A 57,671-nucleotide genomic window follows, 5' to 3' on the forward strand; every position below is an offset into this window, starting at 1 on the left:
CTTATGCGACAATTCCTTTGGAATTGCGCGGACGCCAACCCCGCAAGGGAGAGGCTGAAGCGACAATCCTTCGGATTGCGCGGATGGGCATTGGCAATGAGAACGATCAAGTGTCTTAAGGGCAATTGGTGGATGCCTTGGCATGCACAGGCGATGAAGGACGTGATACGCTGCGATAAGCTACGGGGAGGTGCGAATACCCTTTGATCCGTAGATTTCCGAATGGGGAAACCCACCTAAGGTACTTGGAAAATCAGAGTAGCAGAGTGATCTGCTACTGTGGTTTCCAAGTATCGATAATAGGTAACTTATCCTGAATACATAGGGATAAAGTGGCGAACGCGGGGAACTGAAACATCTAAGTACCCGTAGGAAAGGACATCAACCGAGACTCCGGAAGTAGTGGCGAGCGAACCCGGACCAGGCCAGTGGCGATTGAGAGACAAGCGGAACCTTCTGGAAAGTAGGGCCATAGTGGGTGACAGCCCCGTACGCGTAATGCAATCAATCGTCCTCGAGTAAGGCGGGACACGTGAAATCCTGTCTGAAATTGGGAGGACCACCTTCCAAGCCTAAGTACTCGTGCATGACCGATAGCGAACTAGTACCGTGAGGGAAAGGTGAAAAGCACCCCGACAAGGGGAGTGAAAGAGTACCTGAAACCGATTGCCTACAAACAGTGGGAGCCCGCAAGGGTCACCACGTACCTTTTGTATAATGGGTCAGCGACTTAGTGTGACGAGCAAGCTTAAACCGCTAGGTGTAGGCGCAGCGAAAGCGAGTCTGAACAGGGCGTTCAGTTCGTCGCATTAGACCCGAAACCGAGTGATCTAGCCATGAGCAGGTTGAAGGTAAGGTAACACTTACTGGAGGACCGAACCCATAACTGTTGCAATAGTTCGGGATGACTTGTGGCTAGGGGTGAAAGGCCAATCAAACTCGGAAATAGCTGGTTCTCCGCGAAATCTATTTAGGTAGAGCGTCGACCGAATACCCCAGGGGGTAGAGCACTGGATGGGCTAGGGGTCCTCACCGGATTACCAAACCTAACCAAACTCCGAATACCTGGGAGTACTAGTCGGCAGACACACGGCGGGTGCTAACGTCCGTCGTGAAAAGGGAAACAACCCTGACCTACAGCTAAGGTCCCCAAGTTATGGCTAAGTGGGAAAGGATGTGAGGATCCCAAAACAACCAGGATGTTGGCTTAGAAGCAGCCATCATTTAAAGAAAGCGTAACAGCTCACTGGTCTAAATAAGGGTCTTTGCGCCGAAAATGTAACGGGGCTAAAGCCATACACCGAAGCTTAGGGTTTGGTCCGCAAGGGCCAAGCGGTAGCGGAGCGTTCTGTAAGCTGACGAAGCCGTACCCGTGAGGGGTGGTGGAGGTATCAGAAGTGCGAATGCTGACATGAGTAACGTAAGGGGAGTGAGAGACTCCCCCGCCGAAAGACCAAGGGTTCCTGCTTAAAGCTAATCTGAGCAGGGTTAGCCGGCCCCTAAGACGAGGCGGAAACGCGTAGTCGATGGGAACCACGTTAATATTCGTGGGCTTGGAGGTAGTGACGGATCGCACAAGTTGTCCAATCTTATCGGATTGAACGGGCAGCGGAGCGGTTCCAGGAAATAGCTCCTCCTTATAAACCGTACCCGAAACCGACACTGGTGGTCAGGTAGAGTATACCAAGGCGCTTGAGAGAACTATGCTGAAGGAACTCGGCAAATTGCACGCGTAACTTCGGAAGAAGCGTGACCCTTTTCTACGCAAGTAGAGGAGGGTGGCACAGACCAGGGGGTAGCGACTGTTTATCAAAAACACAGGGCTCTGCGAAGTCGCAAGACGACGTATAGGGTCTGACGCCTGCCCGGTGCTGGAAGGTTAAGAGGAGGGGTGCAAGCTCTGAATCGAAGCCCCAGTAAACGGCGGCCGTAACTATAACGGTCCTAAGGTAGCGAAATTCCTTGTCGGGTAAGTTCCGACCTGCACGAATGGCGTAACGACTTCCCCGCTGTCTCCAGCATAGACTCAGTGAAATTGAATTCCCCGTGAAGATGCGGGGTTCCTGCGGTTAGACGGAAAGACCCCGTGCACCTTTACTATAGCTTTACATTGGCATTCGTAGTGGCATGTGTAGGATAGGTGGTAGGCTTTGAAACCTGGGCGCCAGCTCAGGTGGAGCCACCCTTGAAATACCACCCTTATTACTATGGATGTCTAACCGCGGCCCGTTATCCGGGTCCGGGACAATGTATGGTGGGTAGTTTGACTGGGGCGGTCGCCTCCTAAAGAGTAACGGAGGCGCGCGATGGTGGGCTCAGAACGGTCGGAAATCGTTCGCTGAGTGCAATGGCATAAGCCTGCCTGACTGCGAGACTGACAAGTCGAGCAGAGACGAAAGTCGGTCATAGTGATCCGGTGGTCCCGCGTGGAAGGGCCATCGCTCAACGGATAAAAGGTACGCCGGGGATAACAGGCTGATGACCCCCAAGAGTCCATATCGACGGGGTTGTTTGGCACCTCGATGTCGACTCATCGCATCCTGGGGCTGGAGCAGGTCCCAAGGGTATGGCTGTTCGCCATTTAAAGCGGTACGTGAGTTGGGTTCAGAACGTCGTGAGACAGTTCGGTCCCTATCTGCCGTGGGTGTAGGAATATTGAAAGGATCTGTCCCTAGTACGAGAGGACCGGGATGGACGGATCTCTGGTGGACCTGTTGTGGCGCCAGCCGCATAGCAGGGTAGCTATATCCGGACGGGATAACCGCTGAAGGCATCTAAGCGGGAAACCCACCTTAAAACGAGTATTCCCTGAGAACCGTGGAAGACGACCACGTTGATAGGCCGGGTGTGGAAGAGCGGCAACGCTTGAAGCTTACCGGTACTAATAGTTCGATCGGCTTGATCGTTCTCATTCCTTATGCTCATCGTGAAACACGATGATCTGACCAGCGCTCACGCATGAGCGGCCCTTACAGGGCCTATGCTCCGCGAGGGCGCCGGAAAACCGGCGACGCGCAGTCGCGCTTGCGGGCTTACGCCCGTAAGCAAAACACAAACGTCGCCTTGGCACGAAAAAACAGCTTCTCGATATAACGTGCGTTTTGCCGACCTGGTGGTTATGGCGGAGCGGCTGCACCCGATCCCATTCCGAACTCGGCCGTGAAACGCTCCAGCGCTGATGGTACTTCGTCTCAAGACGCGGGAGAGTAGGTCGCTGCCAGGTCTGCAAAACGCACGTTGAACTCTCATCCGCAAACCGGATGAAACTGAAATCTTCTCTCTACGAAAAGGCCCGCCAAGGGATCACGGGCCGCGCAAGCGGCCCTTTCATTTGGTCAGCCATATACCTATGTGTAAGCCATCCTGTTCATAGGCCCAGGCTTACGTCCAGATAAGCAAGCAAACGCTTGCTTCAGATCCGGAGCAGGCAAGAGCTTGCCCTGGAGAGTCCGGAGCAAGCAAGAGCTTGCCCTGGAGGTGACGCGGGGTGGAGCAGCCCGGTAGCTCGTCAGGCTCATAACCTGAAGGTCACAGGTTCAAATCCTGTCCCCGCAACCAACATCAAAAACAGCCCGCTTCACGCGGGCTTTTTGCGTTCGGACCGCGATCTATGGCCGCGACCGACTATTCAACGATTGAGGAGGGCAGCAAGGTTGGCGTGCTCGGCTTTATTGAGAGGTCCGCGAACCGGGGGATTGATGCCGCCTCGGCGCATTCGCGAAAGCTATACGTCGAGCATTAGGAAGTTCGCCAACCCGTCATGGCAAGCGATCTGCACGACAACAGCATGATTCGAGCCGCGGAGAGATCGTCGTGCGAAGGCGCGAACCGTTGATTTAAACAACCCGCGCCTTGCCGAAGCTTTTCGTCGCGGGCCGCGTCAGCCAGCTCGCCGCAATGACGCCTGGAAGGCCAGCGAGGTCCAGCTGTTGCTCGAGGCGAGATGGCAATAGAGCAGCGCAAGCGCGCCGGATTTCCTGAGATCAAGAAACGCCTCGTCGCTCAATTTGTTGAAGGCCGGCTCGTCGATCACCTGAAAGTCGGTGAGGTTGAGGGTCTCGCCGCCCTCCAGCGTCACCTTGCTCTGCCGCGGCGCGAACAGGCCGTGCGCGTCGATCTTGTCGATCATGGCGCGAGTCGCATTGAAGTCGGTCTGGAACTGGCTGCAGAAGGCGAGCGCCTGCCTCGAGGCCTCGGCCGGCTCGTTGCCGTCGAAGAAGGGCGCGGTCTCGTCGCCGCCCTTGGACGAAGGCGTCTGCTCGACGACGCGTTCGCTGGCGCGGTCGATCCACAACGTCAGGCGGCCGGTCGTTTTCGATTCATCGGCCAGGATGAAGGGGTACCGGCGGACATAGGCGGGAATGTAATGCGGCTCCGCCCATTTGCCGTCGGCGCCGACGAACAGGTTCTGGTCCTGACGCAGGCCGGTGATGATGACAGGCGCCTTGGCGTCGCCGATGAAAACGATCGGGTAGGAGCGCATTGCCGCCGGCATTTCCGAGGCGACGACGGGGATTGCGTGCGCGGTGCGGGCAAAGGAGAAATCGGCCCGCGCCGTAAGGCCGAATGAGCCGTGCCGCAGCGGATTGAGCGCCTCGGGTTTTTTGTAGAACAGCGGCAGCGCGTTTGTCGCGGTGCTTCCGGCCGGGGCCGTGTCTGTTTTCGCGTCAGTCATCCCTAGTGTTCTCCTCTTATACCATTCCGGTTTAGGCCAGTGGCTGCCGGTGCGCAACGCGTTGACGGCTGCTTCACCCTACATGGCCAAGATAAATCTATCTGTTTGTTTGATCGTGCTCTTTTGTACTTCTGGAGATCGAGCTCTATAGACAGCACGCCATGAAGCGGCGAGATTGGCTGACGGGATAGACATCTCAAGAGAGCCGTCTGAAAGACAGACGAACCAGGGCAGGCGCATGGCATCGCTTTCGGATTTCGAGCAGGGGCAGAGCTTTTCCGTCGAAGCCGGCGGTCAGACGCTCACGATGGAACTGAGCGCGGTGCAGCCCATTGCCAACAGCCCGCGCGACGGCGGTGGCTTCACGCTGCTGTTCAGGGGGCCGCGCGACGCGGCGCTGCCGCAGGCTATCTATCGGTTCAACGGCAAAAGCGGCGCCCATGAGATCTTCATCGTGCCGATCGCTGCCGATGAGGCAGGGCGGCTTTACGAGGCGGTATTCAACTGATTTTTTTCGACCGGATCGGCCACGGGGACGCTCCGGCCATCAGGGCGATTTGGCAGCGCGGCGGCTCGACATATGATCGACTATATCGAGATTGCGGACGTATTTGACGGAGCGGCGTGTAGCGCACTGTGCGCGGAAATTCGGGCGGCCTTGGGCCGTCCGGCCGGCCTGCTGGGGCGTGCCGACCAGAAGATGGCATGGCCGGAGATCCGAAAGACCGTGCGCGCCGATGTTTCGCAGGCCACTGAAGAGCGAGTGAGTGCCCTGTTGGCGCAGCAGAAGGCGGCTCTGGAGCGGCATTTCGGGCTGCTGCTCGGCCAGGTCGAGAAACCTCAGTTCCTTCACTATCGGCAAGGCGATTTCTTTGTGCCGCACCAGGATGGCAACACGCCGCTCATTCACGACGAGTCGCGGTTCCGAAAGATCTCGGTGGTGATCTTTCTCAACCGTCAATCGGACAACCCTTCGCCAAAAAGCTATGCAGGCGGCTCGCTGGTCCTGCATGGGCCTTACAGCGGCCCGGGCCTGCGCGTTGCCATGCCCGCGTTGCCGGGCTCTCTCGTCGCCTTTCGTTCGGAAACGACGCATGAAGTCACCCCGGTCACGCGCAACGAACGTTTCACCATCGTCTCCTGGTATCGCGGCACGTGACGACCGGCACGGCCCTTACGGCGAACGGATCATCAGGTCGTAGAGGCCCTTGTCCTCGGCAACGGTGAAGCCGAGGCGTTTGTAGAGCCGCCGCGCTGGATTGTTCTTCTCGACATGGATCGAGACCGACTTGCCGACGGCGGCGGCCTCATCGATGAGATCGGCGAGCAACGCACCGCCAGACCCCTTGCCGCGATGCGCCGGCAGGAAGGCGATATCTATGATGCAATGCTCGCTCGCCGAGCGCTCGATATACAGGCGACCGATATCTTGCCTTGCCTGCTCGATCACCAGCCAGTCGGCGTTGGGATAGTATTTCTGGTAATGCGCGTGCTGCGCTTGAAACTGCATGTCGAGGAACGCCGTTTTCTGCGCATCGCTCCACGGCGTGACGGCAAGTTCTTCGGCGCGGGTCGAGGCGTAGAGCGCCGACAGGAACGGCAGATCGGCGTCCGCCATCGGGCGGAACGTCAGATCAATCCGCGCCGCGCGCACCCAGCAAAATATAACAGGCCCGTTGTCCACAATCGGAAGCTGGATCATGGAGTGGCGCTTACGGACGCGCCGGATAAACGCCTTGCATGGCAATGATGAACGTCAGCGCCAGATAGGGAGGCAGGTTGTTGTGAGGCAACGTACTGCCCGCCATGCTCAGTGCCTGGGGGTCCATCTGGACCAGATTTTGCGAAGTGTTGTTCTGATACAGCGTTCCGCCCCCCGACTTCCCCAGAACAACCGCATCGGTAAGAGTTCCCTGGGCGCCACTCTCGGTGGACATCGCGACAAAATGATTATGTTGCGGCATTTCCGTTTGCAGAAGGGTGATGGACGTTTCGCCACCCGTCTCGCCGAGAAACCGCTCCGACAAGCCATTGCCGTGTCCTTGCCCCATGGGCGCGGAGCCAGCCATATTCGGCAACGCGAAGGTCGACTTGCCGTCGCCGCCGTAAACTGTGCCCAGCAGCGAAAACAGCGCCGTATTCTGCGAGATTGGCAGGAGCTGGCCATCGCAGGTCGCCCACCCCGTCGGGGCGAAATCTCCGGCAAAAATTCGAATTTCGGCGACGAACGGATTGGTCATGGCAAGTCTCTAGCTTTGCTGGGGGAAGATGCCAAATAGCGAGATGATGAAACTGACGGCGAGGAACGGCACCATATTGTCGTGAGGCTGGCTGCCGCCGGCCGGCGAAATGGCTCCGGCGGCCATGTTGCCATCAGGTGCGATACCCACATAGGGCGTCAGCAGGCTCGATGTCGCCAGGACACCGCCGGACGGACCCGGATTCTTGGCGATATTCGACGAACCGGTCCAGGTATGGGAATGGTTCGGCATTTGTTGGGTTGAAACAGTGACGGATTCGACCCCGCCCAGTTCTCCGATGATATAGGTCTGGCTGACCAGCGGGCCCTTACCAGCATGGACGGGGATGCGGGATGCGAGGTTGGGCAGGGCGAATGTTTCCTCCCCGTCGCCGCCATAGGTCGTACCGATCAGATTGAACAAGGTTTCGTTCTCGGAGATCGGCATCAACTGGCCTTGGCAGAACGCCCAGCCATTCGGAGGGAAATTGCCACCGAACATCCTGATCTCGCCGACAAAAGGTTGGCTCATCGAAGCGTCCTCTTAATTTCGCGACGGGAATATGCCTTGCAGGGCAATGATGAAATTCAAGACGAGATAGGGCGATCTGTTCTCATGCGGCTGGCCGCCACCGACGAAAGTGATGTTTTCCTTCGCCATAGCCACCGCGCTGCCAGGCGGCTGATAGATCGGGCTGGCGTTCGCCCCCAACAGCGCGCCGGATGGATTGTTGACGTTGCCGGCAGTGTTCGATGCGTTGACGAAATGGTTGTGTGTCGGCATTTCGCCGAGCGTGAGCGTGTGAAACTCTTCGCCGCCCTGGCCGCCGACAATTGCACCGATAGGGCCGCCCGTATGAACCGGCGCACGTCCCCTCATATCCGGAAGGGCAAAATTTGTCTGGCCGTTGCCGCCGTACCTGGTGCCAAGAAGTGAGAACAATGGCTGGTTCTGGTTAAGCGGCAACAACTGGCCGTTACAAAATGCCCAGCCGCGCGGTGCATAGTTCCAGGAAATGATCTTGACTTCACCTAAATAAGGCTCGCTCATCCCCGTTCCCTTCGTTGGCGGCTTACTGTCTGAATTCTTGTATTATGCCTAAGTAAGACAACAAGTCGATATCAGATTCATAAAATATATTTCCTAGGACGAAATCCAAGGTTGCTGACTACGGTGTCGCGGCAGGCAGCAGTGGCAGCGGCTGGTTGAAGAACGTCCGGGTGTCCGTCAGTGCCGTTGCCCCGCCATTGACGGTTTCGATACCGGCCTCGCTCGCCTGCGGTACGTTGATCGTGCCGTCGGCGCCGCCGAGGCCGTCCGCGAGGAAGCGGATGGCATTGGCGTTGTTGACGTTGGTGATGGTGTTGGCATGAACGTCGGCATTGATGATAGCGCCGGCAAATGTGGCGGTGACCGTGATGCCGCGGCTGTCGGCATTGTCGCGAATGGTGTTGTTGGTGACCGCCGCGTGCACGGTGCCCGGCTGCACGAGCTGCGTGATCGAGACGCTGTCGCCACCGCTTATGCCGTTGACGCCGATGCTCTGGATAATGTTGTTGTCGATCAGCACCTTGGCGACGCCGAGGCTTTCATGCCCAACCCTGATGCCGTTGCCGGTTCGCGATCCCGAGGTTGCTACGCCTTGCGTACCGATGACGTTGTTGGCGATTGTGCCGTCAAGCGTCCGTGCGAGGTCGCCGCTGCTGAACACGTTGATGGCCGTCGAGTCGCTGTTGGTGACGGTGTTGTTCCGGACGGTGAAATTCAGATTGCCGCCCGTGCCGGCGCCGGAATTGCTGCTCTGGGTGAGGTTGATGCCGTTGTTCAGATTGTTGAATAGATTTCCCGTGGTCTCGCCGATGTGAGCGTTGACGGTGCCGTCATTGGCAATGACGAACAGACCGGTTCCAGGGATGACTCCCGGTCCGGGATAGGCGTTGTTGCCGGTGAAGGTTGCGCCGTCGACGGTCAGCGTCATCGTCGGCGCGCCGGCGACACCGGCGCCGTCCGCCTCGAAGATGAAGTCGCTGCCGGCATTGTTCGAGGCGCCGTTGTTCGAGAACGTGCCGCCGCTCACCACCAGGTTCGCCAACGTGCCGCCGGAATTGATGACCTGCACGTTATGGGTGAATGAGTTGGAGACCGTGAGGTTGGTGAACGTGGTGACGTGCGAGGCGTTGCCGGTAAGTTCGTTGAACAGGATTCCGGACTCGGTGTTGGCATCGGCATTGCTGTTCAGGGTCAGACCGTTGAGCACCACGCCGTTGACCCGCAGCCCCTTTATGCCGTTGCCCGCATTGTCGCTGATGATCATGTTGCTCAGGCTGACATCCTGAGTGTCGGTCAGGCTGACGCCATCGCCGGCCGAGTTCTGGATCGTGCCGCCGCTGCCCCCCGTCGCGCCGGTGCCGGTCACCACCAGATTGCCGCTGGTGCCGGTGTTGTTGAGCACGATGCCGTTGGCTGCACCATTGGACGCAATGCTCCTGAACGTCACGTCGCCGGCGCCGATCGTCGTGTTGGCGACATTAAGCGCCGTGCCCGTGCCGGACGCGATGGTGTTGCCGGTGCCCTGCACCGTCACCGTGCCGCCGCCGGTGGCATTGAAACCGGCGCCGCTGGTGGTGGCGATGACCAGCCCGCCATTGGTGAAGTTGATCGTCGCACCGGTATTGTCGCTCAGGCTGACGCCAGCCGCCGTGGTCGAGGTGATCGACTTCGACGCGCCGGAGAAGGTGATGATGCCGGCGACATTGTCGTCCAGCAGGAGGCCGATCTGGCCCGCCGCATTATGCGTGATGTTGCCCGACAGGGTGATGTTGCCGGCGGTCAGGGCGCGATCCTGGATGTTGACCGCCTGGCCGGTGCTGCCGCTGGTGATCGCGCCGGCATAGGTGAAGGCCGCCGTGCCGCCGCTGTTGGCGGTGCCTAGGCCATCGCCGATACGGATCACGGCGCTTGTTCCGCCCACCAGCGCGCCGGTGCCGAGGTCGATCGCTCCCGAACCGGTGACGGTATCGAGGATGACGGCGCTGGTGCCGCCGGCGCCTTTGTTCGTGGAAGCGAAGGTCACGCCGCCCGCCGCGATGGCAACGCTGTCAAGGTTGACCGCGACGCCGCTGCCGGTCGAAATCGTGTTGCCCGAGCCGATAACGGTCACGGTGCCAGTACCGTTGCTCGTGGCGTTGAAGCCGGTGCCGGAGGTGGTGGTGATGGCTAGGCCGCCGCCGGTGAAGTTGACCGCGGTGTTGGTGTTCGCCGTCAGGTCGACGGCATTGTTGGCTCCGGTGGTCAGTATCTTGCTGGCGCCGGAGAAGTTGATCGTGCCGCCGGTGTTGGCGTTGACGAGGATCCCGTTGGCCACGCCGCCGGTGGCGCTGAGAGTGCCCGACAATGTCGTGGTGCCGGCGGTGCGGGTGGAGATGCTGACGACGTTTCCGGCCGTGGTCTTGGTGACCGAGCCGGCATAGCTGACATTGGCCGAGCCGCCGGTGACCAGGAAGGCCGCGCCGGTCGCGCCGCCGAGCGCACCGGAGCCGAGGCTGACAGTGCCGGCGCCGGTGACATTGGTCAGCGACACGTTGTTGGTTCCGCCGGTCGAATTGGTCGAGGTGAAATTGATGCCGGTGGTGGTGGCGATGCCGTTGAGGTTGACCGCCTGCGCGGAAGTGGAGCTCACCGTGCCGGTCGTCACATTGACCGTGCCGCCATTGATGGCGCTGAATCCGGTGGTGCCGTTGGTGACGATGTCGAGGTTTGCGAAGCTGACGGTCGAGGCCGTGGCGCCGTTGTTGATTGCGACTGCGGTGCCGGTCATCGGCGTCGTGGTGCCGAGATCGACCGTACCGGTGAAGCTCACCGTATTGGCCGCCGTCGCGCCGGAAATACTAATGCCGCTGGCAGCGCCATTGGCGATCACCGAGCCGGCGAAGGTGAAACTGCCGCCAGCGCGGGTCGAGATCGTGGCCGCCGCGCCCGACGTGCTGATGATAGAGCTGGCGCCGTCGAAGCTGATCACCGCGTTGCCGCCGGTCACCGAAAGGCCGCTGCCGCCCGATATGTCGACATTGGTACCGGCAATCGTGCCGCCAGCGCCCGACGCGCCACCGAAGGCGATGCCGGTTCCGGTCGCCGCCGTGGTGATGTTGACGTTGGTCAGCGTCGTCGTGCCGGTGGTGTTGTCGAGTTTGAAAGCAATGCCGGTGGCGCCGGTGCTGGTGACGTTGGTGATGGTGGTGTTGGACGCGTTCAGCCACACATCGCTGGCGTTGCCGGAGAAAGTAACGTTGTTGATCGTCGTGCTGTTTGACGGCGTGATCTCGATACCCTGCGTGGCGAAATTGCTGATGGTCATGTTGCTGATGACGGTATTCGCAGCACCCGCGCCATTGTCCTTGACGCCACGCGCGGCACCCGCCGGGCTGCCATTCAGGATGAAGCCGTCGATGATGTTGCCGCTGGCGCCGAGCGTGATGACATTGTTGCCGGCGCTCGTCGTCAGCGTCGCGGCGCCATTGGGCGTCTGGTCGATGATCGAGATGCTGTTGCTGGCGAGCTGGATGGTGGAGGGCACCGTCAGCGCCAGATTGATGTTGCCGTTGCCGAAGCCGCGCACCTGCTCGCCGGTGGCGAGAGCCAGCGTGTCGTTGCCATTGCTGCCTGCCGCGGTGATGGTGCCGCCATCGTTGACGAGAACCAGAATGTCCGTCGCCACGGCTGCTGCTTCGGCGGTGGCCAGCGTCGCGAGATTGTTCTGGTCGCGACCGCTGCCGTCACCGGTCGCGGACGCGCCGACGAAATAGACCTTGCCGACTCCGAAGCCCAGGCCGGGAGCCGACTGGAAGTTCACATCCTGGAAATTGTAGGTGCCGGCAACCGGCGCACTGGATGCGTCGATGCCTACATTGGCGCCGATGGTCGAGAGCTGGTCGGTCGCCGATTCGCCGTCGCCATAGGTGAAAGCGAGGTTGGTGGCGCTGTTGAGGAACACGCCGGTGTTGACGCCGGCAATGCTGGAGCTGGCGCCGCCGACAACGGCATCGCCGAGGCGTACCGTCTGGCCGCCAGTGGTGCCACGCAGGTCGACGCCTATCGAGGTGCCGGCGGCGGCGGCATTGGTGACATCGAAGTCATTGGCCGTCACCGCCGCATTGATGGTGGCACCGTTGAGGTCGAAGGCCACGCCCGTGGTGCTGTTCAGGCCGATGTCGAGATCGTTGAAGGACAGCGCCGCGCCAAGCGTGCCGGAAACATCGACACCACGCGTGGTGATGCCTTGCAGGTTGACCGTGCCGAGAATGATGGCCCCGCCGCCGGACGAGGCGATATTGGTCAGCGAGATGCCGGTTGCGGCGGCAGTGGCCGAAACACTGTCGAAATTCATGCCCGCAGCGCCAATCGTAACGCCATTGAGGTTCAACGCGGTGCCGCCGGCCGTCGTGGTGATGCTGTTGTCGCTGAGGAGCGCGCCGACGCTGACCGTGCCACCGCCGCTGGCGTTGAAGCCCGTGCCGGAGGTGGTGGTAATCACCAGGCCACCCGTATCGAAGTTGATCGTCGCGCCGGTGTTGGTCGTCAAGTCGACCGCCGTATTGGCGCCAGTGGTCAGCGTCTTCGTGCCACCGCTGAGAGTGATGGTCCCGCCGGAGTTGCCGTGGACATAAATACCATTGTCGAAACCGCCGGTGGCGCTGAGCGCGCCGGACAGTGTGACCGTGCCGCCGGTGACGCCGGAGATGTCGACGATCTTGCCGGCGGTGGTCTTGGTGACCGAGCCGGCATAGCTGACGGTCGCAGCGCCGCCATTGACCAGGAACGCAGCACCGGTCGCGCCGGTGAGCGATCCGGACCCGAGGCCGACTGTGCCGGTGACATTGGCCAGGCTGACATTGTTGGTGCCGCCGGCCGACGAGGTCGAGTCGATCGCGATGGTGGCGGTGACGCCGGTCAGGCTGATCGCCGGGCCGAGGGTCGAATTCACCGTCTCGCTGCCGCCGGTGGCGGTGATGCCCATCGTGCCGCCGGTGCCGAAAATGGCGGTGCCGAACGTGGTGTCGATGGTCAGGCCGCCGGTGAAGCTGGTGGTGCCACCGCTCTGCGAAAGGCCGATGCCGTTCGTCGTATCGATGTTGGCGAGGCCGGTGACGTTGACCGTGCCTGATACCACATGGATGCCGCCGCCGGCCGTGGCGGTGTTGTTGACCGTCACCGCGCCGAAGGTGAACGTACCGGTGTTGGCGCCGGTGACGTCTATGCCGAAGCTGCTGGTTCCGGTGATGCTGGTCGCGCTGGAGACATTCACCGCCCCGGTGACGCCGTTGAGGATGATGCCGCTGGTGGCGCCGCTCGAGGTGATGCTGTCGAAATTGACACCGCCGGCGCCGAGTGTGCCTTGCAGCGACAGCGCTGTCTGGCCCGTCGCGTCGATCGTCGTCGAACCGGCATTGGCGACGGTCAGGACATTCAGCCCCGAAAGGCTGAGGCCCGTGGCGAGCGATGTCGTGATGTCGAGGCCGCCATTGAAGTTGACCGCAGCTGCCGCGCTGCCGCCCGAAATCGAAACGCCATTGCCCCCGGTGATCGTCACCTGGTCGGTGAAGGTCACCGCGCCGCCGGTGCGGTTGGCGATATTGATGCCGCCGCCGGTCAGTGTTCCGGCCGGCCCGCCATTGGGCAGGAAGCCGCGCGACACCGAGAGGGTGCCGGTGCCGCCATTGACGTCGAGCAGCGTGCCGGCAACGTTGATGTTGTTGTTGATGACCGACAGGTTGCCATTGAGGCCGGTAACCTGGATGGCGGTCTGGCCGGCGGCGACGTTGCTGATCGTCACACCTTCGATGGTGATGCCGCTGGCATTGCTGAAGCCGACCGCGCTCTGGTCGACGAGGAAGGCGGCGCCGGTTGCGCCGGTGAAGTCGAAGGTGGTGTGGCGCACGGCATTGTCGCCGAGCAGATGCATGAAGTCGCCGGTGCCGCTGACCACGGCCTCGTCGCCGGTGATGTTGCCACCGGTGGCGCCGAGATTGCCCTGGACATTGGCCGGCTGGATCGTGCCGGTCGAAACCACATTGCTGTTGCCGAAACCGGTGATCGTCTGGCCGGAATCGAGCGTGAAGGCGGTGGCGCCGAGATTGATCGTGCCGACGAAGGCAAAGGTCTGCGCCCCGGTCAGCGCATCGGCGGCGGCAAGCGAAATGGTGTTGACGCCCTGGCTGAGATTGCCGGTCGTCCCGCCTGCGATGAACCCGCCCGACTGCGAGACCATCGTGACCGAGCCAGGCGCTACGGGCAGGTTGGCGCTGCCGGTGAAGAACACGTCGTCGAAATCGTAATTGCCGAGCGTCGGATCGAGACCGACCGTGTTGACGGTGAAGCCGCCGGGCGCGGTGATGGTGATCTTGGATTGCAGCCCGTTGACCGAGGTGCCGTCGCCGAAGGTGAAGTTGGCGTTGGCCGAGGTCGCGGTGGTGCCGCCGGACGACAAGTCGACGCCGATGCCGACAGTCTTGATCTCGGAGCCCGCCAGGAAGGTGACGACCTTGTTGCCGGTGGTCGACGACAGGTCGATGCCGCGCGAGGTCAGGTCATTCGTGCCGGTGATCGTCGTCAGGCGGAAATCGGCCGTCGTCGAGGAGCCGCTGAAGTCGATGCCCGTCTGGTTGGCGCCGACGTCGTCGATGGTGGTCGTGCCGAAGCTGACATCGTTGTTGGTGCCGGCGAAGTTGATGCCGGCAGTGCCGCTCGTGGTGCCCAGCGTGACCTGGGTCGTGCCGAAGGTCACCGGGCCGGCATTGCCGACAATGTTGATGCCGATGCCGCCGGCGCCCGTCACGGTCACCGCCCCGAAGGTTGCCGATGCGGTGCTCGCGACACCGGAGATGGACAGGCCGGTGCCCAAGGCATTGGTGATCGATAGCGGGATGGTAACATTCAACGTTGCGGTGCCGATCAGGCCACCGACCACCGCGCCGCCGCCACCGCTCGCCGACAGGGTCGGGCCGGTGAAGCTGAACGCACCGCCTGCCGGGGGCAATGTCGAGCCGATGGCGAACAGATTTCCGGTGCCGGTTGACGTGACGCTGCCGCTGAACTGGGCCGAGCCGCCGATGGTGCCGTCGATCTTGACCGCCGTTCCTGGTGCTGTTGCCGAGCTGGAGATGTTGGCCGAGACCGTGATCGCGGCGCTGCCGCCAAAAACCACGACGCCGTTGCCGGTGCCGGAATTGGTGATGGTGCCGCCGATGTTGATCGTGCCGGTGTTGTTGGTCAGGCTGACGTCGTCGCCCGAAACCAGCGTCGTCACCAGATTGTTGACATTAACCGTCGCGGCGCTGCCTTGCACCACGAAGCCGGGGCCACCGCCAACAACCGTGTCGATCGTCGTCGTGCCATTGAAGGTAACGGCGTTGGCCACGTTGGTGAGGCGGATGGCGTCGCCATCGACGCGATTGATGTCGACAGCGCCGAAGGTGACGCTGCCGCCGCTGGTGTTTTCGATGAGGATGCCGGTCTGCACGGCGCCGCCTGAGCCGTCGACGGTGATGCTGTCGAAAATGGCGCCGCCTGCGCCGATGGTCAAACCGCCGGCGCCACCGAGATGGATGCCGTTTTCGACAGGGCCGAGCCCAGATGCGGTCGTGTTGGTGCCGGTGACGGTGAGCGTGCCGCCATTGATGGCGCTGAAGGCAAGGCCGCCATCGGTGGTGAGGTCGAGCCCGCCGGTGAAATTGATCGTGCCGCCGGCATTGCCGGTCAGGTCGATGGCGTTGGCCGCGCCGGTGCTGGCGGTGATTTGGCCGGCGAAGGTGGCCGACCCGCCGGTCATGCCGCTGATCATGACAGCGCTCGCGGCACTCGTCTGATTGATGGTGCCGTTGTAGGTGAGGTTAGGCGTTGCTCCAAGAATGCTGAGCGCCGTGCCCGTCGTGCCGGCGATCGAACTCGCATTGTCGAAGGTCAGCGTGCCCGTGGAACCGCCCGTGACGCTGACGCCGATACCGGCGCCGGTGATGTCCAAATTGTTGAAGGTGCCGGTGCCGCCGAAGTTGCTGGCCAGCAGGCCAGTGCCGCTGACGCCGCCCATCGTCGTGTTGGTGATGTTGATCGCACCCGTTGCGCCGGTCAGGTCGATGCCGGTTACGGCGCTGCTGATCGTCACCCCGGTGATGGTGGCCGCGTTTACATTCGATCCGTTGATCGCCGAGCCCGAACCTGCATTGCTGACGCTGAGGTCGGCGACGCGGTTGCCGTTGGCGAGATCGATGGTGCTGCCGGCCGAGTTGTTGAGAGTGGCGGCGCCATTGCCGAACGGATCGACCTGGGTGCCCGACGTAACCACCTCGGCGCCGGTGACGTTGGCGGGCGGCCCGCCGAGAGCGACGGTGTTGCCGTTGGCGAAGGAGACGATCTGCTGGCCGTCGGCAAGCGTGAAGCCGTCGGCATCGGTGTTGATGGTTCCAGCGCCGTTGTTGACAAGGACGAAGATGGTGTTGGCGTCGGTCGTCAGACCGTCGGCGGCGTCGGCGTTGATAAGGTCGCCAACGCTCGCGCCGGAGCCCGTTCCGGTGTCTGCGGCGCCAACGAAGACGATGTTGGCGGCATCGAACAGCTGCGGTCCGACCAGATGAGTGGCGTTGAAGGCATAGGTGCCGCTGCCGGCCATCAGGCCGCGCATGTCGAGCGAAGCGGTGGTGCCGGTGATCGTGCCGCCGCCGAACGAGAAGGTGGTGTTGGCGGTGGTGCCGGCTGCGCCATGTGTGCCCATCTGCACGCCGGTGTCGGCCGTAATGGTGCCGGTGCCGATGGTGACCGAGCCGCCAGTAGTGCCCGACAGGTCGATACCGGTCGACGTGGCGCCACCGAAGACGGTGAGCGAATTGGCGCTAAAGGCCGACTGGCTGCCCGACAGGTCGAGGCCGGTGGCCTCGACGCCGCCAATATAGATTGAGTCGAAGCTGATCGTGCCGTTGACGCCTTGAACGTCGATGCCATTGAGGCCCGGCGCACCGATTTCCGCATAGCCGAAGCTGACGGCGCCGGTGTTGCCGTTGAGCGCGATGCCATTGCCAAGCACCTGGCTGATGAGCACGTCGCCGCTGAAGCCGACCGTTGCCGTGCTGCCGCTGATCGAGATGCCGTCGCCGGTGGTGCTGCCGATCGTCGTCGGGCCGGTAACGCTGACGCTGCCGCTGACGCCCGAAAGGCTGACGCCGGTTGTGCCGCCGACGTGGCCGATGTTGGAGAGCGTGACACCGAGCCCGATATTCGACGCCGTAAAGGCGGATGTGGTGTTGTTGTTGACGGTACCGCCGTCGATCGAAAGCGAGCCGGTGCCAGTTGACGTGGCCTGGACGCCGCTGCCGCCATTGCTGGTCGCGTTGAGCGTCTGGAAGCTGGTGATGGCATTGCTGTTGATCAGCAAGCCGTCGCCGGCATTATCCGACACCGTCGTCGTGCCGGTGAAATTGTAGGTGCCGTCGCCCTGGATCGACAGCCCAGCGCCGCCATTACCGGTCGAGCTCAGATTGCTGCCGGAAACGTCGTTGGCGCCATCGAACAGCACGCCATTGAGGGCGGCCCCCGACACGGTCATGCCGGTCAGCACGACGCCGGTAACGCCGCTGCCATGGATGCCGTTGGCGGTACCGCCGGAGATGTTGAAGTCCTGGAGCGAGGTATTGTTGGCCAGCGTGACGACGTCGCCGCTGCCCGAAGCGGTCAGCGTTGCGGCGCCGGCCGCATCCGAGATGGTGCTGCCGTGATCGACGTTGTCGCCGGTCACATTGATCGGCAGGCCGCCGAGCGAGAAGGTGCGGCCGTTGCCGAAAGAGGCCAGGGTCTGCCCCGCTTCGAGCGTAAAGCCGTCGGTGTCGTCGATGACACCGCGATTGACCAGCACGAAAATCGCGGTGCCGTCGGTATTGTTGTCGGCGTCGGTGATCGAAGCCAGGTCCGAAAGCGAGGTACCGTCGCCTGTGCCGCCTGCGGCGACAAAGATCAGCTGCGTCTGGTCGAACAGTTGCGGCCCGTTGAACGTCGTCGTGCCGAATGCGTATTGGCCCGAACCGGAATTGAGGCCGCGTGCGTCGAGCGAGGCGAGGTTGCCGCCGATCGAGCCGCCACCGAAGGTGAATTGGGCGTTGGCGGTGTCGGCCGGCGAGCCGGCAATGCCGAGCCGCACGCCGGTGCCGACATTGGCGATGGTGCCGCCATTGGTGATGATGATCGTGCCGCCGTTGGTCTGGACAAGGTCGATGCCGATGGACGTCGTGCCGCCGGTGCCGTTTATGTTCAGGGACTGCGCGGTGAAATTCGTCTGGCTGCCGGAGAAGTCGAGGCCGATGCTGGAGCCGAGCCCCGAGATGATGATGTTGCCGGCGATGACGGACGCATTGACGCCGGTAAACACCATGCCGTCGGTGCCGGGATCGGTGATGTTGATGTCGCCGAAGCGGATCGCGGCCGGCGAATCCGTGATCGCGATGCCCGGTCCGGTCGTGTTCGAGATCGTCGTCGAGCCGTTGACGGTGAAGCTGCCCGAAAGATTCTCGAGCACGACGCCCGATGCGCCGCCCGTCTGGGTGATCGAATCCAGCACGATATGGGCGGTGATCGGATCGATGAAGACACCGACGCCGTCGTCGCCGAGCGCCTTGTTGGCCGACACCTGGCCGCCGCTGATGGTGATCGAGCCGGCGACCCCGGTGCCCTTCACGGTAATGCCGGCATCGTTGTTGTCGAGCGAGTTGAGGGTGGCGAAAGTGTAGGTGCCGTGGCCGGTTATATCCAGGCCGTCGTCGCCATTGCCCTGCAGTAGCGTCGTGCCGGTGAAGTTATAGGTGCCGTCGCCTTCGATGTGCAGTCCGTCGAGGCCGTTGCCGGTCGCGGTGAAGTTCGAGCCATTGACGCCGGTCGATGTACCGGTGAAGTCGGCGCCGTGGCCGCCGGTGCCGGTGACCGTGACGTTGGTCAACGTGGCGCCGGTGATGTTGTTGCCGAAGATGCCGTCCTTGCCGCCTGTGATGATGATGCCGCTCAGCGTGTTGCCGTTGGCGAGCGTCAGGACGTTGTTGGCGGGGTTGGTGCCCTGGAGGGTGCCGTTGGATCCGCCGAAATTGTAGGTGCCGATGCTGCCGTCGACGAGCCGCGCCTGGACGCCCCCGCCACCGCCGATGACGGTCTGGCCGTTGGCGAGCGTCACACCGGCTGTCGTAATGTTGCCCTTGCCGCCGAGCGCGACGACGACGGCGTTCGCGCCGGCGCCGGCGACCGCATTGTCGAGCGTGGTCGGGTCGCCGATCGTGCCGAGGCCGAGCGCGTCGTTGTCACCATCGGCAAAGAAGAACTGGCCGAATGCCGTGTTGGTGGCGGCATTGATCGCCACCCGCGTCGACGTGCCGGTAACTTTGTCCTGGCTCTCGATGCGAACGCCGATGTCGCCACGCACGCGCTCGTTGACGCGTTTGCGCAGGCCGGGGCTGACCGGATAGACCGGCTCGGCGCCGTCATCGGCCGAAGACGAGCCCTTGTCGAAAGCGTTGAGCGGCACCGTCAGCCGGATGCTGCCGGCGAACTGGGTGTCATCGCGGTTGTCGTTGCGCACCTCGCCGGTGAAGGTCAGCGACGTGCCTTTGCCGATGACGTCGCCGATCGAATATTCCAGGCCGGCCTTGGCGCCGGTGATGCTGCCGTCGTCGCCGTCGGGATCGCCGAAATGGTAGGCGCCGAGATCGAAACGCAGTGAATGGTTCTCGGGCAGGTTGAGCGGCACCTGAACGCCGACCTCGCCCTCGATGCCCCAGGCCGCGTAATCGCGGTGGGCGATGGCCGATATCTGCTCGATCAGCTGATGACCGACCAGCGACAGGCTCGACTCTTGCCCGGCCGTGCTGCGGTCGCCGCTGATCGGCAGATAGACGTTTACGTGCGCATCGTATTTTGAGGTGATGGCCTCGAGGCCGAGCGTCGAGGCGACGAACTGGTGACTGTCGTGGTTCTGGATGTTGAGATAGGCGTAGCCGCCGATCATCAGATCCGGATTCACGATGCGGCGAACGCCGAGGCCGACGTCCTGGCCGAAGCCGTCGTCGAAATCGTATTTCGAGCGCACATCGAGAAAGAGAACGGATTCGAGGTTCTGCTTCAGCGGCAGGAAACCCTCGATCGCCGTGTTGCCGCCATTGTTGTTGGCGCCGATGATGGCGCGGACCTGCGGCTGCCACAGTCCGGTGTCGCCGGCATGGGCGGCTATGCCGGAAAGGGCAAGTGCCAGAGTGGACAGCGCAGTCGTCTTCCAGAGATGCCTGGAAAAACCTGACCGGCGATACTTGCTATTCGCCCGGAAGCTTCTTCCGTGCGTCGCCATGTCATTGATCTGCCGAGTTTTCTCGGTCGTCTCCATCCCTTGCGAACCCCGACGAGTACACGCTCCGTCGCTAATACTATCCGAATCCCAGTGTATAGCGAGCATGATTGTTTGCTTTACACGTACAAGATTTCAAAGTTGTTTATTGTGACAATTCAGCAACAGTAATTTAGCCTGAGCTCATGTACCGTATTGGCTTCCCCGCCAGGCTCGGCTGTTGTATCAACGCGCTCGGCGAAACCCTGACACGACGAGGATCGGGTGGCTTCATTGCTGAGAACCGTTTGTGGCCGGGCCGCCTGGGTCGGCGCGCTATGGCTGGTCGTGACGGCAGGGTCGGCGCTTGCCGAAGAGCCGAAGTCAACCACATCTGCCGAGACCAAGCCTGCAGAAGGCAATCCGTGGGCGCTAAACTGCGCCAGCGGATCGGCCGGCATCGAGCTTCAATGCCAGGTCTCCCAAAACCTTACCGAGGCCAAGACGGGGCAGCGCGTTCTTACCGTTACGGTTCGCCGCGACAACGGCAATGGCAACCTCGCCATGCTGCTGGCCTTGCCGCACGGGCTGTTCCTGCCTTCCGGCGCCTCGTACCAGATCGACCAGGGGCAGAAGACGACCATTGCCATCCAGACCAGCGACCAGAACGGCGCCTATGCCGCGACCCCTTTGTCGGCGGACCTCGTCAAGGCGATGAAATCGGGAACCAACCTGAACATCGGCATGGAGTCGGTGACGCGCAAGCCGGTGACCATTCCGGTCTCGCTTGCCGGATTCACTGCCGCGATCGACAAGCTTCAAGCGTTGAAATAGCCGGCCTATCTCGGCAGATGCGTAAGCATCAGCTTACGTTATGGACTGGCCGGGCTCACACGTGCTTGCGGCCGCCTGTCTCGCGGAACCAGCTGTCGGGGTAAGGATACCACCAGTCCTGGATCGCCGGTCTGTGGTCGATGATGACCATCTTGGAGCGTCGGAAGGCGTCGAGTCCCTGGCGTCCCAGCTCGCGGCCAAGGCCTGATGCCTTCCAGCCGCCGAAGGGCAAGGCGTCATTGTCGATCAGCGGGTTGTTGACCCAGACCATGCCGGCCTCGAGCCGCTCGGCCGCCTCATGCGCCTCGGCGAGGTCGGTGGTGAACACCGAGGCGCCGAGGCCGAACGGGCTGTCATTGGCAAGCCGGATCGCCTCGTCGAAATCCTTGACGCGGCAGATCGCGGCGACCGGTCCGAAACACTCTTCGCGCACGATCGCCATATCGGGGGTGACGCCGGTCAGGATCGTTGGCTCGTAGAACCAGCCAGTGTTGTGCGCCGGCGGAATGCGCCCGCCGGCAACGGCTATAGCGCCGTTGCTGATAGCATCATCGACCAGCCGCATCACTTTCGCCCGGGCGGCTTCGCTGACCAGCGGGCCGATCTCGGTCTTGTCCATGCCATTGCCGATGCGCAGCGCCCGCGTCTTCTCGGCGAACAGCTCGACGAAGCGATCGTGAACCGAGTCGACGACAAAGAAGCGTTCGGCCGAGGTGCAGACCTGGCCGGTCAGGTGGAAGGCGGCGGTGACGCTGCCGGCTGCCGCCACGTCGAGCGGCGCGTGCTCGCTGATGATCAGCGGATCGCTGCCGCCGGCTTCGATGACGCAAGGCTTCATGCGCTCGGCGCAGGCGACTGCCACGGCTTTGCCGGCGGCGACCGAGCCGGTGAAGGCGACAGCGTGGGTGCGCTCGGAGGCGATCAGCGCCTGCGCGGTGGCGGCCGTGCCGGGCAGGCAGGAGACCAGCCCTTCGGGCAGCGAGCGGAACACGGTCATGTAATCGAGTGTCGACAGCGTCGTGGCTTCGGCCGGCTTGATGATGCAGCCATTGCCGGCGGCAAGCGAGGCCGCAACGGTCCAGCACATCAGCAGGATCGGGAAGTTGTAAGGCATGATGTGCACGGAGACGCCATACGGCTCGTAGCGCGCATACTGGAACGACCCGGCCTGCGTCGTACCGGCGATCTTGCCGGCGTCGTCGCGCGCCATCTCGGCATAGTAGCGGAAGATCGGCGCGCAATTGGCGATCTCGCCGATCGCTTCGGGATAGGGCTTGCCCATCTCGCGCACCATCAGCTCGGCGCAGCGCGTGAAGTCCGCCGCCTCGATGGCGTTGGCGACCGCATGCAGATGCTTTGCCCGGCTCTTGGCATCGAGCTGCTTCCAGGCGGCTTGTGCCGTGGTTGCGGCACACAGCACCGCATCGACCTCACCGTCCGTTGCGGCGGAGATCGAGCCGACGGTCTCCAGCGTCGCCGGATCGATCACCGGTTTTGCCGTGCCGGTCATCGGCCGGTAGTCCGGATTGACGAAGAAAGCCGGCCGTTCAGCGGAGAATTGCATGGTCGTCCTTTCAGGTCCGCTCAGCGGATCATGTAGACCTTCTTGATGGTCTCATGGACGGTGCAGACGCCTTTCCAATTCTGAGGAAAGAACGCCGCCGTGTCCGGCTCGATCTGGATGACCTCGCCCGATTCGTGCACATAGGTGCAGCGGCCCTCAAGGAAGTGGCAGAACTCGTCGCGGGTGACATGGCAGTGCCATTTGCCGGGGGTGCAGACCCACAGGCCGCATTCCGAACGGCCCTCCGGCCCCTTGTAGAGCAGCTTGCCCGAGGTGTGGGACACGCCCTCGATCATGGTCGGGATGACGCCCCAGTCGACGAGGTCGGTGATGGCAAGCGGGGATTGCATGATGGGCGTGGTCATGGCGATTTCCTTTAAAAAAGTGCTCAGCGGCACATGAAGGCCTTGGTCAGTGTTTGCGTGATGGTGGAGGTGCCGGCCCAGCCGGCGGGGAAGAACACCAGCATGCCGGCCTCGACCGGGATCTCTTCGCCATTCTCGCGGACATAGGTCCCGCGGCCCGACAGGAAATGGCAGAACTCGTCGGCGGCAAAGGTAACCTTGCGGCTGCCTGGCGTGCACGACCACAGGCCGCATTCGCTTGAGCCGTCCGGGTTCTGCGAGAGGATCCTGCCCGAGGCGCGCGGCGAGCCGGCAAGCGTGTTGCTGCCCCCGCCCCAGTCCTCCAGTTTCACGGTCGAGGCCTTTGGCCAGTGCGGTGTCGGCATATTGGGAAGCTCCGTTGCTGTTCAAGCCAGCATGTAGACGTTGCGCATGGTCTCATGCACGGTGCATTCGCCTGTCCAGCCGGCAGGGAACATGACCACGGTCCCGGCTGCGACTTCTACCACCTCCCCGGCATCCGACCGGTACGTCGCGCGGCCGGCGACGAAATGGCACAATTCGTCGCGCGGAATCGAGAGCCGCCAGCGGCCGGGCGTGCAGACCCAGATGCCGGATTCCGGCTGGTTGTTGGGTCCTTTGTGGACAAGCCTGCCGGTCGAGTGCGACGCGCCGTCCAGCGCGTCGGACTGGGCGCCCCAGTCGACGAGGTCGGTGCGGGTGGAGGCTTGGTAGAGGTGTGGGGCGGAGGAGGTCACAGCAGCGCCTCCAGCAGCCCGGCTGCCTTCTCAGGCCCGTTCTGGGCCTGCATCTGCGCCGAGGTCTTCGCCAGCCTGATCTTCATCTTGGTGTCAGTCAGGCAGGCTTCGATCCTGCTGATCAGCTGGGCGTCGCTCCAGTCGTAGCGCGGCATACCGAAGCCGTGGCCGGTTTCCTGGACGCGGGTGGCGTTGTCGTGGCCGTCCCAGACATAGGGCATGATGATGGCCGGCTTGCCGAAATAGAGGCACTCTGTGAACGAGTTGTTGCCGCCATGGTGGATGACCGCATCGACTTGCGGAATGACCGAAGGCTGCGGAAACCAGCTCTCGACGATGACGTTGCCCGGCACATCCGTGTACTGGTCCTTGTAGCCGCCGACATTGACCAGCGCGCGGTAACGGGTCTTGCCCAGTGTTGTGATGATGCGCTTCAACAAATCGACATCGCCGGCGCCGAGGCTGCCGAAGGAGACATAGAGCAGCGGCCCGTCATTGTTCTCGGCGAAGGTCGGCACGGCGTATGGCTTTTCCTGCCGCACGCAGCCTTCGAGATACTGGAATTTCGTCGTATCAAGCGGATGGCGGCGTTTGAACTTTGCCGCTTCGGGATAGAGCAGGAGATTGAGATAGGGCGAGGCCTCGAAGAACTGACCGACCGGGTATGGCGCTTCATTGTTTGCGGTGAGGAAGGCGTTGAAGTCGTCGTGGATGGGCTTGATCACCGCATTGAAATGATCGCGATAGCGCTGGTGGCCGACATGGTCGTTCTCGCCGCAACCGGAGAGATGCGGCGGGATGTCCTCATCCTCGATCTCGTTTTCCGAGCAGGAGATGACGCGCACCCAAGGCTTGCCGAACTGTTTGATGGCCGGAAACAGGATGACATTGTCGACGCAAATGACATCAGGCTTGATGGCGGCCAGGACTCGCGGCAAATCCTTCTGCGCCCATTTGGCGCTGTCGACGATCGCGGTCCAGCAATCCTTCACGTAATTGTCGACCTGATCGTAGGGCGATTTGCGGAAGTTCGGGATGTGGCCGTTGATGAAGTCTTCCCAGAATTTCGCCATCTGCTCGGGCGGCATCGGCTCCGACAAGTTCACCGGATGCGCTTCGAAGCCGTAACCCTTGTAGACATCGACAAAGCCGGGGTCGGACAGGAACACTACCCTATGGCCGCGCGCCTCGACGGCTTGCGCGATGCCGACCGAATTGAGCGCCGGGCCGTAGGCCGCTTCGGGAAAAAACGCGATCGTCTTCTGCGCCATCAAGCTCTCCTATTCCTGAAAAATTCTGACATCGGCGGCGTCCCAGCCGAGTTCGACCTGATCGCCCGACGAGACCGGCCGGCGGTCGGCGGCATCGGCGGTGACGCGCACCAGGAACGGTTTTGGCGACAGAGGCGTGCGGATATGCAGCTGCAGGTCCAGCCCGTGATAGGCCAGCGCCTCGACCGTGCCGGCGGTGTGGTTGGCGGTCTCGGGTGACGGGAACAGCCGGATGCGCTCGGGTCGCACCGAAGCGACAGCGGAAGCGCCGGGTGTGAGCTTGGCGGGAACCTTGCCGGTGATGCGCGCGCCGTTCGCGGCGATCACGCCATCCGCAGACACCTTGCCCGGTACGAAATTCATCACGCCGATGAAGTCGGCGACGAAACGGTCGGTGGGATGCTCGTAGATCGCGTGCGGCGCGTCGCATTGCAGCAGCTGGCCGTCCTTGAGCACCGCCATGCGGTCGGCCATGACGAGTGACTCTTCCTGGTCGTGGGTGACGATGACGAAGGTGATGCCGACTTCGTGCTGCAGGCGCTTCAGCTCCATCTGCATGGCGCCGCGCAGTTTCTTGTCCAGCGCGCCCAGCGGTTCGTCGAGCAGCAGCAACCGAGGCCGTTTGACCAGCGCGCGGGCGAGCGCGACGCGCTGCTTTTGGCCACCCGACAATTGCTCAGGCTTACGGTCGGCGAAGGGGACAAGCTCGGTGGTGGCCAGAATGGCCTCGACGCGGGAACGGATTTCAGCTTTCGGCAAGCGCTCCATCTCCAACCCGTAGGAGACATTGGCGCGCACGCTCATATGCGGGAACAGCGCGTAGGACTGGAACATCAGATTGACCGGCCGCTTGTTGGGCGGGGTCCGGGCGATGTCCTTGCCATCGAGCAGTATGCGGCCGTCGGTTGGCGTCTCGAAGCCGGCCAGCATGCGCAGCAGCGTGGTCTTGCCGCAGCCGGAGGGTCCAAGCAGCGCGAAGAACTCGTTTTCGCGGATGTCGAGCGAGATGCCGTCGACGGCGGTGACCCGGCCGAACTTCTTCGAAACGTTATCAATGGCCAGCAGCGTGCGCGGTTCGCTCATTGGCCGATGATCCCACGGTTGAGCCGCTGCGACAGGGTCAGCGCGGTGATGGATACCGCCATGACGATGGTCGCCAGCGCGTTGATCTCCGGCGTGATGCCGAAGCGGATCATGGCGTAGATCTGCATCGGCAGCGTCGTCGAGGCGCGGCCGGCACCGGCGGTGAAGAAGGCGATGATGAACTCGTCGACCGAGAGCGTGAAGGCAAGCAGAGCGCCGGCAATCACTGCCGGCGCGATGACCGGCAATGTCACACGCCGGAAGGTGGTCAGAGCCGAGGCGCCGAGGTCGGCGGAGGCCTCGACGATCGACCAGTCGAAACTCTTTAGCCTTGCGCGCACCACCGAGCAGACGAAGGCGAGGTTGAAGACGACATGGGCGAGGATGATGGTATGCAGGCCCATGGTCAGGTTTAGCATGGAGAAGAACGACAGCAGAGCGATCGCCAGGACGATGTCGGGGATGATCATCGGTGCGAAGATCAGCGCCTCGAGACCCCTGCCGTATTGCCGGCGCATCTCGATGCCGATGGCCAGCAGCGTGCCGAGCAGCGTGGCGATGGCCGTGGAGACCAACGCCACGATCAGCGTGTTGAGCGCAGCGGAAAGGATTGCGGAATTGCCGGCCAGCGAGGCATACCATTTCAGCGAAAAGCCCGACCATGCCGTCGGCAATCCGCCTTCGTTGAAGGACAGCGCCACCAGCACGGCGATCGGGATGTAGAGGAAGGCGAAGACGAGGGTGAGGATCGTCCGCATGCCGAGCGTACGGGTGAAGGAATGGGTCATCGCCGGCCTCCGACAATTGGAGGGCAAGCGAACGACCAGAGTCCTTCTCCCTGTTCGCGGGTAGAAGCTACCGGCAGGCAGACGGGGGGCAGCGTTGAGCGTCGCAAAGGTTGACGCCGCCCCTCATCCGCCCCTTCGGGGCACCTTCTCCCGGTGAACGGGGAGAAGGCAAGAATTGCGCGGCGCTCAGCCATAGGCGTCACCCCTTGCCTCAGCCGCACGTCCCGCGGCGCGGTCGGCGGCGAGCGCCTGCGCCATAAGCACCAGAAGCATGATGGCGATCAGCGCCATCGCCAATGCCGCGCCAAACGGCCAGTCATTGGCGGTCAGGAACTGGTCGTAGACGAGGTTGCCGATCATCTGGAAGCGGCCGCCGCCAAGCAGCGCCGGGGTGACGAAATTGCCGATCGACAGCACAAAGACGAAGACAGCACCCGCAGCGATGCCGGGCACGGTCAGCGGCAGGATGACACGTCGGAAGGTGGTGGCAGCGGAGGCGCCGAGATCGCGTGAGGCCTCGGCCAGTTCCGGGTTGAGGCGTGACAGCGGCGCGTAGCAGGCGAGGATGACGAAGGGCAGATAGTTGTAGACGAGGCCTGCGATGACCGAGCCTTCGGTATAGAGCATCGAGGGCGGTTCGCCGGTGTAGCCGAACCAGCGCAAGAGCTGGGTGATCAGGCCTTCGCGGTTCAGCAGCACGATCCAGGCATAGGTGCGGATCAGGTAGTTGGACCAGAACGGCAGCACGGCGAAAAACAGGAACACCGGCTGCCACCGGCGCGGGGCGGCCGCGATCGCATAGGCGGCGGCATAGCCGATCACCACCGCGATCAGGGTCGCGGTGCCGGCGATACGCGCCGATTTGAGTAAGATGCCGGCATAGAGCGGGTCGAAGACCAACCCGAAATTTTCCAGCGTCAAAGTGTAGTCGATGCCGCCATAGACGCCGCGCCGGAAGAAGGCGAGCGCCAGCACCAGGGCGCATGGGATAACCATCAGCGCGGTCAGCCAGACCAGCGCCGGGGCCATCAGCAGAGAGGAACGAAGTCGGGTCTGGGACAATTTCTCGGGTACCGCTCAGGGCCGGCGGCAGAAGTGCTGCCGGCCGTGAAGTCTGCGCCGCTTACTGCGCGGCCTTGATCTCGCTGACGATCTTGGAATAGTCGCGCTGGGCTTCGCCGACGTCACGCAACTGCTCGAACTTGACGAGATCGGCCACCGGCATCGCCATGTTGGGGAATTTGGCCAGGAAGTCGGCCGGCAGGCTTTCCATCGCCGGCTTGTTCGGCACCTTGTAGTCGATGTTCTGCGCCGCCCAGGCGTGGTTCTTGGCGTCGAGCATGAAGTTGATGAACTTGAAGGCGTCGTCCTTGTGCTCGGACGCCTTCATCACCACCATCGTGTCGACCCACAGGTCCGAACCTTCTTTAGGGATGACGTATTTGATCTCCGGCTTGTCGGCGATGCCGTAATTGCACCAGCCGTCCCAGGCCTGCACCATCAGCGCCTCGCCGGAAACCAGCTTGGAATAGAAGGTGGTGTCGTCATAGGCGAGCAGGGTCTTCTTGGCGGAGATCAAGAGGTCCTTGACCTCGGCCATCTTGGCCGGGTCGGTCTCGTTGACCGAATAGCCCTTGTCGAGCTGCCCGGCGGCCAGCAGCCAGCGATCGGTCGCCAGCATGGTGGTCTTGCCCTTCATCTCGTCGGAAGGGGCGAGCAGGTCGCTCCAGCTCGTGGGCGCCGTCTTGACAAGGTCAGAGCGGTAGCAGAGGCCCGTCGTGCCCCAGGTGTAAGGCACGGAGAAAGCGTTGCCGGCATCGTGCGGCAGCTTGGTCGCTTCGGGATAGAGGTTGGCGAGGTTGGGGATCTTGGCATGGTCGATCGGCTCGGTCAGGCCAAGCTTGTTTAATACTTCGGCGAAGGGCGAGGAGACGAAGACCACGTCATAGCCCTTGCCGCCGGCGGCAATCAGCTTGCCCATGATCTCTTCATTGGTGGCGTGCACCACCACTTCGCCGGCAATGCCGGTGGCGGTCTTGAAAGCGGCCATGGCGTCGGGTGCCATGTACCCATCCCAGTTCGAAATAACGAGGTCGGCTGCGGCGGCCGGCCCCGAGAGCGTCAGGGCGAGACCGAGAGCGATTGAGGATGTATTGAGCGCACGGCGCCGCAGGCTGGTAGCGGTCATGGCAGTCTCCCATTCGGTTTGATCGTCGAAATCATTTGCCGGACCAAGGCCGGCGACGCGCGCGCCTGCCTCGATCCTGTTCCCTCGGTCTTTTCTCGCCGATTGTGCCGACAGTACTATTGCAGAAAAAAGTACGTCAATCCATAATCTGTCAACCGACGGAGGAATTTGGCCGATTGTCCCTGTTCCGGCGATCAGCCAGACCAATGCGCCACATTCGCATTCGAGAAAAGTCATGCAAGCCGTAGCCAGACGACCTCGCACCAACCATCTCGATCTGGCGCAGCGCATCCTGGATGTGGCGCGGCAGCGTGGCTTCGAGCCTGGCGCCCGCCTGCCCGAACAGCAGATCGCCTCGCTGTGCAATGTCTCGCGCACGCCCGTACGCGCCGCACTCGGCCTGCTCGCGGAACGGGGCGTGGTGCGCTGGGAGGCCGACAGCGGTTATCATCTGACGGTCGACCTCGCCGCCCAGCCCGCCATTGCCGCCGAACTACCTAGTGCGGAGGAAGACGAGCTCGCCGAAGCCATCCTGCGCGACCGCTCGGCGCGACGGTTGGACCAGACGGTGACCATCGCGGGGCTGATGCGACGCTACGACGCTGATCGCAAGACGGTACTAAAAGCACTTAACAAACTGACCGACGAGAATCTTCTGGATCGTGCGCCTGGGCAATCCTGGTTGTTTCGCCGCGCGCCGGACGATCCGGAGGCGCAAGGCGAAAGCTACGAGTTCCGCCTGGTGCTGGAGCCGGCGGCCATCCTGACGCCAGGCTTTCGGCTGGACGGGGCGCGGGCAGCAATGTTGCGGCAAGGCATGGAAGCGCTTGCAGCGCTGCCGGACGAGACATTCGACACGCGCGAGTTCCAGCGGCTGGACATGGATTTTCATGGCATGATCGCCGAGGGCTGCGCCAACCGTTTTGTGTCGGATGCATTGGCCGATCATCTCCGCCTGCGCCGGCTGCCGGGCATCTATTCCGGCGTCAACGTGTTTCGGCTGCGGCAATCGTTGCGCGAACACTCGGGCATACTCGACTATCTTGAAAGCCGGCAGTATGAGGTGGCTGCCGATCTGCTTCGCATCCACCTGCGGCTCTCCCGCAGCCAGCGACCGCAAGCAGCCAGCCGCGGAGCTCCCGCACTGTTCGGCATGATCAGCCGGCCGGATTGAAGAGGAATAATTGACGCGTAAAGCCAGCCCGACCATCGCGCTGTTTCCCGAAGCCAGTTTCGGCGCCGCGTTGAATTGCGTCGGTATCGCACAGGCATTGCGCGCACGGGGCGCTCGCCCCGTCTTCATCTGCCATGCCGGCTTCTCCGGCGTCTTTACCGACTATGGCTTCCAGGAATACCATCTGCCGACGGATGAGCCGCTGAGCGACAGCGAGCGGCAGAGCTATTGGCAGGCCTTCGTGCGCCGGCACCTGCCGCATTTCCGGCTGAGCCCGATCGACCAGCTCGAGACCTATGTCGCGCCGACCTGGCAAGCGATCGTCGACACCGCCGTCAACGCCGAGGCGCCGCTGCGCCAATTGCTGGCGCGGCTGAAGCCGGATGTGGTGGTGCTCGACAACGTCATCATGTTCCCGGCGATCGCCGCCGCCGGCTGCCCGTGGGTGCGCGTCGTCTCCTGTGCCGAGACGGAACTGCCGGATGCCGAGGTGCCGCCCTATCTCTCGGGGATGGGTGCCGACGACCCGCAACGTGCGGCGTTCGAAGCGCGCTATCTCGCGGCCTCCGCACCCGCGCATGAGCGCTTCAACCGTTTTCGCGCGGATGCCGGCCTGGCGCCGTTGCCCAAGGGCCTGTTCCTCGAGACATCACCCGACCTCAATCTGCTGCTGACGCCAGCGATCGTACGGCGTGAGCGGGCCGAGCCGCTCGACCCCAAACGCTTCGTTTATCTCGAAGGCTGCGTGCGCTCGGAAGGGCCGTTCGAGGTGCCGGTGTTTCCGCGCAATGGCGGGCCGCTGGTCTATGTCAGCTTCGGCAGTCTCGGCGCGATGGATGTCGGGCTGATCGAACGCATGCTCGCCGTCTTCGACCGGCTGCCGGCGCGCTTCATCGTCAATGCCGGCGGCCTGCGCGACGCCTATCGCGCGGTGCCGGACAATGTCTATCTCGACGCCTGGTTTCCGCAGCCTTCGGTGGTGGCGAAGTCGGACCTGTTCATCCACCATGGCGGCAACAACAGCTTTTGCGAGGCGCTGCGCTTCGGCGTGCCGTCGCTGATCATGCCCTATTGCTGGGACGGTCACGACAATGCGCAACGCGCGGGAGAGACAGGTGTCGGCGACCATATCGGCCGCGACGCCTGGACGGAAGGGGGATTGGAGAGAGCCATTCTCGGCCTGCTGGCCGACGATGCGATGCGCGCCCGCCTCAGGGACAATGCTGCCAAGATGGCGCTGACCCCTGGAACGGATGTGGCCGCGCAAGCCATACTCTCTCTCATAGGTACGTGAACCAAAATGCAGGACAAAAATACCAACACCGCTCTCTTCACCGGCAACGATCCCAAGGCCTGGCTCGCCCAGCACGGCATCACGGAGGTCGAGTGCCTGGTGCCCGACATGAATGGCGTGCTGCGCGGCAAGGCGCTGCCGACGGTGAAATTCCTCAAGGCGCTGGAAGACCGCGCACTCTACCTGCCGAGCAGCGCTTTCCTGGTCAGCATCGATGGCCGCTACTCCGGTTCCATCGACGAAGGCTTTGCCTATCAAGACCCGGATATGCGCATGGTGCCTGATATGTCGACGCTGTGCCTGGCGCCGGGCGGTGGCGTCGGCAAAGCCTATGTCTTCGCCGACGCCTTCCACATGCAAGGCAAGCCCTGGATGGCCTCGCCACGACATGTGCTGCGCGCCGTGCTCGATCTCTACCGGAAGCGCGGTTGGCGCGCGGTGGTGGCGCCGGAAATCGAATTCTATCTGACCGCGCCCAATCCGAATCCCGACCAGCCGCTGACGGCACCGGTTGGCGCCAATGGCCGCGCCGAGGGCTCGCAGCATCCCTATGACATGGTGGCGCTGGAAGAATTCGAGCCGGTGATAAGGCGCGTCTATGATTATGCCGCAGCCGCCGGCCTGCCGCTCGACACGCTGATCCATGAGTCCGGCACCGCGCAGCTGGAGATCAATCTCTTGCACGGCGACGCGGTGCCGCTCGCCGACCAGGTGCTGCTGTTCAAGCGGCTGACTCGCCAGGCGGCGCAGCAGAGCGGCATGCACGCGACCTTCATGGCCAAGCCGATCGCGGCGCAGGCGGGAAGCTCGATGCATCTGCACATGTCTGTCGTCGATGAAACGACAGGCGCCGAGCTGTTTGCCGACAGAGATGATGCAGACACCGAAATGTTCGGCCATTTCATCGGCGGCCTGCAGAGATATGTGCCCGAGATCATGCCGCTGTTCGCACCCAACGTGAACTCGTTCCGCCGCATCCGGCCGAACCACAGCGCACCGGCCAACATCGAATGGTCGCATGACAACCGCTCTTGCGGCCTGCGCGTGCCGGCAGGTGGCCGCGCCGCCCGGCGGGTAGAGAACCGCTTGCCGGGAGCGGATTGCAATCCCTATCTGGCGATCGCCGGTTCGCTGCTTGCCGGCTATCTCGGCGTCGAGCAGAAGCTGGCGCGCTCGGCTGAGGCCTCGGGCAATGCCTACAGGATCAAAAGCACGCTGCCGAAAACGATGGAGGAGGCGCTTGATCGTTTCATTGCTTGCGAGCCGGTGCGGGCATTGCTCGGCGAGGATTTTTTCCAGACCTATCTGCGCGTCAAGAGCGTCGAACTCGACCTGTTCCAGAGCGTGGTGACGAGCTGGGAACGCGACCATTTGATGCTGAAGGTGTGATCATGGCCTCCGGCTCAACAGGTTTCAATTCGAGCCTCGATATCGGCAATTCCTATTATGTCGCCACCGCCAATCCGGCGCCGGACCATCCGGCGCTGGTGGGAGATGTCGGCGCCGATCTGGTGGTGGTCGGCGGCGGCTGCACCGGCCTGTCGGCCGCCCTTCATGCCGCCGAGCGCGGCCTGAAGGTGGTGCTGCTCGAAGGCGGCAAGATCGGCTGGGGCGCGTCGGGCCGCAATGGCGGCCAGATGATCCCTGGCCTGCGCAAAGGCGCCAAGGGGTTGGTCAAGCTTTACGGCCCCGAGCGGGCGAAGGCGCTGTTCGACCTCGCCTTCGAGGCGCGGGGCCTGGTGCTCGACATCATCGAGCGCCACGCCATCGATTGCGATCTGCGGCTGACCGGCCATCTCGTCGGTGCCGTTAATGGCTCCGACCTCAGGGATCTCGAAGACGAGGCCAAATGCCTCGAGAGCGTGATGAAGTTCCGCGACGTCGAGATCCTGTCGGCGGCGCAGGCACGCGGCAAGGTGGACACGCCCTATCATGGCGCGATGTATGAGCCGCTTGGCGGCCATATGCATCCGCTGAACTACACGCTCGGCCTTGCCCGTGCCGCCGTGGCGGCCGGTGTCGTCATCCATGAAAATTCCGTCGCGGTAAAGCTGGAGCGCGAGCCTTCGATCCGGGTCTCGACGGCGCAGGGGTCGGTAAGGGCCAAACATGTCGTGCTGGCCGGCGACGCGTTGCTGCATGGGCTGGAGCCGCGCGTCAACAGCCGCATCATGCCGGTCGGCAACTACATCGTCGCCACCGAACCGCTGGAGGGCAAACACAATGTCATCCCGGCCAATGTCGCGGTGTCCGACACGCGCTTCGTCGTCAACTACTACCGCATGTCGGCGGACGGTCGGCTGCTGTTCGGCGGCGGCGAGCGCTACACGCCATCGCCGCCGGCCGACATCGCCGGCTTCGTGCGGCCGCACATGGAGGCCACCTTCCCGCAACTGAAGGGCTGCCGCATCGATCATGCCTGGGGCGGTCTGGTGTCGGTGACCACGTCGCGGCTGCCGCATGTCGGGCACTATGGCGAGGTCTATTTCGCGCATGGCTATTCCGGCAAGGGCGTCATCCTGTCAACGCTGTCGGGCAAGCTCTTGGCCGAAGCGATTACGGGCGACGCCTCGCGGCTGGACCTGTTCTCGACGCTGACGCCGATGCCGTTCCCGGGCGGTACAGCGCTGCGGGGCCCGCTCTATGTGCTGGGGATGTTGTGGTACGCCATGCGCGACCGCATCAAGCATTGAAGGCTGCGGCCGGCGGGCGCGAAATCATTGGAGGCGATTGCATGCGTGATTTTCAGTTCCCCGGCCGCTCGCCAGTTCGCGCGACAGAAGCGATGGCGGCGACATCGCATCCGCTGGCGACGCTGGCCGCCATCGACATGCTGCGCTCCGGCGGCAATGCCATGGATGCCGCTGTCTGCGCTGCGGCGGTGCAAGGCGTCGTCGAGCCGCAATCGACCGGCATCGGCGGCGACTGTTTTGTGCTCTACAGTCCCAAAGGCGAGGGCGATGTTCTCGCTTTCAACGGCTCGGGGCGTTCGCCCGCTGCGGCAACCGCCGAATGGTATCTGGAGCGGGGGCATAGCGAACTGCCTGCGGCCGGACCGCATGCCGTCACCATACCAGGCGCCATCGATGCATGGTGCCGGCTACTCGAGGACCACGGAAAAAAGGGCATCGACGCCGCGCTGGCGCCAGCCATTCGCTATGCCGAACAAGGCTGTGTCGTTTATGATCGCGTCGCCTTCGACTGGGCCGACGAGGTCGCCCTGCTCTCAGCCGATGAACACGCCGCGCGCATATTCCTGCCCGAGGGAAGGGCGCCGCAAGCCGGCGATGTGCATCGGCAGCCGCACTTGGCGGACACCTTGCGCATCATCGCCAACGGAGGCCGTGCAGGGTTTTATGAAGGTGAGGTCGCGGACGATCTGGTGGAACGTCTTCGCGCGCTGGGCGGGCTGCATGCATTGGAGGATTTCGCCGAGACCCAAGGCGACTACGTCACGTCGGTGAATACGTCCTATCGCGGCTACGATATCCATCAGATGCCACCGAACAATCAGGGCATGACGGCGCTGATCATGCTGAATGTGCTTTCGGGCTTCAGCCTTGGTTCGTTGGAGCCGAACAGTGCCCAGCGGCTGCATCTCGAGATCGAAGCCGGCCGGCTTGCCTACCAGGACCGCGATACTTTCATCGGCGACCAGGATTTCGTCCAGGTCCCCGTCGAACAACTGCTGTCGGCAGCCCATGCGGAGCGGCTGCGCGCCGCCATCGATCCGGCCCTCGCCATGACGCATCTGCCGCGGCTTGAGCTGTCGCGCAGCGACACCGTCTATATCTCCGTGGTCGACCGCGACCGCAATTCGGTCAGCTTCATCAACTCGACCTTCGGTTCCTTCGGCAGCGGCGTCGTCGGTCCCAAGACAGGCGTCGTGCTGCAGAATCGCGGCAGCAGTTTTCGCCTCACGGAAGGCCATCCAAATCGTATCGCGCCGCGAAAGCGACCGATGCACACCATCATGCCTGGCATGGCGACGCGAGGGGGTAAGGTGGTGATGCCGTTCGGGGTGATGGGCGGCGGCTACCAGCCGTTCGGCCATGTCCATCTGCTGACCAACATGATCGATTTCGGGATGGACCCGCAGCAGGCACTGGATGCGCCACGGGTGTTCTACAAGGACAATGCCGTGCTGGCCGAGCGCGGGATTCCGGCTGAGGCGATCGCCGGCCTGCGTCAGCGCGGCCATCAGGTTTCGATCGCCGAGGAGCCGCATGGCGGCGGCCAGTTGGTGCTGATCGATTGGGAAAAGGGCACGCTCACCGGTGCCTCCGATCCGCGCAAGGACGGTTGTGCGCTGGGCTACTGATCTGCGTTGCTGGAATGCGCATTCAGAACCAGATCAGCCAGACAAGCTGCAGGATTACCAGTGCAATGGCGTCCCAGAAGATGAGTTCGCCCATCGAGAACCAGCGCCGCGACCGGTTGAAGCTGTAGAACAGCCACCCGACCAAGGCTGCGGCGGCCAGCGGCACCAAAGCGAGCAGCGTGCTCACGGCAGTCGCGCTCCCGACACCGCATCGAATGTGTGCAGCGCCGCCGGCGGAAAGTGTAGATAAAGCGGCTGGCCGGGATCGAAAGCGCGATCGACATTCACGGTCCTGACGATCAGCGCGTTGGCCTCGCTCGTGGCGAAGATCAGCACGTCCGGCTCGACCGGTTCGACGACGTCGACGGCAAACAGGATGGCATAGCCGGCAGTCGCGTCGACAAGCTGGATCTGCTCGGGGCGAATGCCGAGCACGATGGGACCATCAGGCTTTCCCGGAAGCGGGCAAGTGAAACCGCTGGCGTGGAAGACGCCGGCGCGGACATCGCCATCGAACGTGTTCATCGCTGGACGGCCGATGAATTCAGCGATGAAGCGATTGGCAGGCCGCCGATAAATCTCGCGCGGGTCGTCGTACTGGATCAGTGCGCCTTCGCGCAACACCGCGACCCTGGTCGCCAGCGTCATCGCCTCTTCCTGGTCGTGTGTGACGAAGACGAAGGTCTTTTTCAGCTCGCGATGCAGACGCTTCAGCTCGGTGCGCATGTGGAGCCGCAACAAGGCGTCGAGATTGGACAGCGGCTCATCCATCAGACAGAGGCTAGGTTGCCAGACCAGGGCGCGGGCCACGGCGACGCGCTGCGCCTGGCCGCCCGACAATTGCGAAGGGCGGCGGTCGAGGTAACGGGTGATTTCGAGCAGCTCGGCCATGGCGCGGACGCAGCGGTCGAGCTCGGCAGCCGGCATCTTTCGGATGCGCAAGGGATAGGCGATGTTCTCGTAGACGCTCTTATGGCTGTAGAGCGCATAGTTCTGGAACACCATGCCCATGCCGCGCAGGCGCGGCGGCAGGTCGGTGACATCGCGACCCTCGACCATGATGCGCCCGGCGGTCGGCCGCTCCAGCCCGGCGAGCAGCCGGCAGGCTGTCGTCTTGCCCGAGCCGGAGGGCCCGAGCAGCACGAGGAATTCACCGGGCTCGAAAGCAAGGTCGAGCGCCTGCAGCGCCACCGTCCCATCGGGGAAAGCCTTGGTGACGCCGTCGAAAACAATTGCCATGCGAGATCCCTTCAACCCTTGACCGCGCCGAAGGTGAGGCCGCGGACGAGCTGTTTCTGGACAAGGAAAGTGAAAAGCACGATCGGCAGCGTCGCCACGATGGCGACCGCCGCGACTTGGCCCCATAGCGTGCCATGCGGCGTCACCAGCCCCGGTATGCCGACGGTCAGCGGCCGCCCGTCGAAGGCGACGAGGATGAAGGCGTAGAGGAACTCGTTCCATGACAGGATGAAGCAGAGCACGGCCGTCGCGCCGATGCCGGGCGCGGCCAGCGGTGCAACGACGAAGAAGAAGGCGCCGAGCCGCGAGCGGCCGTCCATCATCGCGGCCTCGTCGATCTCCCTGGGGATTTCGGCGAAGAAGCCGCGCATCATCCAGACGACGAGCGACAGGTTGAAGGAGGTGTGGGCGATCACAACGGCGTAGATGGTGTCGATCAGGCCCAGCGAGGTGAAGAACAGGAACAGCGGCACGGCGATCGAGATCGGCGGCGCCATGCGCGTGGTCAGGAAGAAGAAGAACAGGTCTTCCTTGCCGGGAAAATCCGAGCGGGCAAAGCCATAGGCCGCTGGCGCGCCGATGACGATGCAAAGTATGGTCGACGACACCGAGATCAGCACCGAATTGATCGCCAGCGGCCAGTATTCCTTGTCGATGAAGACCGCCGGATAGTTGGAGAACGTCGGCGTAAAAGCCCATTTTGGCACCGAGGACAACAGGTCGACGCGGTTCTTGAACGAGGCCAGCACCATCCAGACGTAGGGCGTCAAGGCCACCACGACAGCGACCAGCAGCACGGCCCAGGCAAAACTGCTCCAGGCGCGGTTGGTGGATTGATCGATCATCGCAGCGCCCTCAAAACGACGCCGCCTGCTTGCGGCTCGACCAGTAGACGGCCTTGTAAAAGACGGAGCACAGGATCAGCACGACGAGATAGATCATGAAGGCGACCGCGGCGCCGTAGCCGAGGTCCCAGTTGCGGAAGTTGACGCGGTAGGCGTAGATCGACACCAGTTCGGTCAGCGTTCCCGGACCGCCGCCGGTCATCAGGAAAACCTTGTCGAACTCCTTGAACGCGTCGATGCCGCGCAGCAATAGCACCAGCGCGATGACGGGCCGCAGCAGCGGCAGCATGACATCGCAAAAGATCTGAAACGGTTTTGCGCCATCCATCATCGCCGCCTCGAACGGCGCGCGCGGCAGGCTCATCATCCCGGCGAGCATGATCAGGGTGACGAAAGGCGTCCACTGCCAGACATCGATGGCGACGATGGTCGGAAACACCAGGTCGGGTGCCGAAAGCACCGCCGAATTCTGCGCAAGCAGGCCGACCTTGCGCATGTAGAAGGTGAGCATGCCGAAATCGCCCTGCAACAGCAGCCGCCAGATCAGCCCGACGGCGACCGGCGCGATCATCATCGGGATGAGCAGGAGTGTGGTGAGAAGCCGCTGGCTGGCGACGAAGCGGAAGATCAGGAAGGCCAGCGCAAAGCCGAGCAGGAATTCCAGGCCGACGGCGATGATGACGAATTTCAGCGTCAGCAGGAACGATGCCCAGAAGAATGGGTCGTTGCGCATCAGCTTGCGGAAATTGTCGAAACCGACGAAGGCGCCCGCATGGCTGGCGTCGGCGAAGCTGAGGTCGGTCAGCGCGGTGTAGACCATGTAGTAGAACGGGCCGACCAGGAAGACGACGACGAGCAGCGTCGCCGGCAGCATCAAGAGCGGCCCCACCCCACGGTCGAGAAGCGGCATTCCGCGCGGCGATGGAGTGCGGTTCGTCACGGGCGTTTCCTGCGGACAAGAACGGCTACCCGCTTGTGCGGGTAGCCTCTGCGCGACATCTCAAGGCCTATCGTGCCGGATAGGTCATGGGTGCGCAAGAACCGAGCAGTGTCGAGATGTCGGTGGCGGCGGTGTCGAGGGCGGCCTGCGCCTCCTTTTCGCCGGCGAGGTAGGATGACAGTTCGCGCACCAGTATGTCGGTCATCTCGGCCGATTGCGGCAGCGTCGCCTTCGGCACCGCATGCTCGTTGGCCTCCATCGACGCCTTGGCGTAGGGCAGTTTCTGCACCTCCGCCGAGGCATAGACATCGGGCCGGCCCGAGGCGCCGCCATTGAGATGCTGCTCGAGCTGGCGGTCATAGCCCATCATCCACTGGACGAAGAGGAAGGCGGCCTGCTGGTTCTTCGAATAGACCGGGATCAGATAGGTCCAGCCCTCGACCTGGCCGATCTTGCCGCCGTCGCCTTGCGGCACGAGATCGAAGCCAACCTTGCCGACCACGGTGGAGGCCGTGGTGTCGACCGATACGGCATAGGTTGCGTCGTTCCACATGATCAGCTCGGTGACCTTGGCTTGCTGCATCAGCGCCATGACATCATCCCAGAAATAGTTGAGGCTGTCCGGCGGCGAGAATTGCAGCAGGCTCTTGTAATATTCGAGCGAGGCGACGGCCTTGGGGCTGTTGACGATGACCGGGCCGCAGGCCGAGCCGCTCTTCACGTCGAGCACGTCGCCGCCGAAGGAATAAAGGAAGTTGAGCCACTCATACCACAGCGCCTCGTGGCGCTTGCCCTGCAGGGCGGTGCCGTAAAAGCCCTGGTCGGGGCGATAGAACCATTCGGCGATATCGCGATATTGCTTCCAGTCCTTGGCGGGAGCGAGGTCGTAGCCATACTTGGCCTTGAAGCCTGCCTGCTCCTTGGGATCGGCGAGCAGGTCCGAGCGATACCACATGAACATGTTGAGCACTGTGAAGGGGAAGCCGTACTCCTTGCCGTCATACCAGGAGATTTCGTGCCAGGCGGTCTGGTAGAGCTGCTTCTCCGGCTCGAAGCTCGGATCGCGCAAAGCCGGGTCGGCCATCATCTTGGCGATTTCGACCAGATGGTTGTTGGTGGCGAACTTGCCGAGTTCGCGATGCGGCTGGATGATGACGTCGTAGCGGCCGCGGTGCGAGTTGAGATCGAGCTGCACCTTGTTGACGGCTTCCGAGTGCTCGTACATCTCGACTTCGACATGGATGCCGGTCTGTTTTTCAAACTCCGGCGCCATCTTCTTCAGCGCTTCGAGCGGCGGCAGCGCCTCGCCGACCATGCGGATGGTCTGGCCGCTATAGGGTTTCGACGCCTCTTTCAGATCCCACGCGGCCGCTTGTGTCACTTGCCACGTCAGGGGCCACACAAATACGGCTGCGACGAGCAGTCTGGACGCAGTACGTCTCAGCGGCTTGAGCATTCTTCCCTCTCCCTAGAAGTCGTGCCTGGCGGGCTGGCGCCCGTTCTGTCATAAAATGTGTGGTACTGCAAATCAAAATGTGGCACCTTGCAACAAATGGCTGGGAGGTGTTAACAGACCGGCAGCAAACCGGCTTTCCCGACCAGGCGAGGGACCTTTCGGATGGACTTCATCTTCATGCTGACGCGCAACGATCGCACGGTCGAGGACTGTCTCGACCTGGTCGAATTGATTGAGCCGGTCGGCCTGAAGCATGTCGGCTTCAAGGATATTGGCGTCGCGCCGGATGTGCTGCGCAAGCTCGCTGTCGCCATTGGCCGGACAGGCGCCACCACTTACATGGAAGTTGTCTCGACGACGGCTGAGGCCTGCCTTAATTCCGCGCGCATCGCCAGGGATCTCGGCGTCCGGCGCCTGCTCGGTGGAACCCAGGTCGACGAGATCATGGCGTTGCTGGAGGGGAGCGGCACCGAATACTACCCTTTTCCGGGTCGGCCGGTCGGCCATCCGACCAAGCTCGGCGGTTCGGCCGAGGATGTCGAGGCCGACTGCCGCGCCTTCGCCGAGAAGGGTTGTGCGGGATGCGACATCCTCGCCTATCGCGCCACCGAGGCCGACCCGGCCGAACTGGTGCGCGCAGCCCGGCGCGGGCTTGGTCCGTCGCGGCATCTGATCGTCGCCGGCGCCGTGGCATCAGCCGATCGGATCAAGGCGATCAAGCTGGCCGGCGCCAACGCTTTTACCATTGGCACAGCGGTGTTCGACGGTTCCTATTCGCCGACGAAAGGTTCTATCCTCTCGCAACTGCGGGATGTTCTCGCGGATTGCGAGCGTGTCTAATGCCAGTCATCGGCATCGATCTCGGCACACAAAGCCTGAAGGCGATCGTTGTCGATGACGAATTGCGGCTGCGTGGCGAGGCCGCTGTGTTGTACCAGCCGGCCTTCCCGGCGCCCGGCTGGGCCGAACAGAATCCGGCGCTGTGGCTGGCGGCGCTCAAGCCGGCCATTGCCGGCGCGCTCGACAAGGCTGGGCTTGCGCCGTCCGACATCAAGGGCATTGCCATTGCCGGCCAACTCGACGGCTGTGTTGCGGTCGACAGCAGCGGCCAGGCCCTGACGCCGTGCATCATCTGGATGGATCGGCGCGCGGCGGCAGAGATCGCCGCCATCGATCCGGACTTCATCCGCGAGCGCACCGGTCTCGTTCTGGACGCCACGCATATGGCGGCGAAAATCCGCTGGGCCGCGCGCAACCTGCCCGAAGCGCGCCGAGTGGCGCTCTGGCATCAACCGGTATCATTCGTGGTCGCAGCGTTGTGCGGTCGTGCCGTCATCGATCACGCGCTGGCCTCGACGACCATGCTCTATGGGCTGAAGGAGCACAACTATGCCGGCGATCTGCTGGCGGCCTTCGACATCGATGCAGATAAATTGCCCGGCATCGACGATGCATCTGAGATCGCCGGCGCCTTGACCCACGCCGGCGCCGAGCTCACCGGTCTGCCTGTGGGCACGCCGCTGGCGGTCGGCACCGGCGATGATTTTTCGGCCGCCATAGGCGCCGGGGTTGTCGTGCCCGGTGTCGTCGCCTGCAATCTCGGCACGGCCGAAGTGGTCGGCGCGGTTTCCGGCACGCTTCGCCTCGACCCCAGCGGCCTGGTCGAGACCCATGGCTTTCTCGGCGACGGCTATTTCATCTCCAATCCCGGATGGCTCTCGGGCGGCGCGGTGACGTGGTTTCTAACAACCTTCGGCGTCGATTCGCCGGCGGCGATGTCGGAACTGGCGGCGACGGTGGTTGCCGGCAGCGACGATTTGCTGTTCTTGCCCGCGTTGTCCGGTGCCATGGCGCCGCGCTGGATCGCCGAAGCGCGTGCCGCTTTCTACGGCCTGACATCCTTCCACGGCAAAGCCGCTTGTGCCCGTGCCGTGCTGGAGGGCTGTGCCTTTGCCATGCGCGACGTGGTCGACCGGCTGGACGATCTCGATATCGCGACGGATCGCATCCGGCTCTCAGGCGGTGGCGCGCGCAGCCGGGTGTGGGGGCAAATCCGGGCCGATGTCAGCGGCAGGCCGGTCGAGATCGCGGGTGCGGCCGATGCCTCGCCGATCGGTGCAGCAATCCTTGCCGCCGCAGCCATCGGCCTTACCTCCTCAGTGCGGCAGGCGGCTGAAAGGCTGGCCGGCCGCATCGAGACGATCGACCCTGATCCTTCCGCCAAGGCCGCCTACGACAGAAGTTACCGCCGGTATCGCACCTTGTTCGATGCCCTGACCCCGCTTCATGCTGACTGACCGGACTGCATCCTATGTCCAGACAAATGCTCGATCGCCTTATTGCCGGCACGCTGCCTGACCCGGATAGCCAGGGAATGCTGTCGGTGCCGCTGAAGACCATCGTCATAGGGCGCGGTCTCGGCGACGAAGCCGATGCACTGGTCAAGCCGCTGCCGCTCGGCCGCAAGCTTTCCGTGGTCATGGACCCAGACACAAGGCTGGCGCTCGGCGAGAGAGTGTCGATTGCGCTGCGCGGCTCCAGCGATGTCGACAAGATCATCCTGCCGCGCCATCCGCATCCCGACATGGACGCCGTGCGATCGGTGATCGCCCGCACGAAAGACGCCAGCGGCCTGGTCGCGGTCGGATCGGGCTCGATCAATGACATCACCAAATATGCCGCCCATCTGACCCAAAAGCCCTATGCGGTGTTCGGCACCGCGCCGTCGATGAACGGCTACACCTCGGTGTCTGCGGCAATCACAGAGGACGGCCTGAAGAAATCGCTGACGGCGAGCCTGCCGGTCGGTGTCTTCCTCGATCTCGATGTCATGGCGCGAGCGCCGCACCGGCTGATCGCTGCCGGCTTCGGCGATTCGATGGCGCGGTCGACCGCGCAGACCGATTGGCTGATGGCGCATCTGTTGCTCGGCACGCCCTACCGGGAGGCGCCGTTCATGCTTCTGGCCGAGGACGAGGAGGCGCTTATCGCCAAAGCCGGCGAACTCGGGACCGGCGACCTTGAGGCGATGGAAGTGCTGGTGCGCACGCTGGTCATGTCAGGCCTTGGCATGACTTTGTGCGGCGGCTCCTATCCGGCCAGTCAGGGCGAACATCTGATCGCCCACTATATCGACATGCGGGGCCAGGGATTGCCCGAGGCGCATCACGGCGAGCACATAGCGGTGACGACGTTGACGATGGCGCGGCTGCAGGAACGCGTGCTGGCGCTGCGGGAGCTGCAGCTCGCGCCGTCCGCCGATACGCCAGACCGCTTCATCGAAATCTTCGGCGAAACGCTCGGACGTTCCTGCTGGGCGGCATTCAAGCCCAAGCTGCTGGACCGCGAACAGGCGGACGCTGTCAATACCATGCTGGCCAGGCAGTGGCGCTCGCATCGCGAAAGGCTGCTGCGGGTGGCACGCCCGGCTCGCGAGATCGCGGCAGCACTGCGTGCCGCCGGCGCCCCAACCACGCCGCAAGAGGTCGCCATACCGGCTGGCTTCTACGACGAGGCGGTCGCCAATGCGCGGCTGATCCGCGACAGGTTCACCATGCTCGACGTCGCTGCTGCCTCGCTCGAAACGGTTGCGGCGGGAGCCTGAGCGGGTGCTGCGTCCGCTCACCGACTTCACCGCGCCGGACCGGCGCAACATCGCTGTCGTGCTGACCGACATAGACGACACCTTGACCGACAACGGGCGGTTGCCGGCAAAAGCCTATGCGGCGCTCGAGCGGCTGAAGCAGGCCGGATTCATTGTCGCGCCGGTTACCGGCCGCCCTGCCGGCTGGTGCGACCTGATCGCCCGGCAATGGCCGGTGGACGGCGTGATCGGCGAGAACGGCGCCTTCTATTTCCGCTACGACGACGCCAAAAAGCGGATTGTTCGCCACTACGCCAAGAGCGCTGCCGAACGGCAGGCCGATGCCGCGCGCCTCAAGGAGATCGAGCAAACCGTTCTGCGCGAAGTTCCGGGTGCGGCGGTCGCGGCCGACCAGGCCTATCGCGAGGCCGATCTGGCGATCGATTTTTGCGAGGACGTGGCGCCGCTGCCCAAAACCGAGGTTCTGAAGATCGTCGGCATCTTCCAGCGCTACGGCGCGACGGCGAAAATCTCGTCCATCCACGTCAATGGCTGGTTCGGCAAATACGACAAACTGTCGACAAGCCGGCTATTCTTGCGGGACTGTTTCGGTATAGATATCGACCACGACAAGGACAGCATTGTCTTCGTCGGCGATAGTCCAAACGATGCACCAATGTTCGGCTTCTTCCCCAACAGCGTCGGCGTCGCTAATGTGCTGGACTTCGCCGGCGAGCTTCCGGCGTCTCCCGCCTTCGTCACACGCGGGCGCGGCGCGAAGGGATTTGCCGAGTTTGGCGACGCGCTGATTGCTGCAAAGGGAATGGAATAGTCATGGACCAAGGCCGACTGACGAAGAAGGAGCGGCACGCGCTTATCCTTTCGGAAGTGCGCCGGTCGGCGTCGATACGCATCTCCAAGCTCGCACGGCGCATCGGCGTCGCCGGCGAGACCATCCGCCGCGATCTCATCGAACTCGGCGATGCCGGGCTGATCAACCGCACCTATGGCGGTGCGACGATCTCGCTGGTGACATCAGAACCGGTGATTTCGGAGCGTGGCCTGACCCTGATCGAGGAGCGCGCCCGCATCGGCCGCGGCGCGGGAAGCCTTGTCGAGAAGGGCCAGATCGTGATGATCGATGGCGGTTCGACCACCTATGAGGTGGCGCGCAACCTTTCGCAGCTGAAGCGCGACCTGACCATCATCACCAATTCCACCGGCGTGGCCTCGGTGGCGGGCGCCAATCCGACCTTTCGGGTGCTGCTCTGCCCCGGGACCTATGATAGCCGGGAAGGCAGCGTGTTGGGCGAAGACACCGTCGAGTTCCTGCGCCGCTACAATGCCGACGTCGCCATTATCGGCGCATCGGGGATAAGCGCCGATGGTCCGAGCGACATGATCTCGGGCGCCGCGGCCGTTAAACGCGCAATGATATCGCGTTCACTGTCGACGGTGCTGGTGGTGACCCACGACAAGTTTGGCCGCAGCAGTCTGGAACGCATCTGCGGGCTCGGTGACATTGCCGATATCGTCACCGACAGCGAACCGAAGGCCGACCTGCGCACTGCTGCCGAACAGGCGGGCACGGAGCTGCATGTGTTTGCCGCCGACTGATCAGCATTGGCTATCCGGCGGCATCCCGGTTGGTCAGCGCGATGTGGCAGCAGCCGGGGCCGTGGCCCGGCGTCCAGGTGACATTGTCGAAGCGCACGCCCGTTGCCTCGAACAGACCACGGTCGAAAGCGCCGGCGATGCGGCAGAGCGTGGCGAGTTTTTCATCACCGACACCGGCCTCGACCCAGGCGTCCTTCAGCGGACAACGCTTCACCTTGAATGCGATGTGGTCCGGCCCGCGCTCGACATCGGTCGGATACATCAGGCCGCCATCCGGGCTGACGGCCAAAAATGCCTCGCCGATGGCCGGCGCGTCGTTAGGTCCGAAACGGGCGAAGGCGGCGGCCGCCACCTCCTTGCCGCGCTGCTCGATGGTGCGAATCATGATCGCCTCGGCCTTTTCCGCGCCGAGTTCGCCGGTCAGCTCGTCGAGAAACAGGCGGTAGAGATCGGCGCGGTTGCGGAAGGCGAAATCGAGTTCGCGCGAGAGTTTTTCGGCTCTGGGTGCTTCGGGATCGGTCATGATGTGTCCTTGCCTTTGACCATGATCTTGTCCGCAAACGGGTTTGCACTTTGCGGGATCATGGCCGGATCCTGTTCAATCTTGGCGCGGCCGCCACCAGCGCCTTGCCGACCGCCGATTGCGGCCCGTCGATGATGGTGCGGGCGTCGCCGCTCTCGGCGATCCGCCCGGCGTCGAGAAGGACGACGCGGTGAGCGATCGCACGGACCACGCCGAGATCGTGCGAAATGAAGAGATAGGCGATCCGTTCCCTGGCTTGCAGGTCGAGCAGCAGTTCGAGGATCTGTCCGCGCACCGAAACATCGAGCGCCGACACTGCCTCGTCGAGCACGATCAGCGACGGGTTTGTCGCAATGGCGCGGGCGATGGCGACGCGCTGGCGCTGGCCGCCGGAGATTTCGTGAATGGCGCGCGGGGCGAGATCGGCTGCCAGCCCGACGCGATCCAGCAAGGCAGCAATGCGGGCCGGCCTCTCGGCGCGGGAAGCGATGGCATGGATGCGCAAGGGATCGTCAAGCACGCGAGCCACCGTGGCGCGCGGGTTGAACGCGGCGAGCGGATCCTGGAACACCATTTGCAGGCGCGCGCGCTTGGTGCGCAGGGCCGCACCCTTCAAGAGCAGAAAGTCATCGCCTTCGAACTGGACGGTGCCGGCGTCCGGCTCGATCAACCTAAGCACCAGCCGCGCGATCGTCGACTTGCCGCCGCCGGAGGGCCCGGCCAGCGCCAGCGTCTCGCCGGGTTCGATGGCGAAGGAGACACCGTCGACGTGCGCGATGGCCTTGCCGCCACGACGGTATCGCTTGGTAAGACCGGAGACGGTGAGCAAGTTCATGCCGGCGCCCGTCGTAGCAGCGGATCGGCGTCGAGGCCGAGATGGGCGTCGAGCAGCGTTCGTGTATAGGCATGGCGCGGGGCGTTTATGATTTGCTCCGTCGGGCCGAGTTCGATCAGTTCGGCGTTCCGGAATACAGCGATACGCTCTGCGAGTTCGGCGGCCAGCGCGATGTCGTGGCTGATGAACAGCAGCGTCATGCCGTCCTCCGCCACCAGTTGCCGAATGAGGCTGACGATTTCGGCTTGCACAATGGTGTCCAGCGCGCTGGTCGCCTCATCGGCGATCAGCAGTTTCGGACCGGCTGCAATGGCCGCGGCAACAGCAACGCGCTGCTTCTGGCCGCCGGAGAGCTGGTGCGGGAAAGCACGCATGGCGGTTTGTGGGTCGGGCAGCCGGACACGTTGGAGCAGGGTTTTGGCTTTGGCGTAAGCTTGTGGCCAGTCGAGGCCGAGGTGGGTGCGGGCGACTTCGGCGATCTGTTTGCCGACGGTCATGACGGGGTCGAGGCTGGCGGAGGGGTCCTGGAAGACGAAACCAATGTCGCGACCGGGAAGGGGGAGCGTACTGGGTTCGGTTAATTTGAGAGGTCGGCGTTCCGTCACACCCCCCTCTGTCCTGCCGGACATCTCCCCCGCAAGGGGGGAGATTGCTCTCTCATCTCCGCCTTCGCCAACCACGAACGTTGCAGAAGGGAAGCCGTCGGCAAAGCTGCTGATCTCCCCCCTTGCGGGGGAGATGTCCGGCAGGACAGAAGGGGGTGGGAAGGATCGCGGCGCCTGAAATTGCCACTTGAAATGCCCTTCAATCTTGGCGCTCGCCGGCAGCAGTCCAGCCACCGCCAGCGCCAGCGTGCTCTTCCCCGACCCGCTTTCGCCGATAATCGCCAGCCGCTCGCCGGCAATAACATCCAGGCTGACCCCCTTCAGTGCCGTCACTTCGCCCCCGTCCCGCCGATAGCGCACCGACAGGTCGCGTACCTCAGCCAGTGCGGTCATGACAGGCTCCTCCGCACCGCCGTCGTTTCGACCACGCCTTCGCCGGCGAGATAGACGCCGAGCACGGTCAGCACCAGGGCAATGCCCGGAGCGATCGACAGAAAGGGCGCGGTTCGCAGCACAGTGCGGCCCTCGGCAATCATGCCGCCCCAGGTAACGCGATTGGGGTCGCCGAGACCAAGGAAGGACAGCGCCGCCTCGGTGAGGATCGCGGCGGCCACGATCACCGAGGACAAGGCCAGCACCGGCGGCAACGCGTTGGGCAACACCTCGCGAAAAGCGATCTCAAGCGGATGCATGCCGATGACGCGAGCGCCGGCGACGTAATCGCGCTCGCGGATCGACAGCACTTCGGCGCGCGCTACACGCGCCGGTCCGGTCCAGGCGCCAAGCGCTATTGCCGTGACGACGACGCCGAGCGACGGCCCGACGACGCTGACGAAGGCCAGCGCCAGGAGAAAACTCGGCACGGTCTGGAAGGCATCGGTGATGCGCATCAGCCCCTCGTCCACAAGGCCGCCGGCAAAACCGGCCAGCGTGCCGACGACCGCGCCGATGAAGAGTGCCGCCGCTGCCGCCGCCAGGCCGACCGCCAGCGAGGTGCGGGCGCCGTGGAACAGTTCGGCCAGCACGTCACGGCCGAGCCGGTCGGTGCCGAGCGGCAGCGACCAGTCCTGGAAGGGCGGCAGCAGTGCTGGTCCGGCAATGGCCTGCGGGTCGCCGGGGAAGAGCAGCGACGCAAACAGCGCCATGGCGAACAGAAGCGCCAGGATGATCGCGCCGGCGACCGCTTCCGGCCGGCGCAGGAACCGCGGCAGCGCGCTCACGCGCTGGCCTCGCCGGCGCCGACGCGCGGGTCGAGGAAGGCGTAGGCGATGTCGACGGCAAGGTTGACGGCAATGACGAGGACGGCGCTGGTGAGGATGATGCCGAGCAGCAGCGGCGTGTCGCGCGAAGCGACCGCTTCCTGCGCCAGCCGGCCGAGCCCGGGCACGGCAAAGACGCTTTCGATGACGACGCTGCCGCCCAGCATCTGCGCCGATTGCAGGCCGAGCATGGTGACCAGCGGCAAGAGCGCGTTGCGGGCGACATGGGCGAGCACGATGCGGCGGCGTGACAGCCCCCTGGCGCGGGCGGCGAGCACAAAATCCTGCCGCCACGCCTCGGCCATGCCGGCGCGCATCATGCGCAGATAGAGCGCGAGATAGATGAAGCCGAGCGCGGAAACCGGCAGGACGAGGTGGACGGCGATGTCGGTGGCGCGGTCAAAACCGGTCTTGTCCGAGGCCAGGCTCTCGATGCCGCCGATCGGCAGCCAGCGCAGGTCGACGGCAAAGACGACGATCAGCACCAGGCCAAGCCAGAAACCCGGCACGGCATAAAGCGCCAGCGAGCCGATCGACAGGAAGCAGTCGCGAAAGCTGCCGGGTCTGGCGCCGGCGTAGATGCCGAGCGCCGAGCCCAAACCGAAGGAGAGCGCGGTGGCGGTCACCATCAAGAGCAGTGTCGTCGGCAGGCGTTCCAGGATGACATCGCGAATTGGCCGCGAGAAGGTAACGGACTGGCCGAGGTCGAAATGCAGCAGCGCCCAGAGATAGTTCGCGAGCCGTGTCAGCTCGGACTGGTCGAGGCCCCAGCGATGACGCAGCAATTCGATCATGCCGGCGTCGCCGCCGGTCGAGACGATGTAGGCGTCGACCGCGTCACCGGGGGCGGCTTCCAGGAGGAGGAATGTGCCGATGATGACGATCAGCAGCACGAAGATGCTGCCGACGAGGCGACGGCGCATGAGGGTGAGGGCGCGGGTCATGGGAAAGGCATAGCGCTGCGCCAGTCGGGAGATGTCCGGCAGGACAGAGGGGGGTGTGATGAAACGCGGCCCTACGCCATGCTTTCACACCAATTTCTTTGCGAACTTTCATCCGCGCAAATGTGTCACGATTCCAGATAGGTGTCCGCCCAGTTCGACACCGCCCATCGCGGGTTGTTGGCGATGTTGCCCACGGTATCGCGCGCGACGCTGATGAAGCTCCATTCGGCGACGTTGATCAGCGGCAGGTCCGCCGCGACCTGTTTCTGGAATTCCTTGTAGAGGTCGGTGCGCGCTGACGTATCCAGCGTCTCCGAAGCCTTGGCGATCAGCGCGTCGAGCGCGGCGTTCTTGTAGCCGCCCTGGTTGGAGAACGGCACGCCGTCGGGAATGCCGCTCTGCACCAGGATGGTGGTCGAGATCGCCGGGTCGCCGCGGAACACCGGCGGGCCGACGGCGAGGTCGAAGGTGTGGTCGGTGTAGACGGCCTTGATGTGCGCGGCCGAGTCGTTGTTGACGATCACGGCGTCGATGCCGATTGCCGCCAGCGCCTGGCGCAGATAGTCGCCGAACTGCTTCGTCTCGTTGAAATAGGGTGCCGGCAGGAGTTTCAGCGCAAAACGCTTGCCGTCATCGGCGCGCTTGTACCCCGCGTCGTCGAGCAAGGCGTTGGCCTTGGCGACGTCGAATGGATAGATCGGCACGTCGGCAGTGTAGAATTGCGGATCGTTCTTCGGCACCGGGCCGGTGGCGGTGGCGGCATAGCCGAGGAACACCGTCTTGACGACGAAGTCCTTGTCGATGGCATGCGCGATCGCCTGGCGGACCTTCACGTCGGCCAGTTCCTTGCGGCGATGGTTGATCTCGACGACGAGCTGATAGGTCAGCCCCTCATAGCCCTTGGAGATCACCTTCAGGCCCGGCACCTTGGAGATGCGGTCGAGGTCGGCCAAGGGCACGGCGGAGAAGGCGGCGAGCTGGATCTCTTCGGCCTCGAGCGCCGCTGCAGCCGACGTGCGGTCGGGTAGCACCTGGTAGATGATCTCGTCGAGATACGGCTCGTCCTTGGCCCAGTAATCCGCATTCCTGGTCAGCTTGTAATACTGGCCGGCCTTGTATTCGCCGAACTTGAACGGCCCGGTGCCGATGGGTGCATTGTTGGCCGGGTTGTCCTCGATCTTGCCGACCTCGTAGATGTGCTTCGGCACCACGCTTGACAGCGCCGGCAGCGCGTTGCGGATCAGCTGGAACGGCGTTGGCTTGGCGAATTTGAAGACGGCGGTCAGATCGTCAGGGGTGTCGACGCTGGCCAGATCCTTGAACACGGTGCGGCCGAGATTCTGCAGCGGCTTCCAGATCTGCAGCGCGGAGAAGGCGACGTCGGCCGAGGTGAACGGCTCGCCGTCATGCCATTTGACGCCGTCGCGCAGTTTGAAGGTCACCGACAGCCCATCGGCAGCACCTTCCCAGGAGAGCGCAAGGCGGGGTTCCAGTCCGTCCTTGCCTTCGAACGAGGCTTCGGCCAGCGTTTCGACGATCTTGCTGGAGATGAAGAAGACGCCGTTGGAGGCGACGATGGCCGGATTGAGGTTGCGCGGCTCGGAATCGGCGGCAAGCACGAGGCGGCCGCCCTTCTTCGGCGTCTGCGCCCAGCTGAATGTGGGCATGGCGGTGGAGGCCAGCAGCAAAGCTGAGCCGCCAAGCAGCGTGCGTCTGGAAATATCCGACATGATCAACCTCCGTCCTCTCCGCGACCAGATGGGCGCACCCCTCGAAGCTGGCCTCACCCGCCAGCATCCTCGCGGCGATTATGACCCTTGCCAAGGGTTTCGCCAGAGACGGAATTGGCGCATCCTTGCTTGGCTTTGAAATTTTCGTCCGCTGGACCAGTTTTAGAGGTGGCCCTTTCATTCTGGTATTCTGGTAGGACCAGATTGCCTTAGTGTGCAGCAATGACGAGTGGTGACAGCCTGCCGAAGCAATCTAACCTGTTTCTGGCTGGACCAGAGTTAACGAAATGGTGCAGATTTGATCGAAAGCCAAGGGATCGGCCGCTGCACGATCGGCGATCCCACGGAAATCAGGGAGAGAACAATGAACATTGCCCCGGGCAAGAGCGCCGTCAGCAATATCCCGTTCGACCAGGCGAGGGTCGACCGGCTGATGGAAGAGGCCGGCATCGATGTTCTGCTCGCGACGTCCAAGCACAACACGCAGTATCTGCTCGGCGGCTACAAGTTCATCTTCTTTGCCGCCATGGATGCGATCGGCCATAGCCGTTACCTGCCTGTCGTCGTCTATGAAAAGGGTGGGCCCGATCATGCCGCCTATATCGGCAACCGCATGGAAGGCGCCGAGCACCAGAACAACCCGTTCTGGACGCCGACGCTGCATGCCGCCTGCTGGGGCACGCTCGATGCTGCCAATCTTGCGGTCGAGCACGTGACGAAAATCGGCAAGGTAGGCGCCCGCATCGGCATCGAGCCGGCCTTCCTGCCGTCCGATGCTTATGCGCTGATCCGCAAGGCGCTGCCGGACGCGAAGCTGATCGACGCGACCGATATGCTGGAGCGCATGCGCGCCATCAAGACGGACGCCGAGCTGGAAAAGCTGCGCATCGCCTCCGAGCTGATCACCGATTCCATGTTGGCGACCATCCAGTGGGCGCACGAAGGCAAGACCAAGGCCGAGATGATCGAGCAGCTCAGGCGCGAGGAGACCAATCGCGGCGCGCATTTCGAATATTGCCTGCTGACGCTGGGCTCCAGCCACAACCGTGCGGCGTCACCGCAGGCTTGGGAAAAGGGCGAGGTGCTGTCGATCGATTCCGGCGGCAATTATCACGGCTATATCGGCGATCTCTGCCGCATGGGCATTCTGGGCGAACCGGATGCCGAGCTGGAAGATCTGTTGGCCGAGGTCGAGACGGTGCAGCAGGCGGCGTTCTCGAAGGTGAGGGCAGGCACCATCGGCGGCGATATGATTTCGCACGCGGAGGGCGTGCTGAAGGCGTCGAAGGTCGCGCCCTATACGGATTTCTTCGCCCATGGCATGGGCCTGATCACCCATGAAGCGCCGTTCCTGATGACCAACCACCCGGTCACCTATGAAGGCACCTATTCGGCCAAGCCGCTGGAGACGAACATGGTGCTGTCGGTGGAGACGACCATGCTTCACCCGACGCGGGGGTTCATCAAGCTGGAGGATACGCTGGCGGTGACGGATGCGGGGTATGTGATGTTTGGGGATCGGGCACGGGGGTGGAATAGAGGTGGGATAGCCTAGCTCGGCGCTACCCCCTCACCCGGATTGCCATCCGAATTTCGAAGGGCAATTCGGGGCTATCCGACCTCTCCCCGAGGGGAGAGGAGTTTGCGCCGGCGCTGGCTTCTGCCTCTTCTCCCCCTCGGGGAGAAGGTGGCCGCGAAGCGGCCGGATGAAGGGGGCCTTTCGCGATTACTTCCCCGCCGGAATCAACCTGAAATCCGGCAACTCCCGCAGCACCAGTTCGGGTCCGGCCGGCGAATAGACGACGAAGAGCTGCATCGGCCCATCGCCCGTGTTCAGTGTCGAATGGAAACGGCTTTCCGGCACATAGATGGTGCAGCCGGGGCCGACCTTGGCGAAGACCGGATTGCCCTCCTCGTCCTCCACCATCTGCTCGCCATTGCCTGAGATGACGAAGATGATCTCTTCCGCGCCGGGATGGTTGTGGCGCGTGTGGCCCTTGCCTGACGGCAGGTCGACGACGCCGCCGGAAAAGCGCGTCGCGCCATTTACTTCCGGCGCGACTGTCAGCGACAGCTTGCCCCAGTCAAAGCCGAAGGCGCTCACGTCCTTCGGGTATACGAACACCTTGCTCTTGTCGGTCATGATCTCATCCCTTCTTTTTCTTCTGGTCGTGCAGCGTGACGGCCTTGAAATCCGCCGTCTGCCTGGCGATCGCGGCTTCAGCCGGCAGCCGTTCCATCGAACTCGCGCCATAAAAGCCATGCAGGCCCTTGCAGCGGTCGAGGATGTATCTCGCGTCGTCCGGCATGGAGATCGGTCCGCCATGGCAAAGCAGGATGACATCCTTGCGCACCGATCGCGCCGCGTTGGCGATGGCGTCGATCTCGACCACGCAGTCGTCGAGCGACTTGGCCGACGTGGCTCCGATCGAGCCGCCGGTCGTCACCCCCATATGGGCAACGACGATGTCGGCGCCGGCTTTTGTCATGGCGCGCGCCTCGTCGGGGTTGAAGACATAGGGCGTGGTCAGAAGATCGAGCTTGTGCGCCTCGGCGATCATGTCGACCTCCAGCCCGAAGTCCATGCCGGTTTCCTCAAAACTCTGGCGCATGCTGCCATCGAACAGGCCGATGGTCGGGAAATTCTGCACGCCGGAAAAGCCCATCGTCTTCAGCTCGGCAAGCAGCAGCGGCATGATGACGAACGGATCGGTGCCGTTGACACCGGCCAGCACCGGCGTCTTTTTGACCACCGGCAGCACCTCGTAGGCCATTTCCTTGACGATCTCGTTGGCGTTGCCATAGGCGAGCAGGCCGGCAGCCGAGCCGCGCCCGGCCATGCGGTAGCGGCCGGAATTGTAGATGATGATGAGGTCGATGCCGCCGGCTTCCTCGGCCTTCGCCGACAAGCCGGTGCCGGCGCCGCCGCCGACGATGGGCACGCCGTCGGTGATCATCGCCTTGAACTTCTTCAATATGTCCTTGCGCGGTATTGCGGGCATTTGTTGACTCTCACTATCTGGCGATGTCGAGGAAGGCCGCGGTTGCGGCTTTGGCAAATTCCGGATCGTTGATGTGCAACGGCAGGCGTGTGACGCGGCGCGTGGCGCTCGGCCTGATGGTGCGCTCGATGGCATCGAACAGCACGGCGTCGGCTTCGAGGTCGAAGAAGGCGCCGCCCTCGATATCTAGTGCCGAGACGCCTTTTTCGGGGATCAGGAAATGCACAGGGCCCTCGCAGCGAGCGAGCCTGGTGCCGATCCACTCGCCTATGCCGCGGCATTCATTCGCCGTGGTGCGCATAAGCGTGACGTTGGGATTGTGCTCGTAAAACAGCCGGCCCCTAAACTTCTCGGGAATGGTCGGCGGCGCCCAGAAATTGACCATGTCCAGCGCGCCGACCGAGCCTACATAGGGCAGCTTGGTGCGGGCGATGGCGCCGAAGCGGTCCTCCGTCGCCGGCAGCACGCCGCCGAACAGCAGGTCGCAGACTTCCGTCGTGGTGATGTCGATGACGCCGGCGAGCAGGCCCGAGTCCGCGAGCTTCTCCATCGAGCGGCCGCCGGTGCCGGTGGCGTGGAAAACCATGCAGTCATAGTTGGCGCGCAACTGATCCGCGATGGCGGTCACGCAAGGCGTGGTGACGCCGAACATGGTGAGCCCGAGTGCCGGCTTGCCGGTGGCAGTCGGCGCCGGCCTGGCGGCCATGCCGGCGATTGCCTGCGCCGCATTGTGCAGCACGACGCGTGACAGCCGGTTCAGTCCCGCCATATCGGTGACCGATGGCATCATGATGATGTCGGAGACGTCGACATAGGGCGCGGTGTCGCCGGAGGCGAGCGTCGAGACCATGATCTTGGGCAGCCCAAGCGGCAGCGCGCGCATGCCGGCAGTGATGATCGACGTGCCGCCGCCGCCGCCAATGCCGATCACGCCTGATATGTCGTCGCGCGACTGAATGAAATTTGTGAAGGCGGCGCTCATGCCGGCCACTGCCGTGCCGCGATCATCGATGCCGAGCACGCCACTGGCTCCACCCGGATGATGCGCCGCGACCTCGCTGGCCGGGATATCGACCGGCACCGTGGCACCGCGCGTTCCGATGTCGACGCGGGCAACCGAACTGCCGGTGGCGGCAATAGCATCGGCCAGGAAGGCAAGTTCCTCGCCCTTGGTGTCGGCTGTGCCCACCACGTAGATGCGCTTCATCGCGTTTCTCCCGTCACCGGCCGACCGGCGCCGGGCCGCCTGTCGCCCTTTGCCGGCCTTTCGGTGGGCAAAGGTCATTGCAATTTTTTGAGACGCGCGTATCGTATTGACATGGAAGTCTCACGTCAACAAGCCGCTGGGAACGACGACGCCAACGAGGCTGCAGAACGCGGCCCACGGGCCCGCACAAAACGGCTGATGCTGAAGACGGCGACGCGGCTGATGCAGGCGGGCGTCACCCCGTCGGTCAGCGAAGTCGCGGAGGCGGCGCAAGTGTCGCGCGCCACCGCCTATCGCTATTTCCCCAGCCAGGCAGCCCTGGTGCAGGCGGTGGTTGACGAGGGGCTTGGGCCGATCCTGACCTGGCAATCGACGTCCACCGATGCCGGGCGGCGCGTTGCCGAATTGTTCGATACCGCCATGCCGCGCATCGAAGCTTTCGAGGCAACTTTCAAGGCAGCGCTGAAACTGTCGCTCGACCAATGGGCGCAGCGGCAGGCGGGCACGCTGGGCGGCGAGCCGCAATTCACGCGCGGACATCGCGTCCAGCTGCTGAAGGATGCCATCGCACCGCTCAAGGGCCGGCTGCCGCCGCGCGAGTTCAAGCGCCTGGCGCAGGCGCTGTCGATGATGTTCGGCGTCGAAGTGCTGATCGTGCTGAAGGATATATGGGGGCTCGATAGCCGCGGCATGCGGTCGGTCGCGCAATGGGCGGCGGGCGCCCTTGTGCGCGCCGCGGTGGCGGAATCAACGGCTGAAATCGATGCGGCCCCGACGGCGGCATTGGCGAAATAGCGCCAATCTGGTTCGACCAGATTTGGATGCCCACTATTGATGTTAACCGGGATGGCAGTGCCGAAACAAGGCTCTCCTATATCAACGAGTAGGAAAATTCAGGGAAAACAGTCGGATACATGAAAAATCCGGTTATACAAGGTCCGGTGGTGATCCAAGAAAGAGCTTGACGGCTATCCAAAATTGGTAATACCAGATCAGGAAAGAAAAGGCGGATCGAGAATGACAGCCGCAGTCCATTTCGGCAGGACGAGGAGAATCATACGGATGGCGCGTGTTCCGTCCGCACGAGGTGGCGCATCGTGACGCAGACGTCGCCTCGCGCCAGTGACGGCAAGGGGATTGCGCTGCGCCTCGATGGGCTCAGCAAGGCCTATGGATCCGTGCGCGCCATCAACGACCTGAGCTTCGCCGTCGACGAAGGCCGCTTCTTCGTACTCTTCGGGCCGAGCTCCGTTGGCAAGACGACGACGCTGCGCACTATCGCCGGCCTCGTCAAGGCCGACTCCGGCACGCTTGAGATCGGCGGCCGCGACATGGCCCATGCGCCGATCGCCGGCCGAGGCATCTCGATGGTCTTCCAGTCTTTCGCGCTTTACCCCCACCTCACGGTCTATGACAATCTCGCCTACCCGCTGCGCGAGGAGAAAGCCGCGCGCGCCGAGATTGACAAGCGGGTGAAAGAGACCGCCGAGATCCTGAAGCTGACACACCGCCTGAAGGCCAAGCCGGCAACCCTGTCCGGCGGAGAGCAGCAGCGCGTCGCGCTCGGCCGCTCCCTGATCCGCCGGCCAAAGATTCTTCTGCTCGATGAGCCGCTCACCAATCTCGACGCCAAGCTCCGGCACGAGACGCGCGCCGAGCTGAAGCGGCTGCACCGCCAGTTCGGCATGACCGTGATCTATGCCACGCCCGACGAGATCGAGGCTCTCTCGATGGGCGAGACGATCGCCGTCATGCGCGATGGGGGCATCGTCCAGATCGGCACGCCAGACGAGCTTTACGAGCAGCCGATCGATACCTATGTCGCCAGCAAGATCGGCTCGCCGCACATGAATCTGTTCACGGCCTCGGTGCGCGCCGACACCAGATCTTTCGACACGCCGCTCGGGACTCTGGTTCCGGCGACGGCGCCAAAGACTGCCGATGCCAACGAGGCCGCGCTGATCGGCATTCGCCCGAGCGACATTCGGCTCGCCGCCAAGGGCGAAGCCGGGG

45 protein-coding genes, 1 tRNA gene and 2 rRNA genes (1 of these 48 running past the window's edge) are annotated in these 57,671 nt (G+C 63.3%); 19 read left to right on the forward strand and 29 right to left on the reverse strand.

Annotation, left to right across the window (positions count from 1 at the left end):
* Positions 1–104: 104 nt before the first annotated feature.
* The 3 genes from NKK50_RS05940 to NKK50_RS05950 all read left to right on the forward strand — a co-directional run bounded on the left by NKK50_RS05940 (position 105) and on the right by NKK50_RS05950 (position 3,558).
* Positions 105–2,906: ribosomal RNA gene (locus NKK50_RS05940) — 23S ribosomal RNA — on the forward strand.
* Positions 2,907–3,108: 202 nt separating this feature from the next.
* Positions 3,109–3,223 (forward strand): 5S ribosomal RNA (rrf, locus tag NKK50_RS05945).
* A gap of 258 nt (positions 3,224–3,481) precedes the next feature.
* Positions 3,482–3,558: transfer RNA gene (locus NKK50_RS05950), tRNA-Met, on the forward strand.
* Between the two features lie 322 nt (positions 3,559–3,880).
* Here the strand turns inward: NKK50_RS05950 and NKK50_RS05955 are convergent.
* The gene (locus NKK50_RS05955; protein WP_352543176.1) at positions 3,881–4,675 is read right to left on the reverse strand and encodes a SapC family protein; all 795 of its coding nucleotides are present in this window, start codon (positions 4,673–4,675) and stop codon (positions 3,881–3,883) included.
* Between the two features lie 238 nt (positions 4,676–4,913).
* On the opposite strand from NKK50_RS05955, the gene NKK50_RS05960 reads away from it, so the two are divergent.
* Together NKK50_RS05960 and NKK50_RS05965 are read left to right on the forward strand one after the other, a co-directional pair.
* Positions 4,914–5,183 carry a DUF6916 family protein gene (locus NKK50_RS05960; protein ID WP_023672960.1) on the forward strand — a complete coding sequence of 90 codons (270 nt, stop codon included), beginning with the start codon at positions 4,914–4,916 and terminating at the stop codon, positions 5,181–5,183.
* A gap of 72 nt (positions 5,184–5,255) precedes the next feature.
* Entirely contained in the window at positions 5,256–5,834 is a 579-nt protein-coding gene (locus tag NKK50_RS05965) for a 2OG-Fe(II) oxygenase (protein WP_023698850.1), read from the forward strand.
* Positions 5,835–5,849: 15 nt separating this feature from the next.
* Here NKK50_RS05965 and NKK50_RS05970 read toward each other — a convergent pair whose 3' ends face one another.
* The 5 genes from NKK50_RS05970 to NKK50_RS05990 all read right to left on the reverse strand — a co-directional run bounded on the left by NKK50_RS05970 (position 5,850) and on the right by NKK50_RS05990 (position 20,278).
* On the reverse strand, positions 5,850–6,377 hold the full coding sequence (locus NKK50_RS05970; protein WP_023835059.1) for a GNAT family N-acetyltransferase: 528 nt from the start codon (positions 6,375–6,377) through the stop codon (positions 5,850–5,852).
* A gap of 10 nt (positions 6,378–6,387) precedes the next feature.
* Entirely contained in the window at positions 6,388–6,915 is a 528-nt protein-coding gene (locus NKK50_RS05975) for a phage tail protein (RefSeq protein WP_352543177.1), read from the reverse strand.
* 9 nt (positions 6,916–6,924) lie between these two features.
* The gene (locus NKK50_RS05980) at positions 6,925–7,446 is read right to left on the reverse strand and encodes a phage tail protein (RefSeq protein ID WP_023672956.1); all 522 of its coding nucleotides are present in this window, start codon (positions 7,444–7,446) and stop codon (positions 6,925–6,927) included.
* A gap of 12 nt (positions 7,447–7,458) precedes the next feature.
* The gene (locus tag NKK50_RS05985) at positions 7,459–7,965 is read right to left on the reverse strand and encodes a phage tail protein (RefSeq protein WP_023672955.1); all 507 of its coding nucleotides are present in this window, start codon (positions 7,963–7,965) and stop codon (positions 7,459–7,461) included.
* A gap of 118 nt (positions 7,966–8,083) precedes the next feature.
* Positions 8,084–20,278: a beta strand repeat-containing protein gene (locus tag NKK50_RS05990; protein WP_352543178.1), complete on the reverse strand. Its 12,195-nt coding sequence runs from the start codon at positions 20,276–20,278 to the stop codon at positions 8,084–8,086.
* 270 nt (positions 20,279–20,548) lie between these two features.
* Here NKK50_RS05990 and NKK50_RS05995 point away from each other — a divergent pair, with 270 nt between their 5' ends.
* A complete protein-coding gene (locus NKK50_RS05995; protein WP_023672953.1) occupies positions 20,549–21,088 on the forward strand; it encodes an invasion associated locus B family protein in 540 nt (179 codons plus the stop codon).
* Positions 21,089–21,143: 55 nt separating this feature from the next.
* Here NKK50_RS05995 and NKK50_RS06000 read toward each other — a convergent pair whose 3' ends face one another.
* The 9 genes from NKK50_RS06000 to NKK50_RS06040 form a co-directional block, all read right to left on the reverse strand.
* Positions 21,144–22,652 (reverse strand): aldehyde dehydrogenase family protein, encoded by a 1,509-nt coding sequence (locus NKK50_RS06000; RefSeq protein WP_023726406.1) that lies wholly within the window; start codon positions 22,650–22,652, stop codon positions 21,144–21,146.
* A 20-nt stretch (positions 22,653–22,672) separates the two neighbouring features.
* A complete protein-coding gene (locus NKK50_RS06005; RefSeq protein WP_023672951.1) occupies positions 22,673–23,017 on the reverse strand; it encodes a cupin domain-containing protein in 345 nt (114 codons plus the stop codon).
* A gap of 23 nt (positions 23,018–23,040) precedes the next feature.
* Positions 23,041–23,382 carry a cupin domain-containing protein gene (locus NKK50_RS06010; protein WP_023672950.1) on the reverse strand — a complete coding sequence of 114 codons (342 nt, stop codon included), beginning with the start codon at positions 23,380–23,382 and terminating at the stop codon, positions 23,041–23,043.
* A 21-nt stretch (positions 23,383–23,403) separates the two neighbouring features.
* Entirely contained in the window at positions 23,404–23,754 is a 351-nt protein-coding gene (locus NKK50_RS06015; protein ID WP_023672949.1) for a cupin domain-containing protein, read from the reverse strand.
* On the reverse strand, positions 23,751–25,025 hold the full coding sequence (locus tag NKK50_RS06020) for a glycosyltransferase (protein WP_023835058.1): 1,275 nt from the start codon (positions 25,023–25,025) through the stop codon (positions 23,751–23,753). The genes NKK50_RS06015 and NKK50_RS06020 overlap by 4 nt, the downstream gene beginning before the upstream one ends.
* Before the next feature lie 9 nt (positions 25,026–25,034).
* Positions 25,035–26,108 carry an ABC transporter ATP-binding protein gene (locus NKK50_RS06025; protein ID WP_023835057.1) on the reverse strand — a complete coding sequence of 358 codons (1,074 nt, stop codon included), beginning with the start codon at positions 26,106–26,108 and terminating at the stop codon, positions 25,035–25,037.
* Positions 26,105–26,896, reverse strand: a complete 792-nt coding sequence (locus NKK50_RS06030) for an ABC transporter permease (RefSeq protein ID WP_023672946.1) — start codon at positions 26,894–26,896, stop codon at positions 26,105–26,107. Before NKK50_RS06030 ends, NKK50_RS06025 begins: the two co-directional genes overlap by 4 nt.
* Positions 26,897–27,082: 186 nt before the next feature.
* Entirely contained in the window at positions 27,083–27,925 is an 843-nt protein-coding gene (locus NKK50_RS06035) for an ABC transporter permease (protein ID WP_023712268.1), read from the reverse strand.
* Between the two features lie 94 nt (positions 27,926–28,019).
* Positions 28,020–29,084 carry a polyamine ABC transporter substrate-binding protein gene (locus NKK50_RS06040; RefSeq protein ID WP_023686655.1) on the reverse strand — a complete coding sequence of 355 codons (1,065 nt, stop codon included), beginning with the start codon at positions 29,082–29,084 and terminating at the stop codon, positions 28,020–28,022.
* Positions 29,085–29,319: 235 nt separating this feature from the next.
* Here NKK50_RS06040 and NKK50_RS06045 point away from each other — a divergent pair, with 235 nt between their 5' ends.
* Genes NKK50_RS06045 through ggt form a run of 5 tightly spaced genes read left to right on the forward strand, consistent with a single transcriptional unit; the run spans position 29,320 to position 35,873 of the window.
* Positions 29,320–30,258: a GntR family transcriptional regulator gene (locus NKK50_RS06045; protein WP_023685712.1), complete on the forward strand. Its 939-nt coding sequence runs from the start codon at positions 29,320–29,322 to the stop codon at positions 30,256–30,258.
* A 10-nt stretch (positions 30,259–30,268) separates the two neighbouring features.
* Entirely contained in the window at positions 30,269–31,552 is a 1,284-nt protein-coding gene (locus NKK50_RS06050) for a glycosyltransferase (protein WP_023685713.1), read from the forward strand.
* A gap of 6 nt (positions 31,553–31,558) precedes the next feature.
* Entirely contained in the window at positions 31,559–32,941 is a 1,383-nt protein-coding gene (locus NKK50_RS06055; protein ID WP_352543179.1) for a glutamine synthetase family protein, read from the forward strand.
* Positions 32,942–32,943: 2 nt separating this feature from the next.
* Positions 32,944–34,245, forward strand: a complete 1,302-nt coding sequence (locus NKK50_RS06060; RefSeq protein ID WP_031201307.1) for an NAD(P)/FAD-dependent oxidoreductase — start codon at positions 32,944–32,946, stop codon at positions 34,243–34,245.
* Positions 34,246–34,286: 41 nt separating this feature from the next.
* Positions 34,287–35,873 (forward strand): gamma-glutamyltransferase, encoded by a 1,587-nt coding sequence (ggt, locus tag NKK50_RS06065; protein ID WP_352543180.1) that lies wholly within the window; start codon positions 34,287–34,289, stop codon positions 35,871–35,873.
* A gap of 22 nt (positions 35,874–35,895) precedes the next feature.
* Here the strand turns inward: ggt and NKK50_RS06070 are convergent, their stop codons facing one another.
* The 5 genes from NKK50_RS06070 to NKK50_RS06090 all read right to left on the reverse strand — a co-directional run bounded on the left by NKK50_RS06070 (position 35,896) and on the right by NKK50_RS06090 (position 40,278).
* Positions 35,896–36,060, reverse strand: a complete 165-nt coding sequence (locus tag NKK50_RS06070; RefSeq protein WP_023698833.1) for a hypothetical protein — start codon at positions 36,058–36,060, stop codon at positions 35,896–35,898.
* On the reverse strand, positions 36,057–37,112 hold the full coding sequence (locus NKK50_RS06075) for an ABC transporter ATP-binding protein (RefSeq protein ID WP_023707568.1): 1,056 nt from the start codon (positions 37,110–37,112) through the stop codon (positions 36,057–36,059). Before NKK50_RS06075 ends, NKK50_RS06070 begins: the two co-directional genes overlap by 4 nt.
* 11 nt (positions 37,113–37,123) lie before the next feature.
* Complete coding sequence (locus tag NKK50_RS06080; RefSeq protein ID WP_023751730.1) at positions 37,124–37,957, reverse strand: carbohydrate ABC transporter permease; 834 nt, start codon at positions 37,955–37,957, stop codon at positions 37,124–37,126.
* A 10-nt stretch (positions 37,958–37,967) separates the two neighbouring features.
* A complete protein-coding gene (locus NKK50_RS06085) occupies positions 37,968–38,897 on the reverse strand; it encodes a carbohydrate ABC transporter permease (RefSeq protein ID WP_155923888.1) in 930 nt (309 codons plus the stop codon).
* Positions 38,898–38,964: 67 nt separating this feature from the next.
* The gene (locus tag NKK50_RS06090) at positions 38,965–40,278 is read right to left on the reverse strand and encodes an ABC transporter substrate-binding protein (RefSeq protein ID WP_023751732.1); all 1,314 of its coding nucleotides are present in this window, start codon (positions 40,276–40,278) and stop codon (positions 38,965–38,967) included.
* A 237-nt stretch (positions 40,279–40,515) separates the two neighbouring features.
* On the opposite strand from NKK50_RS06090, the gene NKK50_RS06095 reads away from it, so the two are divergent.
* From NKK50_RS06095 to NKK50_RS06115, 5 genes are read left to right on the forward strand one after another with little or no spacing between them, the layout of a single operon-like run.
* A complete protein-coding gene (locus tag NKK50_RS06095; protein WP_023743084.1) occupies positions 40,516–41,193 on the forward strand; it encodes a beta/alpha barrel domain-containing protein in 678 nt (225 codons plus the stop codon).
* The gene (locus NKK50_RS06100) at positions 41,193–42,650 is read left to right on the forward strand and encodes a xylulokinase (RefSeq protein ID WP_352543181.1); all 1,458 of its coding nucleotides are present in this window, start codon (positions 41,193–41,195) and stop codon (positions 42,648–42,650) included. The genes NKK50_RS06095 and NKK50_RS06100 overlap by 1 nt, the downstream gene beginning before the upstream one ends.
* 14 nt (positions 42,651–42,664) lie before the next feature.
* Positions 42,665–43,957, forward strand: a complete 1,293-nt coding sequence (locus NKK50_RS06105; protein ID WP_352543182.1) for an iron-containing alcohol dehydrogenase — start codon at positions 42,665–42,667, stop codon at positions 43,955–43,957.
* Positions 43,958–43,964: 7 nt separating this feature from the next.
* The gene (locus NKK50_RS06110; protein WP_352543304.1) at positions 43,965–44,768 is read left to right on the forward strand and encodes an HAD-IIB family hydrolase; all 804 of its coding nucleotides are present in this window, start codon (positions 43,965–43,967) and stop codon (positions 44,766–44,768) included.
* Positions 44,769–44,770: 2 nt separating this feature from the next.
* On the forward strand, positions 44,771–45,553 hold the full coding sequence (locus NKK50_RS06115; protein ID WP_352543183.1) for a DeoR/GlpR family DNA-binding transcription regulator: 783 nt from the start codon (positions 44,771–44,773) through the stop codon (positions 45,551–45,553).
* Positions 45,554–45,563: 10 nt separating this feature from the next.
* On the opposite strand, the gene NKK50_RS06120 is transcribed toward NKK50_RS06115, so the two are convergent.
* From NKK50_RS06120 to NKK50_RS06145, 6 genes are all read right to left on the reverse strand, one after another.
* On the reverse strand, positions 45,564–46,076 hold the full coding sequence (locus tag NKK50_RS06120) for an L-2-amino-thiazoline-4-carboxylic acid hydrolase (RefSeq protein ID WP_023824654.1): 513 nt from the start codon (positions 46,074–46,076) through the stop codon (positions 45,564–45,566).
* Between the two features lie 58 nt (positions 46,077–46,134).
* Positions 46,135–46,911, reverse strand: a complete 777-nt coding sequence (locus tag NKK50_RS06125; RefSeq protein ID WP_023744052.1) for an ATP-binding cassette domain-containing protein — start codon at positions 46,909–46,911, stop codon at positions 46,135–46,137.
* The gene (locus NKK50_RS06130; protein WP_023835045.1) at positions 46,908–47,909 is read right to left on the reverse strand and encodes an ABC transporter ATP-binding protein; all 1,002 of its coding nucleotides are present in this window, start codon (positions 47,907–47,909) and stop codon (positions 46,908–46,910) included. The genes NKK50_RS06125 and NKK50_RS06130 overlap by 4 nt, the downstream gene beginning before the upstream one ends.
* A complete protein-coding gene (locus NKK50_RS06135; RefSeq protein WP_023835044.1) occupies positions 47,906–48,736 on the reverse strand; it encodes an ABC transporter permease in 831 nt (276 codons plus the stop codon). Before NKK50_RS06135 ends, NKK50_RS06130 begins: the two co-directional genes overlap by 4 nt.
* Positions 48,733–49,719, reverse strand: a complete 987-nt coding sequence (locus NKK50_RS06140) for an ABC transporter permease (protein ID WP_023804581.1) — start codon at positions 49,717–49,719, stop codon at positions 48,733–48,735. The genes NKK50_RS06135 and NKK50_RS06140 overlap by 4 nt, the downstream gene beginning before the upstream one ends.
* Before the next feature lie 125 nt (positions 49,720–49,844).
* Positions 49,845–51,449 carry an ABC transporter substrate-binding protein gene (locus tag NKK50_RS06145; RefSeq protein ID WP_081726211.1) on the reverse strand — a complete coding sequence of 535 codons (1,605 nt, stop codon included), beginning with the start codon at positions 51,447–51,449 and terminating at the stop codon, positions 49,845–49,847.
* Between the two features lie 364 nt (positions 51,450–51,813).
* Here NKK50_RS06145 and NKK50_RS06150 point away from each other — a divergent pair, with 364 nt between their 5' ends.
* Positions 51,814–53,004, forward strand: coding sequence for a M24 family metallopeptidase (locus NKK50_RS06150; RefSeq protein WP_023835042.1), 1,191 nt, complete (start codon positions 51,814–51,816; stop codon positions 53,002–53,004).
* A gap of 171 nt (positions 53,005–53,175) precedes the next feature.
* Here the strand turns inward: NKK50_RS06150 and NKK50_RS06155 are convergent, their stop codons facing one another.
* From NKK50_RS06155 to NKK50_RS06165, 3 genes are read right to left on the reverse strand one after another with little or no spacing between them, the layout of a single operon-like run.
* The gene (locus NKK50_RS06155) at positions 53,176–53,592 is read right to left on the reverse strand and encodes a cupin domain-containing protein (RefSeq protein ID WP_352543184.1); all 417 of its coding nucleotides are present in this window, start codon (positions 53,590–53,592) and stop codon (positions 53,176–53,178) included.
* Positions 53,593–53,596: 4 nt separating this feature from the next.
* Positions 53,597–54,451 (reverse strand): phosphoenolpyruvate hydrolase family protein, encoded by an 855-nt coding sequence (locus NKK50_RS06160; protein ID WP_023726424.1) that lies wholly within the window; start codon positions 54,449–54,451, stop codon positions 53,597–53,599.
* A 13-nt stretch (positions 54,452–54,464) separates the two neighbouring features.
* A complete protein-coding gene (locus NKK50_RS06165; protein WP_023726425.1) occupies positions 54,465–55,658 on the reverse strand; it encodes a Tm-1-like ATP-binding domain-containing protein in 1,194 nt (397 codons plus the stop codon).
* A gap of 111 nt (positions 55,659–55,769) precedes the next feature.
* Here NKK50_RS06165 and NKK50_RS06170 point away from each other — a divergent pair, with 111 nt between their 5' ends.
* Together NKK50_RS06170 and NKK50_RS06175 are read left to right on the forward strand one after the other, a co-directional pair.
* Positions 55,770–56,453 carry a TetR/AcrR family transcriptional regulator gene (locus tag NKK50_RS06170; protein WP_023704248.1) on the forward strand — a complete coding sequence of 228 codons (684 nt, stop codon included), beginning with the start codon at positions 55,770–55,772 and terminating at the stop codon, positions 56,451–56,453.
* A gap of 302 nt (positions 56,454–56,755) precedes the next feature.
* On the forward strand, positions 56,756–57,671 hold the 5' portion of the coding sequence (locus tag NKK50_RS06175; RefSeq protein ID WP_027048959.1) for an ABC transporter ATP-binding protein. 197 nt of this gene lie beyond the right edge of the window; only the first 916 of its 1,113 coding nucleotides appear in the window; it begins with the start codon at positions 56,756–56,758; its stop codon lies off the right edge, out of view.

Source organism: Mesorhizobium sp. M0001 (genome assembly GCF_040324255.1).
Classification (GTDB): Bacteria; Pseudomonadota; Alphaproteobacteria; order Rhizobiales; family Rhizobiaceae; genus Mesorhizobium.

What these genes read in the sequence shown, in the direction of transcription:
- NKK50_RS05955 (WP_352543176.1), bottom strand. Translation starts at nt 4,675, where the DNA reads ATGACTGACGCGAAAACAGACACGGCCCCGGCCGGAAGCACCGCGACA.
- NKK50_RS05960 (WP_023672960.1), top strand. Translation starts at nt 4,914, where the DNA reads ATGGCATCGCTTTCGGATTTCGAGCAGGGGCAGAGCTTTTCCGTCGAA.
- NKK50_RS05965 (WP_023698850.1), top strand. Translation starts at nt 5,256, where the DNA reads ATGATCGACTATATCGAGATTGCGGACGTATTTGACGGAGCGGCGTGT.
- NKK50_RS05970 (WP_023835059.1), bottom strand. Translation starts at nt 6,377, where the DNA reads ATGATCCAGCTTCCGATTGTGGACAACGGGCCTGTTATATTTTGCTGG.
- NKK50_RS05975 (WP_352543177.1), bottom strand. Translation starts at nt 6,915, where the DNA reads ATGACCAATCCGTTCGTCGCCGAAATTCGAATTTTTGCCGGAGATTTC.
- NKK50_RS05980 (WP_023672956.1), bottom strand. Translation starts at nt 7,446, where the DNA reads ATGAGCCAACCTTTTGTCGGCGAGATCAGGATGTTCGGTGGCAATTTC.
- NKK50_RS05985 (WP_023672955.1), bottom strand. Translation starts at nt 7,965, where the DNA reads ATGAGCGAGCCTTATTTAGGTGAAGTCAAGATCATTTCCTGGAACTAT.
- NKK50_RS05990 (WP_352543178.1), bottom strand. Translation starts at nt 20,278, where the DNA reads ATGGCGACGCACGGAAGAAGCTTCCGGGCGAATAGCAAGTATCGCCGG.
- NKK50_RS06000 (WP_023726406.1), bottom strand. Translation starts at nt 22,652, where the DNA reads ATGCAATTCTCCGCTGAACGGCCGGCTTTCTTCGTCAATCCGGACTAC.
- NKK50_RS06005 (WP_023672951.1), bottom strand. Translation starts at nt 23,017, where the DNA reads ATGACCACGCCCATCATGCAATCCCCGCTTGCCATCACCGACCTCGTC.
- NKK50_RS06010 (WP_023672950.1), bottom strand. Translation starts at nt 23,382, where the DNA reads ATGCCGACACCGCACTGGCCAAAGGCCTCGACCGTGAAACTGGAGGAC.
- NKK50_RS06020 (WP_023835058.1), bottom strand. Translation starts at nt 25,025, where the DNA reads ATGGCGCAGAAGACGATCGCGTTTTTTCCCGAAGCGGCCTACGGCCCG.
- NKK50_RS06025 (WP_023835057.1), bottom strand. Translation starts at nt 26,108, where the DNA reads ATGAGCGAACCGCGCACGCTGCTGGCCATTGATAACGTTTCGAAGAAG.
- NKK50_RS06030 (WP_023672946.1), bottom strand. Translation starts at nt 26,896, where the DNA reads ATGACCCATTCCTTCACCCGTACGCTCGGCATGCGGACGATCCTCACC.
- NKK50_RS06035 (WP_023712268.1), bottom strand. Translation starts at nt 27,925, where the DNA reads ATGGCCCCGGCGCTGGTCTGGCTGACCGCGCTGATGGTTATCCCATGC.
- NKK50_RS06040 (WP_023686655.1), bottom strand. Translation starts at nt 29,084, where the DNA reads ATGACCGCTACCAGCCTGCGGCGCCGTGCGCTCAATACATCCTCAATC.
- NKK50_RS06045 (WP_023685712.1), top strand. Translation starts at nt 29,320, where the DNA reads ATGCAAGCCGTAGCCAGACGACCTCGCACCAACCATCTCGATCTGGCG.
- NKK50_RS06055 (WP_352543179.1), top strand. Translation starts at nt 31,559, where the DNA reads ATGCAGGACAAAAATACCAACACCGCTCTCTTCACCGGCAACGATCCC.
- NKK50_RS06060 (WP_031201307.1), top strand. Translation starts at nt 32,944, where the DNA reads ATGGCCTCCGGCTCAACAGGTTTCAATTCGAGCCTCGATATCGGCAAT.
- ggt (WP_352543180.1), top strand. Translation starts at nt 34,287, where the DNA reads ATGCGTGATTTTCAGTTCCCCGGCCGCTCGCCAGTTCGCGCGACAGAA.
- NKK50_RS06075 (WP_023707568.1), bottom strand. Translation starts at nt 37,112, where the DNA reads ATGGCAATTGTTTTCGACGGCGTCACCAAGGCTTTCCCCGATGGGACG.
- NKK50_RS06080 (WP_023751730.1), bottom strand. Translation starts at nt 37,957, where the DNA reads ATGATCGATCAATCCACCAACCGCGCCTGGAGCAGTTTTGCCTGGGCC.
- NKK50_RS06095 (WP_023743084.1), top strand. Translation starts at nt 40,516, where the DNA reads ATGGACTTCATCTTCATGCTGACGCGCAACGATCGCACGGTCGAGGAC.
- NKK50_RS06100 (WP_352543181.1), top strand. Translation starts at nt 41,193, where the DNA reads ATGCCAGTCATCGGCATCGATCTCGGCACACAAAGCCTGAAGGCGATC.
- NKK50_RS06105 (WP_352543182.1), top strand. Translation starts at nt 42,665, where the DNA reads ATGTCCAGACAAATGCTCGATCGCCTTATTGCCGGCACGCTGCCTGAC.
- NKK50_RS06115 (WP_352543183.1), top strand. Translation starts at nt 44,771, where the DNA reads ATGGACCAAGGCCGACTGACGAAGAAGGAGCGGCACGCGCTTATCCTT.
- NKK50_RS06120 (WP_023824654.1), bottom strand. Translation starts at nt 46,076, where the DNA reads ATGACCGATCCCGAAGCACCCAGAGCCGAAAAACTCTCGCGCGAACTC.
- NKK50_RS06125 (WP_023744052.1), bottom strand. Translation starts at nt 46,911, where the DNA reads ATGAACTTGCTCACCGTCTCCGGTCTTACCAAGCGATACCGTCGTGGC.
- NKK50_RS06130 (WP_023835045.1), bottom strand. Translation starts at nt 47,909, where the DNA reads ATGACCGCACTGGCTGAGGTACGCGACCTGTCGGTGCGCTATCGGCGG.
- NKK50_RS06140 (WP_023804581.1), bottom strand. Translation starts at nt 49,719, where the DNA reads ATGACCCGCGCCCTCACCCTCATGCGCCGTCGCCTCGTCGGCAGCATC.
- NKK50_RS06145 (WP_081726211.1), bottom strand. Translation starts at nt 51,449, where the DNA reads ATGTCGGATATTTCCAGACGCACGCTGCTTGGCGGCTCAGCTTTGCTG.
- NKK50_RS06150 (WP_023835042.1), top strand. Translation starts at nt 51,814, where the DNA reads ATGAACATTGCCCCGGGCAAGAGCGCCGTCAGCAATATCCCGTTCGAC.
- NKK50_RS06155 (WP_352543184.1), bottom strand. Translation starts at nt 53,592, where the DNA reads ATGACCGACAAGAGCAAGGTGTTCGTATACCCGAAGGACGTGAGCGCC.
- NKK50_RS06160 (WP_023726424.1), bottom strand. Translation starts at nt 54,451, where the DNA reads ATGCCCGCAATACCGCGCAAGGACATATTGAAGAAGTTCAAGGCGATG.
- NKK50_RS06165 (WP_023726425.1), bottom strand. Translation starts at nt 55,658, where the DNA reads ATGAAGCGCATCTACGTGGTGGGCACAGCCGACACCAAGGGCGAGGAA.
- NKK50_RS06170 (WP_023704248.1), top strand. Translation starts at nt 55,770, where the DNA reads ATGGAAGTCTCACGTCAACAAGCCGCTGGGAACGACGACGCCAACGAG.